Here is a 57,671-nt window from a genome sequence, read left to right on the forward strand (position 1 = left end):
CATATAAAATAAATTTTAAAATATATAATATAAATAAAATGTAGTTCTCCATATTTTTAGATAATCATCTCATCAAATGAAATTAGGGTTTGAAATCCTTTATTATAAAAATAATTTCTCATTCCTTTCCTAAAGCTGATCAAAACAAAATCCCCTCCCCATGCTCCTAAACTTTTAATTAACCCTAAATAATCTGGAAAATATGTTTCTTTAATAGTAGGAATATTTAATATCTTTGATATAATCATCTCATGTTTTAGTAATAATTTTTCAAATTCTTCCAATGTCTTACAAAAAGGGATTTTTTGAGTAATAGAAGATATAGACTCAATACTTTGAGTTGGTATATTTTTTTTAGAACGAAAAAATTGTATTCCATCACAAGTATTTTGTTTTTTATTGAGATGAAGAAAAAAAAGTTGATTTCTAAATGGAGGATTAAAATTTATAGGAATAATATAAGGTTTTTTTTTATATAATTTATAAATTATTGGTTTTGAAGTAGAAACGCATGCTATATCATATCCACTTCCTGGAAAATCATTTCCTAATAACATATATGGATCTATTTTAGCCCATTTCGCTATGTTATGAATTAAAGTTGAACTACTTCCCAACCCCCAATTTCTAGGAAATTCTAGTTTTGTTTTTACATGTATTCCCAATGAACTATTAAGAAAACTTTTTTGAAGTTTTTTGGATTTTAATAATAGATATCTTAGATTTTTTGCTATTTTTTTTTCTGTTTCATAAAAAATTTCTAAAGAAGGAAGTTTGAAAATAACTTCAAACCAAGGTTTATTAATTTCGTCATAACTCTTCCAATGCAAAAAAGAAGAAAAATTCCGTTTTAATATAGTTAACGATTGTCCTTTTATTGTAGGTAAAGCTAAACCACAAGCTCCACATAAAATAAAATATTCTCCTGTTAACAAAAGTTTTCCATGACTATAAAAATGATTCTCATGTTGATGCATGATCACATGGTTTTATATTTTTTTTTCAAAATTTCTTAAAATTTTTCTAATTAAACCTTGCAAAATCTTTCCTGGACCTATTTCTGTAAATGAAATAGCTCCATGAGAAATCATGTTTTCTATAGATTGTTTCCATTTTACAGGAGAAGTCAATTGTTCTACAAGATTTTTTTTGATATCGTTAGATTTTATAACCGATTGAGCATTTACATTTTGATATATTGGACATTTAGAGTCTTTAAAAGAAATTTTTTTTAAAAATTTTTTTAATTTTTTTCTAGCTGGTTCCATAATGGGAGAATGAAAAGCTCCATGAACAGGAAGAATGAATATTCTTTTAGCACCTTTTTTTTCTAAAGAAGAACAAACTCTTTTAAGAGCTTTATATTCTCCGGAAATGACTAGTTGTTCAGGTCCATTATAATTAGACGGAACAATAATTCCACTATCATCTTTACAAATATCTTCTACAATAGAATCTTCCAGCCCAAATATTACAGCCATTCCTCCATGAATTGATTCACAAATTTCTTGCATAATCGAAGCTCTTTTATTGACTATTCTCAACCCATTTTCAAAAGAAAATACATCAACTGCAGCTAAAGCAGAAAATTCCCCAAGAGAATGCCCAGCGACCATATCAGGTTCAAAATTATTTGATATTTTTGCTTTTATAACTGAATATATATAAATTGCAATCTGTGTGTATTTTGTTTGTTTTAAAATATCCATAGATCCTTCAAACATTATAGATGTGATTCGAAACCCTAAAATTTCATCAGATAATTGGAATAATTCTCTAGCCAAATGAGAGTTTTTATATAAGTTTTTTCCCATTCCTATAAATTGAGATCCTTGACCAGGAAATAGATAAGCTTTCATAAGAATAAAAAATTTGTTTAAAATTAATAATTATATGAAAATTACTGATACGCATGCTCATCTTTATATGAAAGATTTTAATGAAGACATTGATTTTGTAATTCAAAAAGCTTTGATTCAAGGAATACACAGATTTTTTATTCCTTCTATAGATTCTTCCGATATTCCAAATATATTAAAATTAGAAAAAAAATATCCTAACATATGTTATGCGATGATAGGGCTTCATCCTAATAGAGTTTTTCCAGATAATTTAGAAAAAGAATTAAATAGTATTGAAAAATGGTTATGGAAACATTCTTTTATTTCTGTAGGAGAAATTGGAATGGATCTTTATTCAGAAAAAAAGTTTCTTTCAGAACAAGAATACGCTTTTCAGATTCAAATAAAATGGGCAAGAAAAAAAAAACTCCCCATAGTTCTACACTGTAGAAAAGCTTTTGATCATATTTTTAATATTTTATCAAAAGAATCTTCTATTAAAGGAATATTTCATTGTTTTTCTGGAACTTTAGATCAAGCAAAAAAAATTATTGATTTTGGAATGAAAATAGGAATTGGAGGGATGATCACTTTCAAAAACAATCATGTCAGTCAATTTTTGCATAAAATAAGTTTGGATCATCTAGTTCTAGAAACGGATTCCCCCTATCTTTCTCCACATCCTTTTAGAGGAAAAAGGAATGAACCAAAAAATTTAAGAATAATTTTAAAAAAACTTTCTCAAATTTATTCTACATCAGAAGAAAAAATAGCCGACATCATTCATATAAATGTAGAAAACTTATTTTTTTCATAATATTGATTCATATCATTTTTGATGGATTGACTAATTTTTCAAATTTTTCTTCAGTTAAATATCCTAATCGAATTGCTTCTTCTTTTAAAGTCTTATTATTTTCATAAGCAGATTTTGCTATTTCTGCTGATTTTTCGTATCCAATATGAGTATTCAATGCTGTGACTAACATCAAAGATTTATCCAAAAATTCTTTAATTCTTTGATTATTTGGTTTGATCCCTTTCACACAAAAAGAAGAAAAAGAAGTACAAGCATCTGCAAGAAGTTGGGAAGATTGTAAAAAATTATACACTATTAATGGTTTAGATACATTTAATTCGTAGTTTCCTGAAGACGCTGCCATGGAAATGGAGACATCGTTTCCTAAAACTTGTGTACAAACCATCATAATAGCTTCACATTGAGTAGGATTTATTTTTCCAGGCATGATAGAAGAACCAGGTTCATTTTCAGGAATGAAAATTTCTCCAATTCCTGAACGTGGTCCAGAAGCTAAAAAACGAATATCATTCGATATTTTTATTAAAGAAACGGCTATTTGTTTCAAAGCTCCGTGAGACTCTACCATAGCATTATGAGATGATAAAGCTTCAAATTTATTCTTTGCGATTTTAAAAGGAAAACCTGTATATCTACATATATATTCAGTCACTTTTGCATCATATCCTTTAGGGGCATTTAATCCAGTTCCCACAGCGGTTCCCCCTATAGCTAATTCAGAAAGATGATCTAAAGTTTTTTCAATAGAATCTAATCCATGATCCATTTGAGAGAAATAACCGGAAAATTCTTGCCCTAAAGTGATGGGGGTTGCATCCATCAGATGGGTTCTTCCTATTTTAATCACATTTTGAAATAATTTTGATTTTTTTTTTAAAGTTTCTTTTAATTTCTTAATAGAAGGAATAGTTTTTTCTATCAACTTTTTATAAGAAGCAATATGCATTGCTGTAGGAAAAGTATCATTAGATGATTGAGACATATTAACATCATCATTTGGGTGAATAAAAGATTTTCCTTGACCAAGGACCCCTCCTGTTAAAACGTGAGCTCTATTAGAAATCACTTCATTAATATTCATATTGGTATGAGTTCCAGATCCTGTTTGCCATATAACTAAAGGAAATTGATCATTTAATTTTTCTTCTATAATTTCATCACAAACTAAAGAGATAATATCTCTTTTTTTTTTAGACAAAAGACCAAATTTATAGTTTGCATGAGCAGCAGCTTTTTTTAAAAAACCAAAGGAATGAATAATTTCTATAGGCATAGAAGCTTCTGAACCTATTCTAAAATTTTTCCTTGATCTTTCTGTTTGCGCTCCCCAGTATTTATCTACAGGAACTTTCACCTCTCCCAAAGTATCTTTTTCTGTTCTATAAATCATAGTCCTATTTTTTTTTACTAAATTATAGAAAAAATTATAACTTTTTATTTATTAAAAAATGATGATAATTAAGTTTATAGGATTTTTACTTTTTTTGTTAGTAATTATATCTGGTTTTTGGTGTGTTTTTTTTCTATCTTTTTTTAGTATTTACTGGATTATCATAGGGATATTCATCAATTTGATTATGAATTTTATAAAAAGAAAAGAAAAAATATAAAATGTTAAAAAACAAATACTTATGGATAAGTTTTTGTTTTTTTATATGGATGTTTTTTTTTGATTCTAATTCTTTAATATTACATTATAAGTTTGAGAATAGTATCAAAGAAATGACATTAGATAGAGATTCTTTAAAAAAGAAAATTTTATCAGAAGAAAACCATTTAAAAAAATTGACTACAGATCCTAAATATCTAGAAAAATTAGCAAGAGAAAAATTTTATATGAAAAAAAAAGATGAAGATTTATTTTTGATATCCAGAAAAAATCAGATGGAACTGATAAAAATAACATAATAGTTAACGTCCCATATAAATAAGCAAAATACTTAAATCGGAAGGAGATACACCACTGATTCTTGATGCTTGCGCCAATGATACTGGACGATAATAATCTAATTTTTCTCTTGCTTCTAAGGAAAGAGATTGAATTTTTTTATAATCAAAATTATTTGGAATTTTTAGATTTTCTAATTTTAATAATTTTTTCGCATTTTCTTTTTCCCTATCTATATATCCTTTATATTTGATTTGAATACTAACTTGTTCTAATATTTCTTGATTAAAATCGTTTTTTTTAATTTCTTCCATTAGAAACGGAATGGATATAATGTCTTTTATATCAATCTCAGAACGAGATAAAATAGTTTCTATTTTTTTTTCATTATATATTCTAGGAGAATTTTTATCATCTAAAATGGGATTTATAACTTTCGGTTCAAAATTTCTTTTTTGAAATAGATCCATGCATTTTTCTATTTTGGATTTTTTTTTATCTAATATTTTCATTTTTTCTTCCGAAATTAAACCAATATTGTATCCCATAGGTGTTAATCTGACATCTGCATTATCTTGCCGTAATAACATTCTATATTCAGCTCTTGAAGTAAACATTCTATAAGGTTCTTCTGTCCCTTTTGTAATTAAATCATCTATTAAAACACCAATATAAGCTTGATTTCTTTTAAGAATAAACGGTTCTTCTCTACGAATTTTTAAATGAGCATTGATTCCTGCCATTAATCCTTGAGCAGCAGCTTCTTCATATCCAGTAGTTCCATTAATTTGTCCAGAAAAAAAAAGATTTTTTATAACCTTACTTTCCAAAGTGGGTTTCAATTGTTCGGGAGGAAAGTAATCGTATTCTATTGCATATCCAGGTCTTAATATTTTCACTTTTTCAAATCCAGAAATTTTTTTTAATGATTGATATTGTACTTCTTCTGAAAAAGAAGTGGAAAATCCATTTACATACACTTCTACAGTATTCCACCCTTCAGGTTCTACAAAAATAGGATGTTCTTCTTTATTAGAAAATCTAAAAATCTTTTCTTCTATAGAAGGACAGTATCTGGGGCTGATCCCTTGAATAGATCCTGTAAAAATTGGAGAAAAATTGAAATTTTTACGTATTAAATCATGTACTTTTTGATTTGTATAAGTTATATAACATTTTCGTTGTCTAGTTAATTTTTTTGTTTCATAAGAAAAAGAAAATTTTTTTGGATGAGAATCTCCATCTTGAGATTTCATTTTTTCATAATTTAAAGTACGTCCATCTACCCTTGGGGATGTTCCCGTTTTCATTCTCCCACATTTCAATCCAAAGTATTTGGTTAACTGTTCCGTGATTCCCTTAACTTCTTTTTCTGCTATTCTTCCTCCATCAATTTTTTTTTTCCCAATATGTATTTTTCCATTTAAAAAAGTACCATTTGTAAGTATAACTGATTTTCCTTTAATTTTTAATCCCAAAAAAGTTTTTACACCTTTCACTTGATCTTTTTCTATAATTAAAGAAGTCACTGTATCTTGATATAGATCTAATTGAACATTTTTTTCTAAAAAAAATCTCCAATAATAGGAGTATAATTTTCTATCGCATTGAGCTCTAGGGCTCCACATTGCTGGTCCTTTGGACTTATTTAGCATTCTAAATTGAATCATGCTATAATCAGCAATGATTCCAGAATATCCCCCTAAAGCATCTATTTCTCTAATCATTTGTCCTTTGGCTATGCCTCCTACAGCTGGATTACATGACATTTCACCTATAGTTTGTAAATTTGTAGTAATAAGCAAAGTTTTTGACCCCATATTAGAAGATGCGGATGCGGCTTCTGCTCCAGAATGGCCTCCACCAACCACTATAATATCATATATATCTAAAAACATGATTATTTTTTCAATAAATTTAAATAAAACTCTTCTTTTTTTTTCATTATCTTTTTATCCATTTTTTTTTGATCATCATATCCTAAAAGATGTAATACAGCATGTATCATCACACGTTTCAATTCAACCAGGAAAGATTGATTCCATTGTTTAGAATTCTCTAAAACACGGTCTACACTAATGAATATATCTCCAGATATCCATTTATCGATAGAATAATTAAATGAAAGTACATCTGTATAAAAATTTTTTTGCAAATATTTTTTATTCATGTCTAAAAGAAAATTATCATTACAAAAAACATAATTTATATTGCCAATATACATACCTTCATTATTTAACAAAATACAAATTTCTTTAATAAAAAAAGATTTTTCTTGAATCTGAAAATAAGGAATCTCATAAAATAATCTAATCATTATTTCTTATTTTAATAAGATAATTAAGAATAATTTTTACATATTTTGACAAGAATCAAAAAAATAATTCCAAACGTTTTTACTTTATTGAACTTATTTTGTGGGTGCATATCCATAATTTTTTTACAATCAAAAAATTATGAAGGTTCTGCTTTTGCTACTTTCTTCTCAATAATTTTTGATTTATTAGATGGTTTTGTGTCTAGACTGATAAAAAACGAAAATCAATTCGGAAAAGAATTAGATTCTCTCGCTGATATGGTTTCTTTTGGAATAGTTCCATCCATAATAGTTTTTCTTTTATTGAAAACAATGAAAAAAAAAATACCATTTATTGAATGGTTTTCTTTTTTTATTTCCATTTTTTCCGCATGTCGTTTAGCTAAATTTAATATGAATCCTTATAATAATTATAGAGGATTGACAACCCCTATCAATACTTTATTTTTTTCTTCTTTATCTATTGTAACGAATTCTTCTACAGTCCCTCTTTTCATAAAAAATTTTATAATGTCTCCTATCATAATATTTTTTCTGATATTATTTTCTTGTTATTTTTTGGTCTCTAAAATACCAATGATTTCGTTTAATTTTCAAGGGTTATCTTGGAAAAAGAATAAAATACGTTATTTTTTCTTATTGATTAGTACATTTCTTTTATTAACTTTACATGTCGTAGCTTTACCATGCATTATTATTTTTTACATAACAATTTCAACCTATTTTCATAGATTGAAAAATTCATAATAAATATCTTACATATGAAATTAAAACTTCATCGTCCCATTTGTTTCTTTGATATAGAAGCAACAGGAATCAATATCGGAAAAGATAGAATTATAGAAATATCCATATTAAAAATATTTCCTAATGGAAATCAAGAAAATAAAACTTGGTTAGTTGACCCTGGTATTCCTATACCTCCGCAATCAACAGCTATTCATGGAATTAAAGATGAAGATGTCGCAGGAAAACTTAGATTTAAAGATGTGTCCGTTCTCATTTTTAAAATGATTGAAAATACAGATCTAGCAGGATATAATTCTAATAGATTTGATATTCCAATTTTAGCAGAAGAAATGCTTCGTTCAGGAATATCTTTTGATATAAAAAAATACAAAACTATAGACGTACAAGTTATATTTCATAAAATGGAACCTAGGACTCTTTCTGCTGCTTATAAATATTATTGCAGTAAAAATCTCATGAAAGCTCATAGTTCAAAAGCAGATGCATTTGCTACATATGAAATATTACTAGCACAATTGGAAAAATATGAAAATTTGAAAAAAGATGTTAAAAGTCTAAATCAATTTTCTCATCAAAAAAATATAGCAGATCTTGCTGGATTTATCAAAATAGATGAAGAAGGAAACGAAATATTTAATTTTGGAAAATATAAAGGAGAAAAAGTTTTTGAAATCTTTGAAAAAGACCCCAATTATTATGGATGGATACAAAATTCAGATTTTCCCTTATACACAAAAAAAATATTAACAGGAGTTAAATTAAGGAGATTCAATAAATCTTAAAAAACCATCATCTAACAAGATCTTCTAATCTTTTTGAGATAAAAGCAGTGAGATTTTTCCCTTGAAGCAAATTTTTGGATAAAAGAGTTAAATTCAAAGCTTCTTGAATCATTTCTTTTCTTTTATCTTCATATGTTTCTTGTAATATTTTTTTCATCAAAATATGATTTGTATTTACTATCAATTGATAATATTCTTTTTGATCTTTTTCTTTTACAATTTCCCTTCCTATAGAATTCATTTCTTTGATTCTTCTTAAAAACTCTGGAACGATAATTAAAAAAGGAGAATCTTTTTTGGATAAATTTTCTAATTGTATAGAAAATTTATATTCATCCACTAAATGATTACTAATAAAACTTATCAAATCTTGTTTTTCTTTTTCAGAAAGTTCTGAGTCATATTTTTTTTCTTTATCAATTAATTTTTCAATATGATCTGAGTCTACTCTAACAAAAGAAATTTCCTTGTCATAAAATTCCAACTTTTGCATTAAATGAACTGAAAGTGGACTATCCAAAATTAAAACTTCATAATTCCTATTTTTTGCTTCTTTAATGTAACTATGTTGTTCTTCTTTATCTGAAGAATAAAGAAAAACAATTTTTCCTTCTTTATTTTTTTGGGTTGGACTTATTTTTTCTTTAAACTCTTCTAAAGTAAAATAAATGTTATTGACAGTAGAAAAAATTAAAAATTTAATAGCTTTATCAAAAAAGTTTTGTGTACTAATCATTCCGTATTCCACTATAATTTTTATATCTTCCCATTTTTTTTGAAAATCTTCTCTATTTATTGTAAATAGAGAATTTAACTTATCAGAAACTTTTCTTGTTATGTATCTAGATATGTTTTTTACAGATGTATCGGATTGTAAATGAGAACGTGATACATTAAGTGGAATATCTGGAGAATCTATAACTCCTTTTAATAAGCTCAGAAAATCTGGAACAATTCCTTCTAAATTATCCGTGATATAAACCTGATTTTGATACAAATGAATTTTGTCTTTCTGTATGTCAATTCTTCTTTCTATTTTAGGAAAAAATAAAATTCCTGTCAGATGAAAAGGATGATCTATATTTAAATGCACCCAAAATAAAGGATCTTCTAACTGATTAGGATATAATTCATGATAAAAATCTAAATAATTTTTATCAATCAATTGAAGTGGATTTTTATTCCAAGTAGGATGAATATTATTGACAATAGTTTCTTTATCGTTATCTTCTTTGGAAGATAAATGGATTTCTACAGGAAGAAATTTGCAATATTTTTGTAGTAATTTTAAAATACGATTATATTCTAAAAATTCCTTACTATCTTCATTAAGAAATAAAACGATTTCTGTTCCTCTATCTCTTTTTTCAATTTCTTTCATAATAAAATTAGGAGATCCTTCGCAGGACCAAAATATAGATGAAGCTTCTTTTTGATAAGATTGAGTAAAAATCATGACTTTATTAGATACCATAAAAGAAGAATAAAAACCCAAGCCAAAATGACCAATAATATGACTATCTTTTGTAGATGTATTATATTTCTTAATAAATTCTTCTGCTCCAGAAAAAGCTATTTGATTAATATATTTTTTTACTTCTTCTTTGGTCATTCCAATTCCATTATCTATTACATGAATAGTTTTATTTTTTTGATTTATTAGAACACGAATTTTCAAATCATCTTCAATATCATCCAAATTTTCCAATTTAGCTATAGTTTTCAATTTAATAATAGCATCTGTTGCATTAGAAACAAGTTCACGCAAAAAAACTTCTTGATCAGAATAAAGAAATCTTTTAATGATAGGGAAAATATTATTTGAAGTAACACTAATTTTATTATCCTCCATAAAACTAAATTATTGAAAAAAGAAAAATAAAACAAAGATCATACCATAATAAATTAAGAAGACAAAATGTCATTTTTCATTATTTTTATCTTCAAAAAAACAATCTATAAATTTTTTTCCATCAAATTTTTTCAAATCTTGTATTTTTTCACCTGTTCCTAGATATTGTATGGGAATTTTGAATTGATCCATAATTCCTATTACTACACCCCCCTTAGCTGTCCCTTCTATTTTTGTCAATATAATAGAAGAAATTTTAACAAAATAAGTAAACTTTTTGACCTGTTCAAAAGCGTTTTGACCTGTGCTGGCGTCTAAAACAAGCATAATTTCATGAGGTGATTCAGGTATAATTTTTTTCATGACTCTACTTATTTTAGATAGCTCTTCCATCAAACCAATACGATTTTGTAATCTACCAGCTGTATCAATTAAAACCACATCTTTTTTTCTGGATTTAGCAGATTGTAAGGTATCATATGCGACAGATGCTGGATCTGCATGCATATGTTGTTTTATTAAAGGAACTTGAGCTTTATTTGCCCATATTTCAAGTTGATCAATGGCTGCTGCCCTAAATGTATCAGAAGCTCCTATAATTAAATCAAAACCTTTTTTTTTTAAAAAAAAAGCTAATTTTCCAATTGTAGTTGTTTTTCCTACTCCATTGACTCCGACCATCATAATTACATATGGTTTTTTATGATATTTTATTTTTTTTTCTAAACATTCATTTTTAATATCTATAAAAATATTTTCTATCTCTTTTTTAAGAAGATCATATAGGTCTTGTATATTACTATATTTTTCTTTTTGAATTCTTTTTTCTAAATTATTGATGATTTTTATAGTAGTTTTTGTCCCTATGTCTGCAGACAATAAGAGATCTTCCATCTGATCGATTACATTTATTTCTATTTTTGATTTTCTCAAAAAAAGATTTTTTATTTTATAAAAAAAGGATTCTCTAGTTTTTTTCAATTCATGATGAAATATCTTTTCTGATTCCTTTTCCTTTTTTAGAAAAAACATTATAAATAACTACTTTTTTATAAAAAAAATCTTGACTTCCTCATCAGAGATAATTTTATTTTCAAAGGTATAAAAACCAGATTTTTTAGATTTAACTATTTTTATCGCCAAAGTCATTTTTTTTGATAATTTTTTTTTATTATTTTTCACCATCTTTTTAGACATATTATTTTTTTTATTTTATTTCTTTATGAATTGTATATTTTCTTAAAAATGGATTATATTTTTTTAATTCAATTCTATTCGGAGTATTTTTTTTGTTTTTTGTTGTAACATATCTAGAACAACCAGGTATTCCACTTTTTTTTTGTTCAACACATTCTAATATGACTTGTATTCTATTTCCTTTTTTAGCCATTTTTATTAATCTTTATGTTTTTTTTGTAACGTTTTAGTGCGTTTTCAATCCCTATTTTATTAATAAGTTTGACTCCATAAGCACAAATTTTTAAAGTAATCCATTTTTTTTCTTTTGTTAAAAAAAAACGTTTTTTACATAAGTTAATATTAAAACGACGTTTTTTTTTATTATTTGCATGAGAAACTCTATTTCCTATCATTGCTTTTTTTCCTGTCAATTCACAAACTTTTGACATAATAGTTTTTTTTGCTAAATTTAATTGAATTGCTAATTTAGCATAAAAAAAGAAAGACGCTTCATGTCAGGACATAGTAAGTGGACAAATATACAACATAGAAAATCTAATCAAGATTTCAGGAAATCTAGAAAATTTTCCAAAATCATAAAAGAAATAACTATCGCTGTTAAAGAATCAGGAACTAACAATTTTCGTTTCAGAAACGCGATTATGAATGCAAAATCAGTTAATGTCCCTAAAAGCACTATAGAAAAAGCCATAAAAAAAGCCTTACAAATAAAAACAGACAATTACAAAAATTTAAATTTAGAAGGAAATATTCATGGAGTAAGTTTAATTATAGAATGTATGACAAATAATAGTATTCGTACAATTTCTAATATCAGAATATTTTTGAAGAAAAATGGAGGAAGACTATGTCATAATGGAGAGTTAACTCATTTATTTCATAGAATAGGTGTATTTTATATAAAAGAAAAAGATATTCATTATTCAATGGAAGATTTTGAATTAATGACAATAGATTTTGGAGCTAAAGATTTTTTACAAAAAAACGATATGGTTTCTATATACACAGATTTTGAATACTTTGGATCTATGAAAAACCATTTAGAAAAATTAGAAATATTCCATGAATATCAAGTAATACGTGTTCCTAAACAAATAATGAAATGGATTTCAAAAGAAAAGAAAGAAAAAATTTTGAATTTAATTGAAAAACTTGAAAAAAATGAAGATGTAGAAAACACTTACTCTAATTTAGAAATTAAATAAAATCAAGTAGGACGACCTATCGCATTGAAAAAATGAGGAAAGTCCGGACACCATAGAGCAACACAGTGGGTAACACCCATCCATCGTGAGATGAGGAATAGTGCAACAGAAAGAAAGTACAGATGAATTGCTGTAGTGAAATCATGTAAACTCTGTGTGGTGAAATGCCATGTACACCGGAAGACTGGCTCGGTTGATATCCCGGGGGGTAGGCAGATAGAGATCATGGGTAACCTAAATCCTAGATAAATGATAGGTATTATACAGAATCCGGCTTATAGTCCTACTTATTTTTTTTGGAGAGATGGCCGAGAGGATTAAGGCGCACGTCTGGAAAGCGTGTTCACAAAAAAGTGTCAAGGGTTCGAATCCCTTTCTCTCCGCTTTAACAACTTTCTATGTCTTTCAATTTTTTTTCAATTAAATTAGTTCTAACTCCCAATAATTTATCTATATCTTTTGAAGCGCCTTGTAATTTATCTTGAGCTTGATGAAGCAATAATCCAAATTTTTTGAATTCTTGTTTTACTGTTTCCAAAATTTTCCATACTTCAGAACTTCTTTTTTGAATAGCTAAAGTTCTGAACCCTATCTGTAAACTGTTTAATACAGCTGCTAATGTGGACGGACCTGTGATTACGGTTTTGTATTTTCTTAATAATTCTTCTAATAAACTAGAATTTCTTGCTATTTCAGCATAGATCCCTTCAAATGGCAAGAAAAGAATAGCAAAATCAGTAGTATGTGGAGGATCTATATACTTATTTTGAATATCTTTGGACATTTTCTTAAGTACAGATTCCATATTTTTCACAGCTATTTCTATATTTTTTTTTTCTCCTTGACGATAAGCATTTTGTACTTTTTCATAAGTTTCTTTTGGAAATTTTACATCAATAGGTAACCATATAATATTTCCGTCTCCAAGTCCTGGAAGTTTGATTGCAAATTCTACAACAAAATTTGTACTAGATTTGGTAATAACATTAGAAGCATATTGTTCTGGAGACAAAATTTGTTGCAAAAGCATTGAAAGTTGCATCTCGCTAAAACTGCCACATATTTTTATATGATTTAAGGTTCTTTTTAAAGAACTTACATCTTTTGCTAAAATTTTCATTTCCCCTAATCCTTCTTGTAAAAACAATAATTGATTTCCAATAATTTCGAATGATTTTCCAAGATGAATATTCAAAGATGTTTGAAGTTTTTCATTAACATTTTCTTTTATTTCTTCAAGTTTTTTTTCTACAATTTCAATCAATTTTTCTTGTTTATTATAAATATAATCGAATTTTTTTGATTGATTATCAATGTAAAATTGAATTTTTTTATCTAGATAATCTTGAGAATCTCTTACAGTTTGTCTTAATCCACTTTTGACTTCTATCAAAGAATCACTCAGCTCTTTTTTACTATATTGAGATAATTTATGAATTTCATCTTTTTGATCCTTGAATTCTTTTCTGAAAAACAATTCCAGTTTTCTAAAAAAATATATGCATATAAAAAAAAGAAAAAAACAAAAAATAATAAAAAAATAATACATGAAATAAAAAAAAATCATTTGATGAGGAAAAAGTAGCGGGAATAGGACTCGAACCTATGACCTTCGGGTTATGAGCCCGACGAGCTACCAACTGCTCCATCCCGCGCCATCAATAATATAATGTTTTTCATCTAAAAAATCAAATTTTGATAAAAATATATTATATGAAAAATTCATCCATTCATAGATATTAAAAACTCTTCGTTATTTTGAGTTCTAGACATTCTGGATCTTAAAAATTCCATAGCTTCCACTGGATTCATATCAGAAAGATGTTTTCGCAAAATCCACATTCTTTGTAATGTATTTTGATCAAGCAAAAGATCATCTTTTCTTGTGCTAGAAGAAACTAAATCAATAGCTGGATAAATTCGTTTATTAGCTATTTTTCTATCTAATTGAAGTTCTTTATTTCCTGTTCCTTTAAATTCTTCAAAAATAACTTCGTCCATTTTTGATCCTGTATCAATCATAGCTGTAGCAATAATTGATAAAGATCCTCCATTCTCTATATTTCTGGCAGCTCCGAAAAATCTTTTTGGTCTATGTAATGCATTTGCATCGACTCCTCCTGATAAAACTTTTCCAGATGCAGGAGCTACAGTATTGTACGCACGTGCTAAACGTGTGATTGAATCTAATAAAATGACTACATCATGAGAACATTCAACCATTCTTTTTGCTTTTTGTAAAACAATATTAGCTACTTTAACATGTCTATCTGCAGGCTCATCAAAAGTAGATGCGATAACTTCTCCTTTAACATTTCTTTGCATATCTGTGACTTCTTCTGGTCGTTCATCAATCAGTAATATAATTAAATAAACTTCAGGATGATTGGCAGCAATCGCATTAGCTATTTCTTTTAACAAAGTCGTTTTTCCTGTTTTAGGAGGAGCGACAATCATTCCTCTTTGTCCTTTTCCTATGGGAGTGAAAAGATCTACTATTCTTGTAGAGAGAGTTGCTTTTTTTTCAGCTAATTTGAATTTTTCATTAGGAAATAATGGAGTTAGATGTTCAAAAGAATCTCTTTCTCTTACAAAAAAAGGAGGACGACCATTGATTTCAAGAATTTTAATTAAGGGAAAATATTTTTCTCCCTCTTTAGGAGGACGAACTTCTCCTCTTATTGTATCTCCTGTTTTCATTCCGAAAAGTCTAATTTGAGATTGAGAAACATAAATATCATCAGGGGATGATAAATAGTTAAAATCGGAAGATCTTAAAAATCCGTAATTTTCTGGCATAATTTCTAATACTCCTTCACTGATTATAATTCCTTCAAATTCATATTCAGGAGTGCGATATTTATTAGAAGAAATTTTTTGTGACAACCCTTCTGTTCCATGACTATGAGATGACGCTTGAGATTCAGATTTATCATTTTTTTTCCAATTAGGAAAATTTTGATATTTTTTTTGATATCTTATATCTTCTGATAGCTTTGAATTGGAATTTTTTAAATTTTCTTGAGAAACTAATTTTTTTTTCCCATTATTTACATTCTTTTTTTCCGAAAATGAATTTTTATACTCGGAGTTTTTTCGCACTCTAAATCCTTTTTTCAAAGGATTTTCTTTTTTTAATGAAGAATGTGTGGAAGTACTTTTGTTATTAAAAGTGGAAGTACTTTTGTTATTAAAAGTAGAAGTACTTTTGTTATTAAAAGTGGAAGTACTTTTGTTATTAAAAATGGAAATAATTTTCTCTAGGAGTTCGTTTTTTCGTAATTGTGTACATTTTTTTAATCCTGAAGAACGAGCAATCTCTTGTAATTCAAAAAGTTTTTTACTTTTTAATTCAGTAATATCAAACATAAAGTGATTGGGTTATATTTTATATAATTTTCTTGGAAAATAATATACTTTTTTAGTATAATTATTTTAGAAACGATAAATACAATTATACAAAAAATTAATTTGAACTTGAATAACAAAGTAACAAATAATAATAAACAATTTAATTTATATGTTATATAGGATACAAACATTATATCTATTTATTTCCGTTTTGATTTATTCCGTTTTTCTATATTATTTTTTTCCTTTTTTATTTTCTTTCAAAAGAACGATTTTTGTTTTTTTAATTATATGTTTAATTATATCTATTTTAAGTCTTCTTTCTTTCAAAAAGAAAAAATTTCAAATACTTATGAATCAAATAAATATTATTATAAACAGTATTCATTTGATTCTTTTTTTCTATCAATCTAATCAACTTCTTAAAAGAAAAATGGCTCTTTTTTTTGTATTATTATGTTTTTGCAGCATATGTATTTTGTACATGGCTAATAAAGCAATAAGAAAAGATATAGAATTAATTGATTCTATGAGTAGAATACGATGACTTTCATTCAATAAATTTTAAAATTTTTATTAAAACAACTGAAAAAAAATGAAAAAATCTTCATTTATTCAAAAATTAGAAGAATTTAAAAAGGAATTTCATGAAATTTCAAAATCTATTATTCAACCTAATATTATATCTGATCAAAAAAAGTATAAAATACTATTAAAAAAATATTTAAAACTGAAAAAAGTAGTTTTTATTTATGAAAAATACAAAAAAAAACTTTCCTTGCTTCAAGAAGCAAATTTTATATTGAAAAACGATTCAGATGCAGATCTAAAAGAATTCGCATATATAGAAAAAAACAAAATTTTAGAAAATTTATCTTCTATTGAAAAGGAATATTATGATCTGATTTTATCAGAGGAAACAACAGAAGACCATAGAAATGCTATTGTAGAACTACGTTCTGGAACAGGAGGAGATGAAGCATGTCTTTTTGTAGAAGATATATTAAGAATGTATACAATGTTTTTTAAAAAATCAGGTTGGGAATATAAAGTTATACATGCTCAAAAAGGAGGAATAAAAGGATACAAAGAGATCATTTTGGATGTAAATGGAAAAGAGGGAGTTTATGGAAGTTTAAAATTTGAATCTGGAGTACATAGAGTGCAAAGAATTCCGAAAACAGAATCTCAAGGAAGAGTGCATACATCTGCTATAACAGTAGCTGTCCTTCCTCAAGTCAAAGAGATAGAAGTGAAAATTAATTTATCTGATATCAAAAAAGATACTTTTAGATCTAGTGGATCTGGAGGACAACACGTCAACAAAACAGAATCTGCTGTTCGATTAACCCATATACCAAGTAAAATCACAGTAGAATGCCAAGAAGAACGTTCTCAACACAAAAATTTTGAAAAAGCTATAAATGTTTTAAGATCAAGAATATATCAAATTGAAGAGGAAAAAAGATTAAAAAAAATATCTATAAAAAGAAAATCTTTGGTCTCTACGGGAGACCGTTCTGTAAAAATCCGAACTTATAACTTTCCAAGAAACAGAGTCACAGATCATAGAATTCATAAATCTATGAATGATCTTATAGGATTCATGAATGGGAACATTCAAGAGATGATTAATCTTTTAAAACGTTTTGAAAAAAAAAAATAATATCATTTTCAATGATTTGATAATAGCATATTTAAATCTATTTTATCTAAAAAATTCGTATTATAATTTCCTTTCAAAAAATCATTGTTTTGCATAAGTTTTCTATGAAAAGGAATAGTAGTTTGGATTCCTTCTATCACAAATTCTTCTAAAGAACGACGCATTTTTTCAATGGTTTCTTTTCTATTTTTGGCGGTGGTAATAATTTTAGCAATCATAGAATCATAATGATGTGTAACAAAATATCCTGCATAAATATGTGTGTCTACACGAACTCCTTTTCCTCCTGGTAAATGCATATGAGTAATTTTTCCGGGAACTGGTCGAAAATTATGATATGGTTCTTCTGCATTAATTCTGCATTCTATTGAATACATTTTAGGATAATAATTTTTTTTTCTGGATAGTTTTTTTCCACAAGCTAAAAATATTTGCTCTTGAATTAAATCTAAACCTGTAATCTCTTCTGTTATAGGATGCTCCACTTGTATTCTTGGGTTCATTTCCATGAAATAAAAATTTTTCTTTTGATCTACCAAAAACTCTATAGTTCCTACTCCTTCATAATGAATAAATTCAGCTGCTTTAACTGCTTCTTCTCCCATTTTTTTTCTAAGAGATGGAGTTAAAAATGGAGAAGGAGCTTCTTCTACTAGTTTTTGATTTCTTCTTTGAATAGAACAATCTCTTTCGGATAAATGACATGCCTTTCCATATTGATCTCCTATAATTTGGATTTCTATATGTCTTGGATCTAAAATTAATTTTTCTATATACATATCTTTTTTTCCAAAACATGACCAAGCTTCTTTTTTAGCTTCTTCCCAAGAATTTATTAAACTATTCTTATCAAAAACAGATCTTATGCCTTTTCCTCCACCTCCAGAAACAGCTTTAATGATAATAGGATATCCTATTTTTTCTGCAATATATTCTATTTCTTTATAAGAATATTCCGAAAAATAATCAGATCCAGGTAAACAAGAAATTCCAGCTTTTTTCATAGTTTTTTTAGCTGAAATTTTATTACCCATTTGAATCATATGATTTGGTTTAGCTCCTATAAATTTAATTCCATGTTTATGACACATGGATGAAAAATATGCGTTTTCAGACAAAAAACCATATCCAGGATGAATAGCGTCTGCATTTGTAATTTCTGCTGCAGAAATTAAATTTGGAACATTAAGATAGGATTGATATGGAGGGGGAGGCCCTATGCATACAGCTTCATCTGCAAAATAAACATGAAGACTATGTTTATCTGCTGTAGAATAAACAGCTACAGTTTTTATTCCCATTTCTTTGGCTGTTCGTATAATTCTTAAAGCAATTTCACCACGATTAGCTATTAATATTTTTTTAAACATAAAAAGATTAATAATTTGGATCTAAAAGAAATAATGGTTGATCATAATCAACAGGAGTAGAGTCTTCTACAAGAACTTTAACAAGTTTTCCATTGACTTCAGATTCAATATCATTGAATAATTTCATGGCTTCTATTATACAAACTTTTGTTCCTATTTTTATTTTATCTCCTATTTTCACAAAAGGGTCTTGATCTGGATGAGGTTTTCTATAAAATGTTCCTATCATAGGAGATTTTATTGTTAAATATTGATTTCTGTTCTCTTTTTCTATTTTGGAAAATTTATCAGAGAAATCAGAAATAGAGGAAGATCTTTTAGGATAAGCAGAATTACATAAATTTTTTTCATTTTTTCTTATAAAGATCCTATTTTTTATATGAATTTTAGTAGTCCCTATTTTAATTTTTATTTCACTAATATTTGATTCTGAAACAAATTGAATAAGTGACTTAATTTTTTTGAAATCCATAAATTTATAAGGATCTTTATTCTTCTTTATTTTTATTATATACAATTTTTCCTCTATAATAGAGCTTTTTTTCATGCCAATAAGCGTGATGATATAAATGTTTTTGATTTGTTAAAGCACATTTCACTAATAAAGGTTCTTTAATTTTAAAGTGATTTCTTCTTTTATCTCTTCTGGATTTAGATTGTCTTCTTTTAGGATGTGCCATAAATCAGATTAAATTAGTTTAATAAATCACTAATTTAGAAATAAAATTAAATGTGTTAATAAAAATAATTTTTATATCTTTATTTTCAAACATATGTTTATTTTTTTTATTTCTCACGTTTTATGAATCAATTAACTAAAAGAAATAAGGATTATTCAAAATGGTATAATGAGGTAGTCGTAAAGTCTGGTTTAGCAGAATTTTCCGGTGTACGTGGTTTTATGATTATAAAACCATATGGATACTCTTTATGGGAAATCATGAAAAAAAAACTAGATAAAATACTCAAAAATACAGGACATAAAAATGTTTATTTTCCTTTACTAATTCCTAAATCCGCTTTTTCAAAAGAAAAAGAACATACCGAGATATTTTCTGAAGGATGTGCTGTGGTTACACATTCTAGATTAAAAAAAAGTAAAAATGAATTGATTCTTGATCCTGAATCAAGATTACAAGAAGAATTAGTAATTAGACCAACCTCTGAAAGCATCATATGGAAAACCTATAAACGTTGGATTCAATCTTATAGAGATCTCCCTATTTTATTAAATCAATGGGGAAATGCATTAAGGTGGGAAATGCGTACTCGTTTATTTATTAGAACTACCGAATTTCTTTGGCAAGAAGGACATACTGCTCATTCTACGGAAAAAGAAGCTATAGAAGAAGCTAAAAAAATATTAAACATTTATACAGATTTTTCAGAAAATATTATGGGGATACCTGTTTTGCAAGGAATTAAACCATACATGGATAAATTTTATGGATCCGAAAAAACATATTGTATAGAAGCTCTCATGCAAGATGGAAAAGCTTTACAAATTGGGACTTCACATTTTTTAGGACAAAATTTTTCGAAAGCTTTTGATGTTCAATTCACTAATTCCAATGGAAAAAAAGAATATGTATGGTCGACTTCTTGGGGTGTTTCTACTAGATTAATAGGTGGATTGATCATGTCCCATTCGGATGATAAAGGTTTAATAATTCCTCCAAAAATAGCTCCTATACAAATAGTTATTATTCCTATATATAAAGACAAAGAAAAATTTGGGATTATAAATGACATAGTCCAAAAAATTCTAAATCTTTTAGAAGAAGAAAGAATACGAGTGAAATATGATAACAGAATCAAATTTACTCCTGGATGGAAATTTCATGAATATGAGATGAAAGGAGTCCCTATACGAATCAGTATAGGACCGAACGAAATAAAAAATGAAAAAGTGGAAATTTTCAGGAGAGATACACATGAGAAAATATATATATCTTGGATAAACTTAAAAAAGTTAATCCCTAAATTACTTGATGAAATACAAAAAAATATTTACCAAAAAGCCTTAGATAGAACGAAAAAACTAATCATGAAAACAGATTCTTACGAAGATTTTAAACAAAAAATTAATAGTTCTGGAGGTTTTATTTTTGCTCATTGGGATGGTACAAAAAATACAGGAAAGAAAATTCAAGAAGAAACAGAAGCTACTATACGTTGTATTCCCTTATTTCCTGATAAGGAAAAAGGAAAATGTATTTATTCCGGATCTCCTTCTTTTCAAAGGGTTGTTTTTTCTAAATCTTATTGAAATTTTTTTAATTTTCCTTTAAAACTGTTTATTGATGAGTAATTTTTTTTTCGTAAGAAAAGAGTGAACTCTTTTTTCAATCTATCAAATACTGTAACTCCTTCTTTCATTAATTGTGTTCCTATTTGAACTGCTGATGCCCCACATAATATATGTTCAAAAATATCTTTTCCAGAAGAAATTCCTCCACATCCTATGATAGAAATATCTTTTCTAAGATAAGTATAAAATCTAAGAATATTAGCTAGTGCAAATGGTTTTATAATTGATCCACCGATCCCTCCAAATCCATTTCTTGGTTTTATTACTGTTGTTTCATTACTTGTATCAACAAAAATTCCGTTAGGTAAGCTATTAATACAAGTTATAAAACTAATAGGAAATTGATTAAAAGTCAAAGATATTTTTTTAATGTATTCCTCCTTGAAATAAGGAGGAAGTTTAATCCCTAAAGGTTTCTCATTGAATTTAAATACATTTTCTAAAAAATCATAAATCTTGTGTAAATCTTCTCCTAATACTTCTTCTTGAATATTTGGACAAGATAAATTCAACTCTATAGCCGTAATTCTTGAAGAAGAATTAGCTTTTCTAATGAGAAAAAAATTTTCTTCTATAGATAATCCGGATATAGAAAGAAAGACAGGTTTTTTTGTTTTTTTTTTTTCTAAAAAGTTCAAATAAAAATCTATTCCAAGATTAGGTAATCCCATGGAATTAATGCTTCCCACACTCCATTCAAAATATCTTGGTTTGGGATTCCCTATTCTTGGTTTACTTGTACAACTTTTTGTTACTACAGCACCAGAAAAACTATCTAAAAGATAGGATAATTCTTTACCTGTAGTACAAAAAGCTCCTGAAGCATTCATAATACATGATGAAAGTTGAATTTTATTTATATGAGAAGAAATATCTATTTTTTTCATAATGATATCAATTATAATAATATCCAAGTATAAAATTTTTAACTTTACCAAAACAGTTTTTTTTATGGAAGAAAAAGAACAGTTCTTTTTAAAAATTTACAATTTAGGAATCATAAAATTTGGAAATTTCACTTTAAAAAGTGGGATGAATTCTCCCATATATATAGATTTTCGTCCAATAGCTTCTAGACCAGATTTATTAATCAAATTATCGGATTTGCTTCTTCATGAAGTTTCATATACTAATTTTGAACTAATTTGTGGAGTCCCTTACGCTGCTTTGCCTATAGCTACAACTTTGTCTTTGAGGTCTAATATTCCGTTAATTATTAAAAGAAAAGAAAATAAAGGTTATGGAACCAAGCGAATGATTGAAGGAATTTATAAAAAAGGACAAAATTGTCTTCTCATAGAAGATGTTATCACGAGTGGTGATAGTTTATTAAAAACAGTAATAGATCTTGAAAAAGAAGGATTGATTATAAAAGATATTCTCTCCATTCTTGATAGAGAGCAAGGAGGAACAGAAAATATAAAAAAAAGAGGATATAATATACGAACTTTATTTCGTATAGGGGAAGTTTTAAAAATGTTAGAAAAGAAACATTTTTTAAAAAAAAAAAAAATACATATGATCCAATTTTTTTTTAGCAAAAAAAATATTAAAAAATTTCAGAATAAACGTATTTCTTATGAAGAAAAAAAAGAAAAAATTTCTCATCCTATAGGAAAAAAACTTATTGATATTACATTGAAAAAAAAAACTAACCTGATCGTTTCTGCTGATTTAGTAAATTCTAAAAATATATTGAAATTAGTCAATTTAATTGGAGATATAATTTGTGGATTAAAACTTCATGTGGACATTATTAATGATTTTTCATTCTCATTTATAAATTCTCTTAAAAATATTTCTATAGAAAAAAAATTCTTACTACTTGAAGATAGAAAATTGTGTGATGTTGGTTCTACTAATTATCTTCAACTACATTATGGTATATATAAGATTTCTTCTTGGGCGGACATTATCACTGCGCACTTATTTGCGGGGAGTGGGAGCATACAAAATTTGAATATTCCTTCTAGGATGGGTTTAATTACGATATCAGAAATGTCTTCTTATGGAAGATTATCCGATGATAATTATATAAGAAAAGCATTAAATATTTCTTTGAAAAATCCGAAAGTTATTGGAACTGTAGCACAAAGAAAAGTAGACGACAGGTTATTACTATTTACACCTGGTATTCATTTTTCCAATTCAAATAACTTAGTAAATACCTATATTCATCCCACTCAAGCTTTTAAAAAGAATGGAAGTGACTTTATCATTGTAGGAAGAGCTATTTATCAGTCTAACAATCCAAAAATAGTAGCAGAAGAATATAGAAACGCAGGATGGAAAGCTTATGAAAATGGACTTTGAATGAATTTGTGATTTTTTTAAAAAAAATTAATGATACTGATTATATTTTTATTTAATTTGTATATGTTATTTAGATCTTTTTCTATTTATGAATAGATATAAGAACTTGTTGTAAGAGTGTTATTTATCAATAAACTGTAATTCGTAAAAAAGTAAAAATTCTTTAGAATAAATTTTGAATATGGAATGGATAAATTCATTAATCAGTTGTTTTATGATCCTTTTTAGCATTATTGACATATTAGGAAATGCTCCCATTATTATGGGATTCAAATCAAAAGGAAATATAATAGATACTAAAAAAGTTATAATTACTTCTCTTGTCATATTTTTATCTTTCCTATTTTTAGGACAACCTATGCTCAAAATTATTGGTGTGGATGTTCATTCTTTCTCTGTTGCAGGATCTATAGTATTATTTTTAATTGGTTTAGAAATGATATTAGGGGTAGACTTTCATAAAGTGACAGAAAACGCTCAAACTTCTATTGTCCCAATAGCTTTTCCTCTTATAGCTGGACCAGGATCTTTAACCACCTTAATTTCATTAAGAACAACTTATGACGTAAATGTTATTCTTTTATCTTTGATCCTCAATATGATAGTAGTCTATTTCGTGATAGACAGATGTGATTTTATAGCTGAAAAAATAGGGAATAGTGGGTTAGACATCCTCAAAAAAATATTTGGAATTGTTTTATTAGCTTTTGCCGTTAAAATTTTTGGAGCAAATGCGGGACAATTATTTCAAACATAATTTTTTTTTATTTCATTGAAAATTTTTTTAACAGATTTATTTATAGATTGATAATCAGATATGTATAATTTTTTGTAAATAAGAATTATATAAAAACTTTTGTTTTTTACATGTTTTTCCAAAATAAATTTATTCAAAAAAAAACAAGCTCTCAATAAACGTTTTATTCTATTTCTATGAACCGATTTTTTAAAATTTTTTTTTTACTAAAGTTCCAATTAAATTGATTGATGAATTTTTTTCATAATCTAATAAAAAAACAGAAGAAACAGGATCTTCCAAAAAATATTTCCCTTTTTTTATGACTTTATCAAAAATTTTTTTACCTTTTTTTTTCATGTGACTATTAATTAGTTATTCATAAATTCTTCTAATTTAGATACCATTCCTATGGGGCCACATACAAATGGAGTTCTTTGATGTAATTTTGTCGGTTCTATATCTAGAATACGTCTTTTTCCATCAGAAGCTTTTCCCCCAGCTTGTTCTGCTAAAAAAGCCATTGGATTACATTCATAAAGCAATCTTAATTTGCCTTCTGGAGAAGAAGCGGTTTTAGGATATATATATATTCCTCCTTGTATCATATTTCTGTGAAAATCTCCTACTAAAGATCCAATATATCTTGCCGTATAAGGACGATTTTCTTTTCTTTCTTGACAATATTTTATAAATCTTCTAATTCCATTAGAAAATTTCGCATAATTTCCCTCATTAATAGAATAAATTTTTTCTTTTTTAGGAAAAAAAAGATTAGGATGAGATAAATAAAAGGTTCCAACTGAAGGATCTAAAGTAAATCCATGCACTCCATTTCCAGTACTATACACCAATATAGTAGAGGATCCATAAATTATATATCCTGCAAGGATTTGTTGATTTCCTTTTTGCAAAAAATCTTCTATTGTGACATTCATTTGAACAGAAGATTTTCTCATATATACGGAAAATATAGTTCCTATAGATACATTTACGTCTATATTGGACGAACCGTCAAGTGGATCTATTAAAACAATATATTGATTTTGTAAAGGATTTTCTTTTTTATTATTTATCACTATAAAATCTTTGCTTTCTTCGGATGCTATTCCACAAACTACATTTCTGCTTTTAAAAGATTCAATAAAAGTTTTGTTAGCAAAATCGTCCAATTTTTGTTGATTTTCTCCTTGAATATTAGTAATTCCAGAACTTCCTATAATTTTTTCAGTTAAACCAGCTTTATTAACTTCTTTATGAATAGCTTTAGAAGCTAATTTAATAGAACTAAACAATCGCAACAAAGCCTCAGTTGAATACGAAAAACAATCTCTATTTTCTATAATAAACTCTCCTAATGTATACATGTATCAGGAAATACAAAACTTTCTACAAAGCATAAAGATCAGATTTTTTTTCAAAAGAATAATAATGTATATATTTTATTTTTCTAGTTTAGAATAGATCAACAAACTTTATAAAGTTATTAAAGATTTTTTATATTTTTATTAAATTTTATTAATGAAAATTCTGAAAATATCATTTATATTATTATGGCGTGTATGGTTTTTTATTATCAATATATTTTTAATTCCATTATGGGCAGGTGCTTCTATTCCATTTCTTTTTAAAGAAAAATATTATCCCATTGTATATTGGTTTCATCAAATGTGGGCTAGAAGCAATCTATTTCTCATGGGTTTTTGGTATGTATTAGAAAAAGATGAAGAAAGATTAGACAAAAATAAACAATACATGATTATTAGTAATCACACCTCTATCATGGATATCATGTTAATTTATTCTTTAATGAGAAATCATCCTTTAGTTTTTGTAGGAAAAGCGGAATTAGCTAAACTTCCATTTTTTGGTTTTGTTTACAAAAACAGCAATATTCTTATAGATAGAAAAAATTTGTCTAGTTGTATACAAGTATTTAAAAAAATACAGGATAAAGTAGATTCTGGAAAAAGTGTTTGCATTTTTCCAGAAGGAGGGGTTCCTAATCCATCTGTTTTTTTAGATCATTTCAAGAACGGCGCTTTTTTTATAGCTATAATCAAGAAAATATCCATTATTCCCTTTACTATAGCTGATATAAAAACAAAATTTCCTAGTTTTTCTATTATAAAAGGGGGCCCAGGAAAAATAAGAATCAAACAACATCATTCTATATCAACAAAGAATTTATCCTTAAAAGATAAAAATGATTTGAAGAAAAAATGTTTCAATTTGATAAAATATCAATTAGAAAAATTTGATCGTGAAAAATCGAATAATTAAAAATTTTAATATGAATTGTTTGTGAATAAAAAAATTCATATTTATACTGACGGTTCTTCAAAAGGAAACCCTGGCCCAGGAGGATATGGAGTTTTTATAGAAATAATTGGAAATTGTTATAATAGAAAAATAATTTCCGAAGGATTTCGTTATACAACGAATAATAGAATGGAACTATTAGCAGTTATTGTGGGGTTAGAAGAAATCAAAAAAATAAAACAAAATATTGTAGTTTTTACCGATTCTAAATATGTGGTCAATCCTATTCAAAAAAATTGGATTTATAAATGGAAAAAAAACAATTTTTTTAATAAAAAAAATGTAGATCTATGGAAAAGATTTTTAGAAATATTTCATAATCAATTTATTATTTTTCAATGGATTAAATCTCACAATAATCATTATATTAATGATTATTGTGATAGATTATCTGTCGAAGCTTCTAAAAGAAAAACTCTAAAAATAGATTATGTGTATGAAAAGCAGAATAAGTTTTCATAAATGAACAGAATAAGTTTTTCGCCTAATCATCTCATATATTATTATAGATACAGCATGGCTGACATTTAATGAATCTACATTTCCAAACATAGGAATAGTTATAATTTCATTTGCTTTTTTTAACCAAATATTAGATATTCCTTTATTTTCGGAACCGAAAACAATGGCTAAAGTTGAATAACTAAGTTTAGTTTCGTATAAATTTTTAGCTTTTTTATGATTATAAAATCCTGTTACTACAATTTTTATTTTATTTTCTTGTAACCAGGAAATGATTGATTCTATTTTTTCTATAAAAATTGTTCTTGTAAAAACACTTCCTAAACTGCATCTGATAATATTAGAATTATAAATGTAGGTTTTCATATTACATAATATAATAATGCGTACCCCTGCAGCATCAGCTGTTCTTAATATAGCTCCTATATTTCCAGGTTTTTCGATTCCATCTAGTATAAGGATTAAAAAATTATCAATTATTTTTTCGTTTTTCAGTTTATGGTCTGATTTCTCTCTAAATAAAGCAATAATCCCACCTGAATTTTTTCTATATGCTAATCTTTTAAAGATTTTCATACTGATCAAAAAAGTAATAGTATGGTATGATTCAATCATACCATATTCGTGGAATATTTTTTCGCATATAAATATTCTTTTTGGAAAAAAATTTCCTTTTATAGCCATTTCAAATTCTTTTATTCCTTCAATAACAAATTCATTTACATAATTTTTTTTTTTATAAATTTTTATTAGATCTTTAATTTTTGTATTTTGTAAGCTATGTATTCTTCTCATTTTTGTATAATGGTTAAATTTTATAATAATAAATGCGATGATGTAGGGTATATGGAATTGGCTATAGAACGATCTAAATTATCTTTTTGTAAAAAAAAAAAGTAGGAGCTATTATAGTTAAAAATAATCAAATCATATCTTATGGATATAATAAAACTCCAAGTGGTTTTGATAATAAATGTGAAGAAAAAAATGGAGATACTAAATGGTATGTTCTACATGCAGAAGCAAATGCAATATTAAAACTTTCTTATTCGTCTTTATCTTGTGAAGGATCTACTATATATGTTACACATTTTCCATGTCAAGAATGTTGTAAATTAATTTATCAATCTAGAATCAGAAAAGTCATATATCTACACAATTACACAAAAAAGGATAAAAGAATGATTTTTTTGAATAGATTAAAGATAAAAATCAAAAAATTGCAATAAAACCCAGGTGGCGAAATCGGTAGACGCGCTGGACTCAAAATCCAGTGATTTTATATCATGCGGGTTCGAATCCCGCCTTGGGTACTTTAAAAAAGTTATTTAAAATAAAAAATATCTTTGAGCAAGAGGCAAAATATCAGAAGGATTAGATATAATTTTTTTTCCATTAATGTAAACATTATAGGTTTTTGGATCCACTTCTAAATTTGGAGTAACTCCATTTAAAACCATATCTTTTTTGGATAAAGAACGACATCCTTTTACTATTTTTATTTGTTTTTTTATTTCATTTTTTTCAAAAAATCCATGATTTATAGCTCTCGATGAAACAAAAATACTGCTCAACTTTGGTTCAAAATAACCAAACATTTTACGATACATGAATGGTTGAGGCGTAGGAATGGTAGCATTAGGATCTCCCATACTAGCGTATACAATCATTCCACTTTTTATGACTAATTCCGGTTTTACTCCAAAAAAAGAAGGTTTCCATAATACTAAATCTGCCATTTTTCCAACACTAACGGATCCTACATATTCTGATATCCCATGAGTAATGGCAGGATTTATGGTATATTTAGAAATATATCTTTTTACTCTGAAATTATCATTTTTTTGATTGTCCTCATTAAGAAAACCTCTTTGTTTTTTCATTTTATCAGCTGTTTGCCAAGTTCTTTTCACTATTTCTCCGATTCTTCCCATAGCTTGTGAATCAGAACTAGTCATACTAATAGCTCCCATATCATGTAAAACTCCTTCTGCACTAATAGTTTCAGATCTAATTCTCGATTTAGCAAAAGCAATATCTTCTGGTAAATTAGAATCTAAATGATGGCAAATCATTAACATATCTAAATGTTCATCTATAGTATTTAAAGTATAAGGCATAGTAGGACTTGTAGATGAAGGTAAAATATTAGGAAAAGATATAACCTTCAATAAATCAGGAGTATGTCCTCCTCCAGCTCCTTCTGTATGATAAGTATGAATGGTTCTCCCTTTAAATGTCTTTAAAGTGTCCTCAACATAACCTGATTCATTTAGTGAATCAGTATGAATATTGACTTGAATATCTAATTTTTCAGAAACATTTAAACATTGATCTATAACATAAGGAGTGCTTCCCCAATCTTCATGGATTTTTAATCCTCCAGCACCAGCTTCTACTTGTTCAATTAAAGCTTCAGGACGAGAACTATTTCCACTGGCAAGAAAAATAAAATTGATAGGAATATGATCTGTACTTTTTAACATTCTTTGAATATTCCATACCCCAGAAGTACAATTTGTGGCTATTGTTCCAGTCGCAGGGCCTGATCCTCCCCCGATAATAGTAGTAGTTCCATTTTCTAATGCCACTTCAAATAATTGTGGACATATGTAATGAACATGACTATCAACACTTCCAGATGTTACAATTAGATTTTCAGAAGAAATAACTTCTGTTCCTGCTCCAATATACATATTCGGAGTTACCCCATCCATAAAATATGGATTTCCTGCTTTTCCTATTCCAATTATGACACCATTTTTGATACCAAGATCCGCTTTTACAATTCCCCAATGATCAACAATGATCGCGTTGGTCAACACTAAATCTAAGACTCCTTCATTTTTTGTAGCAAATGGATGTTGTCCCATCCCATCTCTAATGACTTTTCCTCCTCCAAAAACACATTCATCTCCATAAATTGTATAATCTCTTTCTATTTCAATCCATAAAGATGTATCTCCTAAACGAACTCGATCTCCTTTTGTAGGACCATACATGCTTGCATAAGATTCTCTGTCTATTTTTTTCATATTTTTGTATTTTCTTTTCCTGAAAATCCATAAATTTTTTTTCTTCCTCCTATTTCTACTAATATGACTTTTTTTGTTTCTCCAGGCTCAAAACGAACAGATCTTCCAGAAGGAACATCCAGTCTATATCCTTTAGTTCCTTCTCTCTCAAAAATAAGAGAAGGATTTGTTTCATAAAAATGGAAATGAGATCCTACTTGAATAGGACGAGTTCCAGTATTAGAGACGACTCTCTCTATACGAGACCTTCCAGGTAATAAAACAATATCTTCTTTAAGTAGATCATATTGCCCTGGAATCATCCTAGAGTTTTCCTTTCTATTTTTTTTAATAGGATTGTGTATAGTGACTAATTTTGTTCCATCAGGAAAAGTTGCCTCTATTTGAACATTATTGAGCAATTCATATACTCCATCCATAACTTGTTCATCATTCAGAATATTTCCTGCTTCATACATAAGTTCTTTTACCGTTTTTCCATCACGTGCTCCTTCCATGACATAATGAGCAATTAAAGCTAAAGATTCAGGATAATTTAATTTTAATCCTCTTTTTAAACGTTTTTTCGCTAATTCTCCAGCCATGTGCAGAAGAATTTTTTCCTTTTCATAAAAAGTTAAATGCATACTTTCTTTAAGTTATTTTGATTCATAAACATAATATCGTTGCAACAACAATTCTACAAGTTTAAAGTTATGAAATATTATAATAATTTTTTCCTGATCATGAAATTTTAAAAATTAAATAAAAAAAAAATGAATAAAATTATATTGCGTTCAATATTTTCAAATTTCTTTTTAAGAATGATTAATGATTTTTCATTCATAAATTCACATTATACTAATAAAATTATTCATAATCTACATTTCCTGTAGAAAAATAAAAAGAAGCACGTCTCCGTAAATTATCATTATTTTTGTTATCATCTTTAATAATGGGAAAAAAATAATTAAGAAATGCAAGTTTTAAAATTTGGGGGAAGTTCCGTAGCTCATTCTGATGCCATCAAACGTATTTGTTCTTTATTAGAAAAAAAACCAAAAGGAAGATATGCCATTGTTGTGTCTGCATTAGGAAATATTACTGACCAATTAATACAATGTGGTCAATTAGCTTCTGAAAGAAAAAATATTTATAAAAATATACTAGAAGAAATAGAAATTCGTCATCTAAATATTATCAGAGAGTTGTTTCCAATCACTTATCAAAGTCATTTAATTAGTTGGATTAAAAAAAATATAAATGATCTAGAAAGTTTATGCGATGGAATTTTTCAGGTAGAAGAACTTTCAAAACGTTCTTTAGATAAAATCATGAGTTTTGGAGAACTGAGTTCTTCTTTTCTTATTGCGGAAAAATTAAAACAATCTGGATTAGATGCTATTTGTAAAGATAGTAGAGATTTAATTATTACTGATTCTCAATTCGGATGTGCACAAGTAGACTTTATTACAAGTAATCACCATATCATTCAATTTTTTAGAGAAAAGATATCAGAATACATTGTATTACCAGGTTTTATAGGTTCTACTTTAGAAAACGAAACGACTACTCTTGGAAGAGGAGGATCTGATTATACTGCAGCTATCCTAGCTTCAGCTATATCGGCTAGTTTGCTTGAAATATGGACTGATGTAAGTGGAATGATGACTGCTAATCCAAAAGTTGTGAATCAAGCTTTTCCTATTAAGGAAATTTCTTATGAAGAAGCAATGGAATTATCGCATTTTGGAGCAAAAGTAATTTATCCTCCAACGATACAACCTGCCATGAAAAAACATATTCCTATACAAATTAAAAATACTTTTTCTCCTTTAGATCCAGGAACATTGATTTATATTAGTAAAAACACTAATATAAGTCAGCCAGTTACTGGAATATCTGGTATTCAAAATATGGCTTTACTTACTCTTGAAGGAAGTGGAATGGTCGGAATTCCTGGATATTCCAAACGTTTATTTGAAGCATTATCACGTGAAAAAATAAATGTAATATTTATAACTCAAAGTTCTTCAGAACATTCAATTACTACAGGTATTCATGAAATGGATGTTATCAAAGCAAAAGCTGTAATAGATAGTGAATTCTCTCAAGAAATCCATCAAAGACGTATTGATCCATTGAGGATAGAAAAAGATCTTTGTATTATTGCTGTAGTAGGAGATAATATGAAAAATCTTCATGGAACTAGTGGAAAAATGTTTTCTTCTTTAGGAAGAAACAGTATTAATGTTAGAGCTATAGCACAAGGTTCTACTGAAAAAAATATATCAGCTGTTATTAGAAAAACTGATTTTAAAAAAGCATTAAACACCTTGCATGAAGCTTTTTTTGAAAGTCCACCAAAACAAATTAACCTTTTCATTTGTGGAGTGGGAAAAGTAGGAAGTAAATTACTTGAGCAAATAGATCAACAACAAAATTATCTATTGGAAGAATTAAAACTTCAAGTTAGAGTAATAGGATTAGCTAACAGCAAAAAAATGTATTTTAATAGTCATGGAATGAATTTAGTTCATTGGAAGAAACATCTAACCCAAGATTCTAACAAGATGAACATATACTCTTTTATGGAGGAGGTTTGGAAATTTAATCTAAGAAATAGTTTATTTGTTGATAATACAGCTAGTGAAGAGATGGCTATGACCTATGATAAATTCTTAAAAAATGGAATTGGTGTTATTACCTGTAATAAGATAGCTTGTTCCTCTGATTATGATCATTATAAAAGATTAAAAACACTTTCTAGACATTTTAAAGCTCCATTTTTATTTGAAACTAATGTAGGAGCCAGCTTACCAGTTATTAGTACACTCAATGATCTTATTAATAGTGGAGATAAAATTAATAAAATAGAAGCTGTTTTATCAGGAAGTTTGAATTTTATATTCAATCACTTTACAGGAAAAAAATCATTTTTAGAAGTAGTCAAAGAAGCTCAATTGAAAGGATATACGGAACCTGATCCTCGTATTGATTTAAGTGGATTAGATGTAATGCGAAAAATACTTATTTTAGCAAGAGAATGTGGCTCTCCATTAGAAATGAGTGATATTCATCAAAAATCTTTTCTTCCTGAAACTTGTTCAAAGTCCACTTCTATAGAAAATTTTTATCAAGAATTAGATAAATACAGAGATTATTTTTTTAGGATTAGAAATGAAGCAGAAAAAGACAAAAAACGTTTGCGTTTTATTGCTCGTTATGAAAATGGAGTTCCTTCTGTCGGGTTAGAATCAATTAAAGAAAATCATCCATTTTTTCAACTGGAAGGAAAAGATAATATGGTTTTGTATAACACATATCGTTATTCTGAACAACCTCTTATCATAAAAGGAGCAGGTGCTGGAGCAGAAGTGACTGCATCTGGAGTTTTTTCAGATATTATTAAAGCTACTAAATAAAAATCATGAAGGGGATTAAAATATTTTCACCAGCTACTGTTGCTAATCTAGCTTGTGGTTTTGATGTTATTGGATTAGCTTTAGATCTTCCAAAAGATGAAATTTTTTTGTATAAATCCAATAAACCAGGAATACGTATTAATAGAATACATGGAACATCGTTGCCAAACGATCCAAAAAAGAATGTAGCTTTTGTAGCTTTACAGTTTTTATTAAAAAAATATGAACAAAAACAAAGATTTGAAAAAGAAGAAAAAATAGGATTCGAAATAGAATTAATTAAAAATATTCATCCTGGAAGTGGAATAGGATCTAGTGCCGCTAGTGCTGCAGGCGTCGTTTATGGGGCTAATATCCTATTAGGAAATCCTTTTAGTACCATACAATTAATCCGTTTTGCTATGGAAGGAGAGCGTGTAGCAAGTGGAACTGCTCATGCTGATAATGTCGCTCCTTCTATAATGGGAGGAATTACATTAGTAAGAAGTTATAAGCCTCTGGATATTACTAAGTTACATGCTCCAAATGAATTGTGGGTAAGCGTTATACATCCACAAATTGAAATAAAAACATCGGATGCAAGAGAAATTCTAAAACAAAAAATATTAATGACAGATGCTATTAGACAATGGGGAAACGTAGGTGCATTAGTTGCAGGTTTTTATCAAGAAAATTATGGTTTAATAAGCAGATCTCTAGAAGATGTGATTGTTGAACCTATACGAGCAATGCTCATCCCAGCTTTTTATGAATTAAAAATCAGATGTAAAGAAATAGGAGCTTTAGGAGGAGGAATTTCTGGTTCAGGCCCTTCTGTTTTCATGTTAAGCAAAGGAAGCTATACTGCGAAAAAAGTTACTGAAGTCATGAATCGTGTATATTCTCCATTAAAAGTTGATTATAAAACTTATACTTCTCCTATTAATCAACAAGGAGTAAAGTGGTCTAAAATTTTTTGAAATAAGATAAGAATGAATAATTAAAAATAATTTTATGTTGTATCATAGTTTAAAAAATCATAGAGATTTAGTTTCTTTCGAAGATGCTGTTTTAAGAGGGTTATCACCAGATGGAGGATTGTACATCCCTGAATGTATTCCTAAACTAAAACCTCAATTTTTTCATAATCTTTCAAAGTATGATATTTATGCAGTTTCTATGACTGTTATAAAACCTTATATCGGAAAATCCATACCAGAAGAATCTATTTATAATATTGTTCATGATACTTTAAATTTTCCTTTTCCATTGAAAAAAATTCATGATAATATTCACGTATTAGAGCTTTTTCATGGACCTACTTTAGCTTTTAAAGATGTAGGGGCTGAATTTATGGCAGGATGTTTAAGTTTTTTTTCAAAAAAAATAGGAAAAAAAGTAACAGTTTTAGTAGCCACTTCAGGAGACACTGGTGGAGCTGTTGCTAAAGGTTTTTATAAAAAACCTGGGATAGAAGTCATTATTTTATATCCACATAATGGAATTAGCTCTTTGCAAGAGAAACAAATTACCACATTGGGAAACAATATTCTAGCTTTAGAAATTGATGGAAATTTTGATGATTGTCAAAAAATGGTAAAAAAAGCCTTTTTAGATAAGGAAGTGCAAAAAAAATATATATTAACTTCTGCAAATTCTATTAATGTAGCGAGATGGCTTCCTCAAATGTTCTATTATTTTTTAGCTTATCAACAAATACCGGTTGATTTAATTTTTTCAGTTCCTAGTGGAAATTTTGGAAATATATGTGCAGGAATAATAGCTGAGAAAATGGGATTACCAATCAAATTTTTTATTGCTTCTACAAATGTTAATGATACCATCCCCAGATTTTTGAAAACGGGAAAATATAATCCTCTTCCAGTAAAAAAAACTATATCAAATGCTATGGATATATCTGATCCGAGTAACTTTTCTAGAATATGGTATTTGTACGAAAAAAATATGTTTCAATTAAGAGAAAAACTTTATTCCTATCAATTTACGGACGAGGAGACTCTACACATTATAGAAAAGGTGTGGAATGAATACAAGTATATGCTTGATCCACATGGAGCTATTGGTTATTTAGGTCTTAAACAATATTTACAAGAAGTTAAAAATATTCCATCTATAGCTATTTTTTTAGAAACTGCTCATCCAATTAAGTTTATAGATGATATGCCTTTTCTTTTACGAAAAAAAATTGTTTTTCCTAAGGAACTGGAAATATTTTTAAGTGCAAAAAGAAAAAAACAAAAAATATCCCTATCCAATGATTTTAGTGTTTTTAAAAATTGGTTATTGGAAAGAAAATAAAATTTTTAAACAGCAACGTCACCCTTAATATGAGGAAAAGGTTTATAATCTCTTAATTGAAAATCTTTAAAACGAAATTCAAAAATATTTTTTACTGATGGGTTTAGGATTATTTTTGGAAGGGGTCTTGGAGTTCTTTTCATTTGTAATTTTACTTGTTTGATATGATTGTTATAAATATGAGCATCACCTATAGTGTGAATTAATTCTTTTTCTTTTAAATTAAGTATTTTAGCTAACATAGTGAGTAGTAAAGCGTAGGAAGCTATATTAAAAGGCAATCCTAGAAAAATATCTGCACTTCTCTGATATAATAGCAACGATAACTTTTTTTCAAATACATAGAATTGAAATAGCAAATGACAGGGAGGAAGCGCCATATGTTGAATCATTCCCACATTCCAAGAAGAAACAATCAAACGTCGTGAATTTGGATTCAATTTGATCTTTTCTATAAGAAGAGCTATTTGATCAATAAAATGGCCATCATATGTAGGCCATTTTCTCCATTGTAACCCATATATTGGCCCCAGTTCTCCATTTTTATCTGCCCATTCATTCCATATAGAAACTTGATTATCTTTTAAATATTGTATATTAGTGTCTCCTTTCAAAAACCACAATAATTCATAAATAATAGATCGTAAATCCAATTTTTTTGTGGTCAAAAGAGGAAATCCTTTTTCTAAATCGAATCTCATTTGATATCCAAATATACTTTTTGTGCCTATTCCAGTACGATCTTTCCTTTTTATTCCGTTTTTTAATACGTTTTTTAATAGATTTAAGTATTGTTTCATAATCCACAATATGAGTAAATTATTTCTTTATTTAATTTAATTTTAAGAGTATTTTTGCATAAAAAAAATATAACTATGAATCAAAAAGTTCTCTTCTTTTCTACAAGAAGTGGGTTAAAATTATCAGAAAATATAGCTTCTTATTATGGAACTTTTCTTGGTAAAGTGCGATTTTTAGAATTTAGTGATGGAGAATATACTCCTTGTTTTGAACAATCTGTTCGTGGGGCTCAAGTTTTTTTAATTGGTTCGACTTTTCCTCCAGTAGACAATTTGATGGAATTACTATTAATGTGCGATGCCGCTCGTAGAGCTTCCGCTCATAATATAACACTTGTTATACCATATTTTGGATGGGCTAGACAAGATCATAAAGATAAACCTAGAACTCCTATTGCTGCTAAACTTGTAGCAAATTTAATGGTTGCTTCAGGAGCGACTAGAGTTATGACCATGGATTTGCATGCAGATCAAATTCAGGGTTTTTTCGATATCCCTGTAGATCATTTATATGCATCTAGAATATTCATTGATTATATTAAAAAATTAAACATAGATCAATTAACTATCGCTTCTCCAGATATGGGAGGAGCTAAAAGAGCTAGAAGTTATGCTGGGTATTTAGGAACAGATGTAGTTATTTGTTACAAAGAAAGAAAAAAAGCAAATGAAATTGAATTTATGAATCTTATAGGGAATGTTAAAGAAAAAAATATTATACTTATAGATGATATGGTCGATACCGCAGGTACTCTAACAGAAGCTGCTAACTTAATAAAAAAACAAGGAGCTAAAAGTGTACGCTCTATTGCTACTCATCCAGTTTTATCAGGAAACTCATATGAAAAAATAAATCAATCAGAACTTGAAGAATTGGTGGTTACAGATACTATTCCTATAAATAAAATAAAATCTAATGATAAAATCAAAGTTTTATCTTGCGCTCCACTTTTTGCTGAAGTCATGCAATCAGTACATAACGATGAATCCATAAGTAATAAATTCGTAATATGAAACATATAAATATATACGGTCAAAAAAGAGATGTTGGAAAGAAAGCGACTCATTCTATTCGACTTTCTGGAAAAATACCATGTATTTTGTATGGAAAAAATATAAATATTCCATTTTTTACTTCATTAGAAAGTATAAAAAAAATAGTGTATACAAAGGAGGTATATGAAATAATTATTCAAATAGATAATCAAAATATAAATGCAGTTCAAAAAGAAATACAATTTGATCCTGTTAGTGACAAAATATTACATGCAGATTTTTTTCAAATTGATAAATCAAAACCGATTGTCTTAGAAATTCCTGTAAGATCTTTTGGAAGACCTATTGGAGTTTCTAAAGGAGGAGAATATTATTCTCCAATTAGAAAACTAAAAGTCAAAGCTTTTTTATATAATATTCCAGAATATATAAAATTAAATATTGATTCTTTAGACATAGGAGATAGAATAACAGTTGAAGATCTATATAACGATCAGTATGTTATATTGCACCCTCCTCACACACTTATAGCAAGAGTGAAAAATTCCCGTATAAATATTAAAAGCTCTCAAGAAGAAAATCCAGAAGATAAAAAAGAAAAAGAAGATAAAAAAGAAAAAGAAGATAAAAAAGAAAAAGAAGATAAAAAAGAAAAAGAAGATAAAAAGAAGATAAAAAGAAGATAAAAAGAAGATAAAAAGTGAAAAATAAATAATGTCTTTTATAAAAGATCTTTATTTTATGAAAATAGCTTTAAAAGAAGCTTTTATTGCTTTTCATAAAAATGAAGTTCCTATAGGAGCCGCAATAACGTATGAAGATGTAGTTATAGCAAAAGCCCATAATTTAACTGAAACTTTCAGTAACATCACCGCACATGCAGAAATGTTGGTCATAGACTTAGCTTCTAATTATTTGAAAAATAAATATATAAAAAAATGCACATTATATGTCACTTTAGAACCATGTATTATGTGTGCAGGAGCTTTATTTTGGTCTCAAATAGGAAGAGTGGTTTGTGGAGCATCCAGTAATTCTAGAAGAGGTTTTTTGTATTCTGGGATTAAATTACATCCAAAAACTAAATTTGTATCTGGAATTATGAAAAATCAATGTAAAGATCTGATCCAAAAATTCTTTTTTTTTAAAAGAATTCATAAGCATTAAATTAGTGCTTTTTTCTTTATTCTAATTTTCAAAAGAATCGGTAAAGTTGTAGTAAATACGATTAATAAAATAATCCATTCGAGATGATTTTTTAATTCAGGAAAACTTTTATCCAAATAATGTCCAGCCAACATAATAGAAAAAGTCCAAGAAAGCGCTCCAATAATATTATATACCATAAATTTTTTGAAATCAATTCGGATTGCACCTGCTATAATAGGAGCAAAAGAACGAAACATTGGAAGAAAACGACTCATGATTAATGCAGTTGTTTTGTATTTATTATAAAACAATTTTGCCAGAATAAGATGTTTTTTCTTAAAAAAAAATGAATCCTTTTTTTTATATAACAATTTACCGGATCTATATCCTAACCAATATCCTTGCATGTTCCCAAGAGTAGCTACACCAGCTACAATTAAAATAATAACAAAGAAAGGCACATTATAAAAATTTTTGCATAAATCTTCTCCAAAAATTCCAGCAGTAAACAACAAAGAATCTCCGGGCAAGAAAAATCCAATAAAAAATCCTGTTTCTGCAAAAACTATTGCCAATAGAACAAACAAAGCTGTATTTCCAAAATATAAAAATATCCATCTAGGATTGAATAAATGCTGAAAAAAATCCCAAAAATCAGACATTTTACAAATATAAGAAACAATATTCAATATTTCCATTTTTTAGAAAAACTAAATAATATTTATTTTCATACTCAAAAAATATGTTTTTCATGGAGTGTTTATTCAAATTTATCAATATTTTAGGATGGATTCCTAATATATTTTTTTTAATAGTAGGTTTTATTTTTATGATTTTTTGGTTATGCAAAATATTTTATTTTATTGATTAATAAAAAATTAGTTAATTTTGCTGAGTGAAGCTAAATGCACGCAAATGAAAAATAGTGATATAGGGATGGGCATATATTTTCGTGAAAAAGCTTATGAAATACTAGAAAATTATCTCCTTAACCAAATAGATTCCATAAAAAATACATTCATTTTGTTGGATGACAGAAGTTATAAACATTGTCTTCCTATTCTTTTATCTCGTATAGATCTTTTAAAAGAATCTAATTTGATTCAGATCAAATCAGGAGAAGAAGAAAAAAATATTCATACATGTATTAAAATATGTAAAAATCTGGAAAAATTTAAAGGAAATAGGAAAAGTTTAATCCTAAATTTAGGAGGAGGCGTTATAACAGATGTAGGTGGATTTGTAGCTTCTATATTTAAAAGGGGAATTCGTTTTATAAATATTCCTACTACTTTATTAGGAATGGTTGATGCTGCTGTGGGCTACAAAACAGGTGTTAATTTAGATTCTATTAAAAATGAAATAGGATCTTTTTATATTCCAGAATTTTTAATTATTGATACTCATTTTTTGAAAACTCTTCCTAAGAAAGAAATTATTTCTGGAATGGCTGAAATGTTTAAACATGGTTTAATAGCGGATAGAGGCTTTTGGATAAAAATGAATCAAATAAAAGATATAAATAATATAAATCAATGGGATCATTTAATTCATCAGTCTATATTAATAAAACAGAAAATTGTGCACCAAGATCCTAAAGAAAAAGGATTAAGAAAAATTCTTAATTTTGGACATACCATTGGACATGCTTTAGAAAGTTATTTTCTGAATACAGAAAAAATATTACATGGGATGGCTGTTATTATGGGAATGATCTGTGAATCTTGGATTTCATCCAAAATTAATGGATTATCTATTTATGATTATGAAAGCATAAAATCAACATTTTATGAATTATATCCAGTGAAAAAAAAATTTTTTGATTTATCTGATTTAGAAATCGAAAAAATATTGATGATTATGGAATATGATAAAAAAAATGAGAATAATAAAATTCAATTTTCTTTATTAAAAGAAATAGGAAAATGTTCCTATAATTGTAAAGTCCCACATTCCTTGATAAAAGAATGTTTTTTTAACTAAACATTTTTTCTTAATTTATTAATATTCTTTATATTAAATTGAAATAGTAAATCTCATAATGTTTATAAAAAATGAGTAAAGGAGAAAAATTGGTTCCCATTAATATAGAAGATGAAATGAAATCATCTTATATAGATTATTCTATGTCTGTTATTGTGTCTAGAGCTCTTCCTGATGCAAGAGATGGATTAAAACCTGTACATAGAAGAGTCCTTTATGGGATGTATAGATTAGGAATTTTATCTAATAGTTCCTATAAGAAATCGGCTCGTATTGTTGGAGAAGTTTTAGGAAAATATCATCCACATGGAGATATTTCTGTTTATGATACGATGGTTCGTTTGGCTCAAAAATGGACTCTTCGTTATCCATTAATAGATGGACAAGGAAATTTTGGTTCATTAGACGCAGATCCTCCTGCAGCTATGCGTTATACAGAAGTCAGAATGAAACAAATATCTGAAGAAATGTTATTGGACATCAAAAAGGAAACAGTAGATATGCAATTGAATTTTGATGACTCTTTGGAGGAGCCAACAGTTTTACCTACACGGATTCCTAATCTTTTGATCAATGGATCTTCTGGTATTGCAGTTGGAATGGCTACTAATATTCCTCCACATAATTTAAAAGAGACTATAAATGCTATATGTGCTTATATAGACAACAACAATAATTTATCTGTAGAACAGATTATGAAACACATTAAAGCTCCAGATTTTCCAACAGGCGGAATCATTTATGGATATGATGGTGTGAAAAATGCTTTTCACACCGGAAGAGGGCGTATTGTTTTGCGTGCAAAAGTTCATTTAGAAGAAATTCAGGGAAGACAATGTATTGTGGTAGATGAAATTCCTTATCAAGTGAATAAAGCAGATATGATAACTAAGACTGTTGGATTAATGAAAGAAGGAAAAATGGAAGGAATTTATCAAATTCGTGATGAATCGGATAGAAATGGATTGCGTGTTGTTTATATTCTTAAGCAGAATACAAACCCTCACATTTTATTGAACAAATTATTTCAATATACTTCTCTACAAACTTACTTCAATGTCAATAGTATAGCTTTAGTTAATGGAAAACCTATTCAATTAAATATAAAGGATCTTATTCAACATTTTGTGGATCATCGACATGATGTTATCATTCGTCGTACTAAATACGAATTAGAAAAGTGTAAAAATCGTGTTCACATATTGATAGGGTTTTTTAAAATTTTAGACCATTTAGATCTTATGATCCAACTGATTAAAAAATCTAGGAATCATAATGATGCTTGTTCCACTCTGATTAAAAAATTTAAAATATCAGAAGATCAATCTAAATCTGTTTTAGATATGCGTTTACAAAGTCTTACCTCTTTAGAACTAGAAAAACTGAAAAAAGAATATGACGAACTTGTAAAAAAAATAGAGTTTTTCCAAAATATTTTAGTCCAACATTCTATAAGAACAAAAATTATCAAAGAAGAACTTTTGGATATCAAAAAAAAATATCAAGATTCACGAAGAACACAGATTGATTATTCAGGAAATAAAGTACATATAGAAGATTTAATTGAAAATGAACAAGTGGTTCTTACTATTTCTCATGCTGGTTATATCAAGAGAACTTCTTTATCAGAATACAAACGTCAAGGAAGAGGGGGGGTAGGAAATAGAGGAGCCACAGCCAGAGAATCTGACTTTTTTAAACATTTACTTATAGCAACGAATCATCAGTATATGCTTTTTTTTACAGAAAAAGGAAAATGTTTTTGGTTAAGAGTATATGAAATCCCAGAAGGATCAAAAATATCTAAAGGAAGAGCAATTCAAAATATTATTCATCTTCAACAAGATGATAAAGTTAACGCCTATATATTAACGGGAGATCTTACCAATAAAGAATACGTTAAAGATTATTACGTTATGATGGTTACTCAAAAAGGGATTATTAAAAAAACATCTTTAGAAAATTATTCTCGACCTCGAAAAGATGGAATTAATGCCATCATAATTCGTAAAGAAGATTCTTTATTAGAAGCTATTTTAACCAAAGGTGATAGTCATGTTTTTATTGCTGTAAAAAGTGGAAGAATTATTCGTTTTTCAGAAAATAAAGTCCGATCAACTGGAAGAACTTCTTCTGGAGTAATAGGGATTAATTTTACAGTTAAAAATGATATAGTGATTGGAATGATATGTGTAGATGAAAAAGAAAAAACACATTTGTTGGTTGTTTCTGAAAAAGGATTTGGAAAAAGGTCCCATCTAAAAGATTATCGTATAACTAATCGTGGAGGAAAAGGAATAAAAACAATAAATATTACTCAAAAAACAGGAGATTTAATTGCAATCAAACATGTTACAGATCAAGATGATCTGATGATCATTAAGAAATCAGGAATTATTATACGTATACCTGTGTCTGACATAAGAGTTATGGGAAGAACGACTCAAGGTGTTAGACTAATTAACTTGAAAGAGAACGATGCTATAGCTGATGTAGCAAAAGTTTATAAACCTATTATGGGGTTTCATTAAAATCACGCAAAATGTTAACACATTCTGATATCAAAAAATCTTTTATCAAATTTTTTTTCCATTCTTGTTGTTCTTTCATTTCTGATACTTTTTCATTAGAAAGAATTTTATAAGAAGGAGGAAAGTATCGTAATCCATATATATTCAAATAATTTTTTAATTTTTGAAAATTTTCGTTTCTTTTTTTTATTTTTTTATTCTCAGAATAGAATTTTTTCCAGTTTAAAGAAAATTGTTTCTTTTTTGAAAATTTTTTTTCTAATGATTGTATAGTTTTATAAATAGTCATTAAATTTTTATTTTTATTCAAACGTTTAATGCTTTTAAGCTTAACATTTTCTAATATTTTATTTTGATCCCAAGAATGAAAAGAAACAGGGTCTACATTATCCCATTTCATAGAATTTGGTTGATTTTTTTCCATAAGGTTTAAATACATATTACTTATATTATTCGGGAGAACTATATCTGAATTAACTCCTTTTAATTGAGTAGAACTTCCATTGACACGGTAAAATTTGCTAATGGTAAATTTTAAAGCTCCAAATTCTTTATTGGAAAATAAAAATTGATTTAATGGATAAATAGTTTGAACTGTTCCTTTTCCATATGTTTGATAACTTCCAACAATAATCCCTCTCTTATAATCAGCTATAGCTGCTGCAAGAATTTCAGAAGCAGACGCTGATAGTTCATTCACAAGAACGACAAGTGGTCCTGTCCATAGGATGTTTTCACGATTATTTATTAATATCTTTTTTTTCTTATTAGATTGACCTATTTGTACAATGGGAACTTTTCCCAAAAAAAATCCAGCTGTTTCTATTACAGTCTCTAAAGAACCTCCTCCATTATTTCTGATGTCTATAATGAGTCCTTTTATATTTTCTTTTTTTAATTTTTGAATAATTTCTTTCATATCTTTAGCTGCATTTCTCCCATTTTTGTTTTCAGGATTAAAATAAAATTCAGGCAAAAAAATCAACCCATATTTATTTTCATTTTTATCCAATATTATAGCACTTTTTGCAAAAATTTCTTTCTTTTCTATGACATCTCTGGTTAATATTACTTCTTCTATAGAACCATTCTTCTTTTGAAGAGTTAATTTGACTTTGCTTCCTTTTTTTCCTCTAATTAAACGAATGGAATTTTCCAATAACATTCCTACAATATTTTGGAATTCTGAATTAAGATCTTTTGCTACTCGTATAATTTTATCTCCTACTTCTATTTTTTTACTTTTCCATGCAGGTCCACCAAAAATAAGTTTTACAACAGTGGGTGTTCCTTTATCATCTTGCAAATTGACCCCTATTCCTTCTGTTTGTCCAGATATGTTTAAATCAAAAATTTCTTTTTCTTTAGGAGAAAAATAACTAGTATGAGGATCATATTGGGAAGTTATAGTATTTACATACATAGAAAACCAGTCAAATTTTTTTTTTCTTTTTAATTTTCTAAAATATTCTATAATATATTCTTTTACTTTTTTTCTAGATATTTTTTCTTTATTAAGAAATACATTTTTCCAAATTTTTTTTTTGGAAACATTTAAATTTTTTTGATTGACAGAAGTAATGATTTCTAGTAAAGTCAAATATTTTAAATATTTTCTCCATTTTTCAATTCTTTCTTGAAAATTTATTGGATAATAAATATCATTTTCTCCAATAAAATACATTTCTTCTTTATTAAAATCAAAAGGGTTTTTTAAGATTTGAAAACATATAGATTCCGATTCTTTTATTCTTTGATAAAAACATTTGATAACAATATTGAAAAACGTAGGATCTCCATGAATCCAAAAATCATCTATTTTGTTTTTATAAAAAGACAAATCTTTTATATCTTTTTGCATAAAAAAACGTTTTTGATTGTCTAATTTTTCAAAATATTTATTGTACACTTTTTGTGAAAAATTATTATTAATAGGAATGGGATTTGGATGCAAAAAGTGAAGTGTTTTATATATTGTCTTGAGTATTAAATGATTTTTTTCTTGTTCTCCACTAGGAGAACAAAAACTCAATAAAAAAATGAAAATAAAACCAATTATTATGTACTTAAGTTGTTTGATCTTATAAATCACAATTATGTTTTTTTTAATAAATAGTAATAAAATTATTATATAAATAGATTCTTTTTGTAAAAAAATGAATAAAAAACCAATTATTTTAGTCACAAATGATGATGGGATTATAGCACCAGGGATTAGAGCACTTATTCATTCTATGAATCTTTTAGGGGACGTGTATGTTGTTGCTCCAAATAAACCTCAATCTGGAGTAGGCCATGCTATAACTATGGATTCCGTGCTATATTGTGATTTTGTAAAAATCGATAATGGGAGTCAAAAAGAATGGGAATGTTCAGGAACACCGGTAGATTGTGTCAAATTGGCTATTAATAAAATTCTCCCGAGAAAGCCTGATATTTGTGTATCAGGAATTAATCATGGATCAAATTCTTCTATAAATATCATGTATTCTGGGACTGTTTCCGCTGTTATTGAAGCTAGTATAGAAGGAATTCCATCTATAGGATTTTCTCTTTTGGATTTTGATTGGAATGCTAATTTTGAACCATCAAAAAAATATGTTTATAAAATTGTTAAAAAAATACTTTATAATCCTATTCAAGGAAAAAAAATCAGTCTGAATGTTAATATTCCAAAATTGGAAAAAGAACAAATCAAAGGAATTAAAATATGTAGACAGGCAGTATCTAAATGGAAAGAAAGTTTTGATAAACGGGACAATCCAAAAGGAAGAAGTTATTATTGGTTAGTAGGGGATTTTGTTAATCTTGATGAAAAATTGGATACAGATGAATGGGCATTAAAAAACGGATATATCTCTATTGTTCCTATTCAATTTGATTTAACAAATTATTCTATATTAAATATTTTAAAATCCTGGAATTTTTTATTATTTATTTTCTTTTTGATCCATTTTATGATTTTGAATATGAACATTAAAATATATAGCCAGTGTCATCTTTTTTAGAAGAATCTTTAAACCCAAAAAAAATTCAAGATTTTGTTGGACAAAATGATATATTGGAAAATTTAAAGATTTTTATTCTAGCCGCTAAAAAAAGAAAAGATGCCTTGGATCATATTTTGTTTCATGGTCCTCCAGGATTAGGAAAAACAACACTTGCTCATATTGTAGCTAATGAATTATGTGTGGATATCACTGTGACTTCAGGATCTGTTTTAGATAAACCAGGAGATTTAGCAGGATTACTGATTCATTTAAAATTAAATGATGTTATTTTTATTGATGAAATCCATAGACTTTCTCCAATAGTTGAAGAATATTTGTATTCGGCTATGGAAAATTACAAAATAGATATTATTATAGATTCTGGATCTAACGCTAGATCAGTACAAATAGATTTATCTCCTTTTACTTTAATAGGGGCAACTACCAGATCTGGATTGCTTACGGCCCCAATGCGATCTAGATTTGGTATCAATTTTCGTCTTGGTTATTACGAAAAAGAATTATTAAAAAATATTGTAAATCGAAGTGCAAAATTACTAAATATTCCAATTACGGAAGACGCATCTTATGAAATAGCTAATAGAAGTCGTGGGACTCCACGTATAGCTAACGCTTTACTTCGTAGAATTCGTGATTTTGCACAGATAAAAGGAAATGGGACTATTGATATTAACATATGTAATTTAGGATTAAAAGCTCTTAATGTCGATCAAAATGGATTGGACGAAATGGATAACAGAATACTTTTATCTATTATAGATCATTTTAAAGGGGGACCAGTAGGAATAAATACTATAGCAACAGCTGTTAGCGAAAATTCAGATACGATAGAAGAAGTTTATGAACCTTTTCTTATCAAAGAAGGATACTTAGTTAGAACTCCTAGAGGAAGAAAAGCTACAAAATTGGCGTATAAACATCTAAAACAAAATATAAAAAAAAAATGAAATATTTTTATTATCTATTTATAAAAATTAACTTTGTTGAAAATTATCAAAATGTATAAATGTTATGCCTTCAAATGTTATTGTTGGTCTCCAATGGGGTGACGAGGGAAAAGGAAAAATAACAGATTTACTTTCTAAAAATTCAGATTATGTAATCCGTTATCAGGGAGGTAATAATTCAGGTCATTCTATTCATGTTAAGAATCATTATTTTATTCTTCACTTAATTCCTTCTGGAGTTATTTATTCTAATGTAAAATGTATAGTTGGACCTGGAGTGGTTGTTGATCCTAAATCTTTTATTAAAGAAATACAGGATTTAGAATCAATGAATATTGATACATCTAAAGTCTTTTTAGCAAAGAGAGCTCACGTAACCATGCCTTATCATCGTTTGATAGATCAATATAAAGAAGAGGTTTTATCTGATCAGTCTATTGGGACTACTCATCGTGGAATAGGACCGACTTATGAAGATAAAACAGGACGTATGGGAATACGTGTATTAGATTTTTTAAACTTTAAGGATTTTTACCAAAAACTAAAATATAATATCAATTTCAAAAATGAGATTATTACAAAAGTTTATAAAAAAGAACCTCTTATTTTTGAATATATTTATGAAGAATATATAGAATACGCAAAAATTCTTTCTAATCGAATAATAGATGCTGTTCATGAAATTCATGATGCTTTTCATAATGAAAAAAAAATTTTGTTTGAAGGAGCTCAAGCTATGTTATTGGATATTAACTATGGAACATATCCATATGTTACTACCTCTTCTCCTTCTACAGGAGGTGTATGCATAGGAACTGGAATTCCTCCTAATTTTTTAGAAAATTTCATAGGAGTAGCAAAAGCATATTGTACACGTGTAGGATTTGGACCTTTTCCGACAGAAATTAAGAGCGAAATAGGAGATGTAATACGTCAAAAAGGAAATGAACATGGAGCGACAACAAAACGTCCAAGAAGATGTGGATGGTTGGATTTGATAGCTCTTAAGTATTCTTGTATGATTAATGGAATTAATCAGTTGATTATAACTAAATTAGACATATTAAGTGAATTAGAAATTATTAAAGTCTGTATAGAATATGAATATAATGGAAAAAGGATCAAACACTTTCCAGCAAATATAGAAAAAAATATGAAAGGTGTTTATATTGATTTTCCTGGTTGGAAAAAGAACATATCTCACATTCGTGAATATGAAGAATTACCGGAAAATTGTAAGAAATATATTAAATTTATTGAGAATTATCTAAAATTAGAAGTGCTATTGATTTCTGTAGGTTCTGAAAGGAATCAGAACATTATTAAAAATAAATATTCGTTTTTTAAAATTTTTTCTTAAAAAATATTTTTTTTGTGAAAGAATATAAAAATCCTTTAGTTGAACGATATAGTAGCAAAGAAATGTTATATAATTTTTCTCCAAAAAAAAAATTTACTACTTGGAGAAAATTATGGTTGTATTTAGCAGAAATACAAAAAGAAATAGGATTAAATATCAGTGATGAACAAATTCATGATTTGAAAAATCATTTGTGTGATATTGATTGGGATCGGGTTTCTTTTTATGAAAAAAAATTTCGTCATGATGTTATGGCACATTTGTACGCTTTTGGAGAAAAGGCTATTAAAGCGAAACCTATTATTCATTTAGGGGCTACAAGTGCGTTTTTAGGAGATAATACAGATATTATTTTGATTCGTGATGGATTGGATATTTTACTTAAAAAATTGATTAATGTCATTTTTAGAATTAGAAATTTTGCTTTAGAATACCATAATGTTCCTACTTTAGCTTTCACACATTATCAACCGGCTCAGTTAACTACTGTAGGAAAACGTTCTGCTTTGTGGATACAGAGTTTACTTCTAGATTTAGAAGAATTAGAATTTAGGTTAAAAAATATTCATTTCAGAGGAGTTAAAGGAACTGTTGGTTCGGCTGACAGCTTCAAAGAATTATTTCATGGAGATTTACAAAAAGTAAAATTTTTAGAAAAAAAATTATCCAATAAATTTGGATTCCAAAAAGTGTTTCCGATTACAGGACAAACTTACGACAGAAAAGTGGATGCTCAAGTTTTAAACTTATTATCCAATATTTCTCAATCTTCTCATAAGTTTAGTAATGATTTACGTTTGCTACAAAATTTAAAAGAAATGGAAGAGCCTTTTGACAAAGATCAAATAGGATCAAGCGCTATGGCTTATAAACGTAATCCTATACGAAGTGAACGAATGGCTTCTTTAGCAAAATATGTTATTTCTTTATCCAATAGTTCAGCTATGGTTGCAGCCACTCAATGGTTAGAACGGACTTTAGATGATTCTGCCAACAGAAGACTAGTAATTGGACAATCATTTTTAGCTACAGATGCTATTTTGATGATTTGGAATAACATATTAGAAAATATTGCTGTATATCCTAAGATCATTGAAAAACATATTAAAGAGGAACTCCCATTTTTAATTACTGAATATATCATTGTAGAATGTGTAAAAAATGGAGCAGATAGACAAGAAATTCATGAGAGAATACGAATTCATTCTATGGAAACAAATTCGAAAATGAAATTAGAAGGAAAAGAAAATGATTTCGTTCAACGTATTTTGCATGATAAAAAAATACCAATTCATAAAGAAAAAATGAATCAGATACTCAATCCCAAAAATTTTATAGGATTTTCTTCGGATCAAACTTTGGAATTTATTGATAAAGAAGTGAATCCAATATTGAATCGATTTCATTATTTAATTGATTCTGATATATCTAATATGGATAGACAAGTTTAATTTTAATACAGTTTAATTTTAATACATATACATGTATTTGTAAAATAATGAATTTTAGAATTTATATACAAAAAAAAATTCCTTTTGATATTGATTCTAGAAAATTATATCAGGAATTGAAAAATATGGATATTTCATTATCTAAAGTGGTTGTTTATTATATATATGACATATATCACATAAGTAAAGAACTTTTCTTAGAAAGTTTATCAAAAATTTTTGTAGATCCTGTAACAGATATTTTACATGAAAAAATGAATTTTGATAATCCATATTATATAGAAAAATTTACGGAAAAGTATAATAATCGCGCAAATGCAGCTATGCAATGCATAAAAATTTTAGATCCTAAATCAAATACTGTTTTTGTCAAGACTGGACAATTGATTGAGTTAATTGGAATAAATAAAGATCAGGATTTTCATAAAATTAAAAAATATTATATCAATTCAAATTTGAATTTTGATAAAAAAAATAGAAAAAAAAATGATATTCAAATTGTGAATAATTTCATTGATTTTTCTATTGAAGAAATAAAAAAATTTCATCAAACTTGTAATTTATCCATAGATATAAATGATTTATTGTTCATACAGAATTATTTTATTAAAGAAAAAAGAAATCCAAAAAAAGAAGAATTTAGTATATTGGATGTTTATTGGTCAGATCATTGTAGACACAAAACATTTTATACCAGCCTAGTCGATATATCTTTTGGGGGGGCATTCAAAAATACATATAAAAGTATTTTTAGAAAATATTTAAAGGATAGAAATTCAACGGGAAGATCAAAAAATTCTATCAATTTAATGGACTTATCTAATCTTCCTTCTATAATTTTTTATAAAAAGGGAAAATTGAAAAATTTTGTTTTATCTCATGAACATAATGCGTGTATCATTATGATAGATGTAGACATCATCGGTAGTAAAAAAAAAGAGAAATGGTATTTATTATTTAAAAATGAAACACACAATCATCCTACTGAAATTGATCCTTTTGGTGGTGCTTCTACTTGTATAGGAGGGGCTATTCGAGATCCATTATCTGGAAGAGCTTTTGTTTATCAAGGACTAAGGTTAAGTGGAGCCGCTGATCCTACAAATTCGAAAACTATTAATGGAAAGTTGCCTCAATATAAAATCTGTTTAGAATCAGCTCATGGTTATAGTTCTTATGGAAACCAAGTAGGATTAGCAACAACTCATGTTCATGAAATTTATCATGAAGGATATAGAGCTAAAAGAATGGAGATTGGAATGGTTATTGGAGCGGTTCCTGTTGATTTTATCAAACAAAAAAAACCAAAAAAAGGAGATGTTATTTTATTAGTAGGAGCGTTAACAGGAAAGGAAGGAATAGGAGGAGCTACGGATTCTTCTAAGGAATATGATAATGATACAAATTTCAAAAATAACATACAACGGGGACAAAAAGGAAATCCAATAATAGAAAGAAAAATTCAAAGATTTTTTCGAAAAAAAGAAGTCGTATCTATGATCAAAAAATGTAATGATTTTGGAGCGGGAGGGGCTGCAGTTGCTATAGGAGAATTAAGCGATAGTTTGGTTCTTTATTTAGATAAAATTCCCACAAATGAGGATATGGGAGCCATTGAAATCGCTCTTTCGGAATCCCAAGAACGTATGGCTGTGGTATTAGATCCAAAAGATGTTAAAAAATTTATTTATTTGGCTCGTGAAGAAAATATAATGTCTACGTTTATCGCTAAAGTAACTGATAATAAAAGAATTATATTTTATTATAAAGGAAAAGAAATTTTTAATGTAAAAAGTTCTTTTATGAATACAAGAGGGGAGCATAAAGAGCAATCTGTTTATGTAAGTTCTCCTACTTCCATCTCTCCTTTTAAAAAATCAAAAAAATTTTTATTTAGTAAAAAAACATTTTTAGATACTCTTTCTAAATTAAATATAGCTTCTCAAAAAAATTTGGTAGAACTTTTTGACAGCACTGTAGGTGCTACTACAGTTTTAATGCCTTTTGGAGGAAAATACCAAATGACTCCTTCCGAAGGAAGTGTGCAAAAAATTCCTGTTTTGAAAGGAACTACAAATACAGTTAGTTTAGCTTCTTGGGGATTTCATCCTGAAATTTCTTCTTGGAGTCCTCTTCATGGAGGGGCTTATGCAATTGTAGAATGTATTTCTAAAATTGTTTCTATGGGAGGAGATTTCCAAAATACCTATTTTAGTTTTCAAGAATATTATCAAAAATTAGGAAGTGATCCGAAAAATTGGGGGAAACCATTCTCTGCTTTATTGGGGGCCTATCATGCTCAGATGTCCTTCGGATTAGCTTCTATTGGAGGAAAAGATTCCATGTCAGGAACATATAAAAATATCCATGTCCCTCCGACATTTATTGCTTTTGGTGTAGCTACTGGTTTGTGTTTAAATATTATTTCTCCTGAATTTAAAAAAATAGGAAACAAAATTTATTTATATAATCATCATTCATTAAAAAATGAAATGCCAGATTTCGATTCTATCAAAAAAGCCTATAATGAGGTTTATGAGGGAATTCGTTCAGGAAAAATAGTTTCAGTAAAAACAGTAAAAGATGGAGGAATTTCTGTTGCTATTGCCCAAATGGCATTTGGTAATCGTTTAGGAGTAGTTATAAATTGTCAAGAACATTTACTTGAAATGAGCATAGGTTCCTTAATTATAGAATCTTCATCTCCCATTTCAGATAATTTTGTTCCAATAGGAGAAATAGTTTCTTCTAAATCATTAAATTTTAACGGAATATCTATTGATATAAACGAATCTATAAAAAATTGGATAAAAACCTTTACTCCTATTTTTTCTTTTAGTGAAGTTAAAAAAAATGTTAAAAAAGTAGAAAGGACAACTAAACAAGAAAAAAAATGTAATCCTATAGTGTGGAAATGTAAATTTAAAAAAAAAGGGAAACCACGTGTATTTATTCCCATATTTCCTGGAACAAATAGTGAATTTGAATCTATTCGTGCATTTGAAAAAGAGGGATCTATAGTAAATACTTCTGTATTTAAAAACTTGAATGAACAAGATATTATCGAATCTATATTTCAGATAAAAAAGAATATAGAATCTGTACAAATATTTATGCTTTGCGGTGGATTTAGTGCTGGAGATGAACCGGATGGTGCTGCTAAATTTATTGTATCTATATTACATAATCCATACATTAAAGATGCCATAAAACGTTTTCTTGATAAAGATGGATTGATATTAGGTATTTGTAACGGATTTCAAGGATTGATAAAATCTGGATTATTACCTTATGGTAAAATTTGTTTGAGAGATTATAAATCTCCTACACTGACTTATAATAAAATAGAAAAACATATATCACAGTGTGTTCATATAAAAGTGATCTCTGATCAATCTCCATGGTTAAGTGGAATGAAAAATAGAATATATACTCTTCCCATATCTCATAGTGAAGGTCGATTTTATGCAAGCAAAGAAATAACAAATATTTTATTTGAAAAAAATCAAATTGCCACACAGTATGTAGATTTGGAAGGAAATCCTAGTTTGGAAAGATTATATAATCCCAATGGATCTGTTTTCGCTGTAGAAGGATTATTAAGTGAAGATGGGAGAATTTATGGAAGAATGACTCATCCCGAGCGTTATGATCATGGATTATTAAAAAATATACCAAATGTTCATGAACATTCGATCTTTAAAAATGCAATACAATATTTTTTATAAAAAATTAAATCATATAATATTATATGAAAGTGGCTATATTTATTGGAAGTGTTTCCGATAAACCAACTATGAAAGCAGCAGCAGAAATACTTAAAAAATTTAATGTAAATTATACATCTTATGTTATTTCTGCACATAGACTGCCTGACATTTTATCAAATACCATAAAAAAAATAGAATCTGAAAGAACAGATTTAATTATTGCAGGAGCTGGTTTATCTGCTCATCTACCTGGAATTATATCTTCAAAGACTATATTACCCGTTATAGGAGTCCCTATTTATCATTGCAATAATGGACTATTAGGGGGAATAGATGCTCTTTTTTCTATGGTACAAATGCCAAAAGATGTCCCTGTTGCTACAGTAGGAATAAATAATTCTTATAATGCCGCTCTATTGGCTATTCATATTTTGGCTATAAAAAATAAAGATCTCAAAAAATCATTGCTAGAATTCCGAATGAAAATAAGAAAAAAATTGGAAAATGAAATAGAGCAATATTTATGATTATGAGTTTCATTATTAAAAAAAATCTTTCATTAGAAGGAAAAACAAAAAAAATATATACCATCAATAATCCACGTGAAGTAGTAATTCATTATAAAGATAGTATAACTGCTTTGGATGGATTGAAGAATCAATTATTGCAAGACAAAGGAATTTTAAATAATGAAATAAGTACATTAATATTTAAATTTATAAATCTTTGTGGAATTAAAACTCATTTTATACGAAAAATTAATAATAGGGAACAATTATGCCATAAGGTAAATATAATTCCTTTAGAATTTGTTGTTCGAAATATTGTAGCGGGAAGCATGTCTAAACGTTTAAATATTCAAGAAGGAATTCGTTTGTCGAATCCTATTTTCGAGATATTTTATAAAAACGATAAATTAAAAGATCCATTTATTAATGATCATCACGCAGTCTTTTTGGGTGTTACTTCTTATGAAGAACTCAATTCTATTTATCGTATTATATCAAATGTAAATAATATTCTTAAAAAATATTTTTTAGATAAAAATATTATCTTGGTAGATTTTAAAGTAGAATTTGGTAAAAATCATAAGAATGAAATTTTACTTTCTGATGAAATTAGTCCTGATACCTGTCGTTTTTGGGACAGAAAAACAATGAAAAAATTAGATAAAGATCCATTTAGAATTGGATTAAATGAAAATGAAGAGGTACTTGACATTTATATGGAAATATTAAAAAGGTTAAATGTAAGATAATCCATTAAAATAATGGAGCAAAGATATTCTTTTTCCAAAAAGATGATCTCTCAATTATTCCCTTCAATTCTGAAAAATTGTTATATTGATAAATTTCATGATGAATGTGGTGTTTTTGGGGTTTATTCTCCTCATAAAGTAGACACCTTTTCTTTAATTCAATTTGGTTTATTTGCATTGCAACATAGAGGACAAGAAGCTTGTGGTTTTTCTGTTTTGCGAGATGGATTTATTATATCTCATAAAAATGAAGGTCTAGTTTTAGATTTTTTTAGAAACATTTCAAATTCTAAATGTTATCACGGAAATGCAGTTATTGGGCATACACGTTATTCTACAGAAGGAGGGCAAAGTAAAAAAAATATTCAACCTTTTTTTGGAGAGGATTCCGATGGAAGGAGTATTATATCCATAGTCCACAATGGAAATTTAGTCAATGCTCAATACATCCGTAAAAAACTGGAATTTGAAGGAATCCATTTTATATCTGAACACTCTGATTCTGAAGTAATATTACGTCTCATTCAAAAATATTTATTGGAATCTAATAATGATTTAGAAAAATCTATTCAAAAAACAACTCTAGATATTATAGGAGCTTATTCTGTCATAGTACTTATGGATAATAAAATAGCAGCTTTTCGAGATCCAAACGGAATACGTCCCTTGTGTTATGGAATGCTGAATGAAGAAACTTATATTTTTAGTTCTGAAACTTGTGGAATAGATTCTGTAGGAGGATTTTATGTAAGAGATTTATTTCCAGGAGAAATTGTTATTGTAGATCAAAAATCAATTCGATTTTCGATGTTAAAAGAAAAAAAATATACAAAAAAAAGAATATGTTCTTTCGAGTATATTTATTTTTCTCGTCCTGATTCTTTAATTGAAAATATAAATGTGTATGAAATCCGTGAAAAAAGTGGAGAAAAACTTTATGAACAACACCCAGTAGAAGCAGATGTAGTTATTGGAGTTCCAGATTCCGGTGTTCCAGCTGCTATTGGTTACTCTAAAGCTTCTGGAATTCCTTTCAAACCTATTTTAGTGAAAAATAAATATATTGGGAGGTCTTTTATTCTACCTAAACAGGAAATGCGTGAAAAAATGGTGAACTTAAAATTAAATCCTATATTGGATGAAATAAAAGAAAAACGTATTGTTATCATTGATGATTCTATAGTTCGTGGAACTACTAGTCGTAGATTAGTTTATATATTAAGAAAAGCAGGAGCAAAAGAAATTCATTTTAGAAGTGCTTCTCCTCCTATCATAGCTCCATGCTATTTAGGAGTAGATACTCCGAGTAAAAAAGATCTCATTTCATACAATCATACTGATCAAAAAAGCATAGCAAAAATTCTAAATGTAGATAGTTTAGAATTCTTAAGCATGGCTAATCTGATAGATATTCTTGGAAGCATTCATTATTGTTTTGGTTGTTTTACGGGAAACTATCCGGTTAAAAAAAAATGAATATAATAAATTATGAAAGAAAGCAATATCACCATTTTCAAAATTAATAAAATTTTAAAAAAAACTTATAACAATAGAGTAATAAGTACATTAGACCATTTCTCTGGATTTTATAAGATATATGAATGTGGATATAAGGAACCTATTTTAGTTTCTGGAGTTGATGGAGTTGGAACCAAATTGCGTTTAGCCATTGATTACAAAAAATATTCTTTAATTGGAGAAGATTGCTTTGCAATGTGCGCAAATGACGTTTTATGTCATGGTGCAAAACCTTTATTTTTTTTAGACTATTTAGCTTGTGGAAAACTCGATTCTTCTATTGTAGAAAAAATTATACAAGGAATAGCCATTTCTTGTAAAAAAACTAATACTTGTCTTATTGGAGGAGAAACTGCAGAAATGCCTGGAATTTATCAAGAAAATGATTATGATATTGCTGGATTTTGTGTAGGGGTTGTTGAGAAAGAAAATCTTATAGATGGTAAAAAATTGATTCAGGATGGAGATATTTTAATAGGACTCCCTTCATCAGGAGTGCATAGCAATGGTTTTTCTTTAATTAGAAATATTTTTTCTCAAGAAGATTTTTTGAAATCTTTTCAAGAAAAACCATTTTATGAAACCCTTTTAATTCCAACTAGAATTTATCATTTTACTATTCATATTTTATTAAAAGAATTTATGATTCACGGATTAGCTCATATTACTGGAGGAGGAATATCAGATAATTTATCTAGAATACTTCCAGAAAATTTATCAGCTATAATCGAAAAAGAAAAAATTCCTATTCAACCTGTTTTCAATTATATTCGAAAAAAAGGAAATTTATCTGATCAAGAAATGTGGAATACTTTTAATATGGGAGTAGGAATGATTATAATAGCTTCTTTTAAGGAAGAATATTCTATTTTAGACAGACTCCGTTTTTTAGGAGAAAATCCTTTTGTTTTTGGCAGTATAGTGAAAGGAAATAAAATAGTATTTTTAAAATAAATACATTTTTCATATATCATGAAAAAAATAACTATTTTAGTTTCTGGAAGAGGAACCAATATGCAGCATATTTTACAAGC

57 protein-coding genes, 3 tRNA genes and 1 other RNA gene (2 of these 61 cut by a window edge) are annotated in these 57,671 nt (G+C 27.5%); 34 read left to right on the top strand and 27 right to left on the bottom strand.

The genetic code is table 11. The features are described from left to right. The 3 genes in view from H0H47_RS00505 to fabD are tightly spaced (at most 53 nt apart) and all read right to left on the bottom strand, a layout consistent with a single transcriptional unit that may run on beyond the window. Positions 1-3, bottom strand: partial view of a citrate synthase gene (locus tag H0H47_RS00505; RefSeq protein ID WP_185866101.1) — the beginning only. The gene continues 1,245 nt to the left of window position 1, outside the view; the window shows 3 of its 1,248 coding nt (coding positions 1-3); its start codon is at positions 1-3; its stop codon lies beyond the left edge, outside the window. Positions 4-56: 53 nt separating this feature from the next. Then, positions 57-977: a GYDIA family GHMP kinase gene (locus H0H47_RS00510; RefSeq protein ID WP_185866102.1), complete on the bottom strand. Its 921-nt coding sequence runs from the start codon at positions 975-977 to the stop codon at positions 57-59. A 12-nt stretch (positions 978-989) separates the two neighbouring features. Beyond that, a complete protein-coding gene (gene fabD / locus H0H47_RS00515; RefSeq protein WP_185866103.1) occupies positions 990-1,859 on the bottom strand; it encodes an ACP S-malonyltransferase in 870 nt (289 codons plus the stop codon). 34 nt (positions 1,860-1,893) lie between these two features. On the opposite strand from fabD, the gene H0H47_RS00520 reads away from it, so the two are divergent. Further along, positions 1,894-2,658, top strand: coding sequence for a TatD family hydrolase (locus tag H0H47_RS00520; protein ID WP_185866104.1), 765 nt, complete (start codon positions 1,894-1,896; stop codon positions 2,656-2,658). 7 nt (positions 2,659-2,665) lie between these two features. Here the strand turns inward: H0H47_RS00520 and fumC are convergent, their stop codons facing one another. Further along, positions 2,666-4,051, bottom strand: a complete 1,386-nt coding sequence (gene fumC / locus H0H47_RS00525; protein WP_185866105.1) for a class II fumarate hydratase — start codon at positions 4,049-4,051, stop codon at positions 2,666-2,668. Between the two features lie 221 nt (positions 4,052-4,272). Between fumC and H0H47_RS00530 the strand changes: the two genes are divergently transcribed. Next, a complete protein-coding gene (locus tag H0H47_RS00530; protein WP_238785093.1) occupies positions 4,273-4,569 on the top strand; it encodes an FtsB family cell division protein in 297 nt (98 codons plus the stop codon). 3 nt (positions 4,570-4,572) lie between these two features. Here the strand turns inward: H0H47_RS00530 and mnmG are convergent, their stop codons facing one another. Then, positions 4,573-6,447, bottom strand: a complete 1,875-nt coding sequence (mnmG, locus tag H0H47_RS00535) for a tRNA uridine-5-carboxymethylaminomethyl(34) synthesis enzyme MnmG (RefSeq protein WP_185866106.1) — start codon at positions 6,445-6,447, stop codon at positions 4,573-4,575. A 2-nt stretch (positions 6,448-6,449) separates the two neighbouring features. After that, entirely contained in the window at positions 6,450-6,866 is a 417-nt protein-coding gene (ybeY, locus tag H0H47_RS00540) for an rRNA maturation RNase YbeY (protein WP_185866107.1), read from the bottom strand. 45 nt (positions 6,867-6,911) lie between these two features. On the opposite strand from ybeY, the gene H0H47_RS00545 reads away from it, so the two are divergent. Together H0H47_RS00545 and H0H47_RS00550 are read left to right on the top strand one after the other, a co-directional pair. Further along, positions 6,912-7,613 (top strand): CDP-alcohol phosphatidyltransferase family protein, encoded by a 702-nt coding sequence (locus H0H47_RS00545; protein WP_185866108.1) that lies wholly within the window; start codon positions 6,912-6,914, stop codon positions 7,611-7,613. Between the two features lie 14 nt (positions 7,614-7,627). Next, a complete protein-coding gene (locus H0H47_RS00550) occupies positions 7,628-8,398 on the top strand; it encodes a 3'-5' exonuclease (RefSeq protein WP_185866109.1) in 771 nt (256 codons plus the stop codon). Between the two features lie 7 nt (positions 8,399-8,405). On the opposite strand, the gene htpG is transcribed toward H0H47_RS00550, so the two are convergent. From htpG to rpmB, 5 genes are all read right to left on the bottom strand, one after another. Then, positions 8,406-10,250 (bottom strand): molecular chaperone HtpG, encoded by a 1,845-nt coding sequence (gene htpG, locus H0H47_RS00555; protein ID WP_185866110.1) that lies wholly within the window; start codon positions 10,248-10,250, stop codon positions 8,406-8,408. Positions 10,251-10,319: 69 nt separating this feature from the next. Then, on the bottom strand, positions 10,320-11,282 hold the full coding sequence (ftsY, locus tag H0H47_RS00560; RefSeq protein WP_185866111.1) for a signal recognition particle-docking protein FtsY: 963 nt from the start codon (positions 11,280-11,282) through the stop codon (positions 10,320-10,322). Between the two features lie 9 nt (positions 11,283-11,291). Beyond that, positions 11,292-11,447: a DUF4295 family protein gene (locus H0H47_RS00565; RefSeq protein ID WP_185866112.1), complete on the bottom strand. Its 156-nt coding sequence runs from the start codon at positions 11,445-11,447 to the stop codon at positions 11,292-11,294. Between the two features lie 10 nt (positions 11,448-11,457). Beyond that, entirely contained in the window at positions 11,458-11,640 is a 183-nt protein-coding gene (gene rpmG, locus H0H47_RS00570; protein ID WP_185866113.1) for a 50S ribosomal protein L33, read from the bottom strand. Then, positions 11,633-11,878: a 50S ribosomal protein L28 gene (rpmB, locus tag H0H47_RS00575; protein ID WP_185866114.1), complete on the bottom strand. Its 246-nt coding sequence runs from the start codon at positions 11,876-11,878 to the stop codon at positions 11,633-11,635. The genes rpmG and rpmB overlap by 8 nt, the downstream gene beginning before the upstream one ends. A gap of 63 nt (positions 11,879-11,941) precedes the next feature. On the opposite strand from rpmB, the gene H0H47_RS00580 reads away from it, so the two are divergent. The 3 genes from H0H47_RS00580 to H0H47_RS00590 all read left to right on the top strand — a co-directional run bounded on the left by H0H47_RS00580 (position 11,942) and on the right by H0H47_RS00590 (position 13,038). Beyond that, a complete protein-coding gene (locus tag H0H47_RS00580; RefSeq protein ID WP_185866115.1) occupies positions 11,942-12,655 on the top strand; it encodes a YebC/PmpR family DNA-binding transcriptional regulator in 714 nt (237 codons plus the stop codon). 3 nt (positions 12,656-12,658) lie between these two features. Next, positions 12,659-12,949: RNase P RNA component class A (gene rnpB, locus H0H47_RS00585), an RNA gene on the top strand. Between the two features lie 4 nt (positions 12,950-12,953). Next, positions 12,954-13,038, top strand: a tRNA-Ser gene (locus tag H0H47_RS00590). 2 nt (positions 13,039-13,040) lie between these two features. On the opposite strand, the gene H0H47_RS00595 is transcribed toward H0H47_RS00590, so the two are convergent. From H0H47_RS00595 to rho, 3 genes are all read right to left on the bottom strand, one after another. Continuing rightward, entirely contained in the window at positions 13,041-14,132 is a 1,092-nt protein-coding gene (locus tag H0H47_RS00595) for a DNA recombination protein RmuC (RefSeq protein ID WP_238785094.1), read from the bottom strand. 105 nt (positions 14,133-14,237) lie between these two features. Further along, positions 14,238-14,310, bottom strand: a tRNA-Met gene (locus H0H47_RS00600). A gap of 67 nt (positions 14,311-14,377) precedes the next feature. Further along, the gene (gene rho / locus H0H47_RS00605) at positions 14,378-16,024 is read right to left on the bottom strand and encodes a transcription termination factor Rho (RefSeq protein WP_185866117.1); all 1,647 of its coding nucleotides are present in this window, start codon (positions 16,022-16,024) and stop codon (positions 14,378-14,380) included. 151 nt (positions 16,025-16,175) lie between these two features. Here rho and H0H47_RS00610 point away from each other — a divergent pair, with 151 nt between their 5' ends. Both H0H47_RS00610 and prfA read left to right on the top strand, forming a co-directional pair. Continuing rightward, a complete protein-coding gene (locus tag H0H47_RS00610) occupies positions 16,176-16,553 on the top strand; it encodes a DUF4293 family protein (RefSeq protein ID WP_185866118.1) in 378 nt (125 codons plus the stop codon). A 48-nt stretch (positions 16,554-16,601) separates the two neighbouring features. After that, positions 16,602-17,672, top strand: a complete 1,071-nt coding sequence (gene prfA / locus H0H47_RS00615; RefSeq protein WP_185866119.1) for a peptide chain release factor 1 — start codon at positions 16,602-16,604, stop codon at positions 17,670-17,672. A gap of 8 nt (positions 17,673-17,680) precedes the next feature. Here the strand turns inward: prfA and accC are convergent, their stop codons facing one another. Genes accC through rpmF form a run of 3 tightly spaced genes read right to left on the bottom strand, consistent with a single transcriptional unit; the run spans position 17,681 to position 19,722 of the window. Then, a complete protein-coding gene (gene accC / locus H0H47_RS00620; protein WP_185866120.1) occupies positions 17,681-19,042 on the bottom strand; it encodes an acetyl-CoA carboxylase biotin carboxylase subunit in 1,362 nt (453 codons plus the stop codon). Between the two features lie 7 nt (positions 19,043-19,049). Beyond that, complete coding sequence (gene accB, locus H0H47_RS00625; RefSeq protein ID WP_185866121.1) at positions 19,050-19,514, bottom strand: acetyl-CoA carboxylase biotin carboxyl carrier protein; 465 nt, start codon at positions 19,512-19,514, stop codon at positions 19,050-19,052. A 16-nt stretch (positions 19,515-19,530) separates the two neighbouring features. Further along, entirely contained in the window at positions 19,531-19,722 is a 192-nt protein-coding gene (gene rpmF / locus H0H47_RS00630) for a 50S ribosomal protein L32 (protein WP_185866122.1), read from the bottom strand. 122 nt (positions 19,723-19,844) lie between these two features. On the opposite strand from rpmF, the gene proS reads away from it, so the two are divergent. Further along, positions 19,845-21,311, top strand: coding sequence for a proline--tRNA ligase (gene proS, locus H0H47_RS00635; protein ID WP_185866123.1), 1,467 nt, complete (start codon positions 19,845-19,847; stop codon positions 21,309-21,311). Here proS and H0H47_RS00640 read toward each other — a convergent pair. Continuing rightward, complete coding sequence (locus H0H47_RS00640) at positions 21,305-22,246, bottom strand: dihydroorotate oxidase (protein WP_202985859.1); 942 nt, start codon at positions 22,244-22,246, stop codon at positions 21,305-21,307. The genes proS and H0H47_RS00640 overlap by 7 nt on opposite strands. A 58-nt stretch (positions 22,247-22,304) precedes the next feature. Here H0H47_RS00640 and pyrF point away from each other — a divergent pair, with 58 nt between their 5' ends. Both pyrF and H0H47_RS00650 read left to right on the top strand, forming a co-directional pair. Next, positions 22,305-23,666 (top strand): orotidine-5'-phosphate decarboxylase, encoded by a 1,362-nt coding sequence (gene pyrF, locus H0H47_RS00645; protein WP_185866124.1) that lies wholly within the window; start codon positions 22,305-22,307, stop codon positions 23,664-23,666. Between the two features lie 181 nt (positions 23,667-23,847). Further along, on the top strand, positions 23,848-24,423 hold the full coding sequence (locus H0H47_RS00650) for a MarC family protein (protein ID WP_185866125.1): 576 nt from the start codon (positions 23,848-23,850) through the stop codon (positions 24,421-24,423). Here the strand turns inward: H0H47_RS00650 and H0H47_RS03205 are convergent. From H0H47_RS03205 to fbp, 3 genes are read right to left on the bottom strand one after another with little or no spacing between them, the layout of a single operon-like run. Beyond that, a complete protein-coding gene (locus tag H0H47_RS03205; RefSeq protein WP_394366926.1) occupies positions 24,414-24,578 on the bottom strand; it encodes a hypothetical protein in 165 nt (54 codons plus the stop codon). The two genes, H0H47_RS00650 and H0H47_RS03205, sit on opposite strands and share 10 nt — an antisense overlap. A 34-nt stretch (positions 24,579-24,612) precedes the next feature. After that, positions 24,613-24,762, bottom strand: a complete 150-nt coding sequence (locus H0H47_RS00660) for a hypothetical protein (RefSeq protein ID WP_185866126.1) — start codon at positions 24,760-24,762, stop codon at positions 24,613-24,615. Positions 24,763-24,773: 11 nt separating this feature from the next. Next, complete coding sequence (fbp, locus tag H0H47_RS00665; protein ID WP_185866127.1) at positions 24,774-25,769, bottom strand: class 1 fructose-bisphosphatase; 996 nt, start codon at positions 25,767-25,769, stop codon at positions 24,774-24,776. 154 nt (positions 25,770-25,923) lie between these two features. Between fbp and H0H47_RS00670 the strand changes: the two genes are divergently transcribed. Beyond that, on the top strand, positions 25,924-26,685 hold the full coding sequence (locus H0H47_RS00670) for a lysophospholipid acyltransferase family protein (RefSeq protein WP_185866128.1): 762 nt from the start codon (positions 25,924-25,926) through the stop codon (positions 26,683-26,685). 21 nt (positions 26,686-26,706) lie between these two features. Then, complete coding sequence (locus H0H47_RS00675; RefSeq protein WP_185866289.1) at positions 26,707-27,186, top strand: ribonuclease HI; 480 nt, start codon at positions 26,707-26,709, stop codon at positions 27,184-27,186. On the opposite strand, the gene H0H47_RS00680 is transcribed toward H0H47_RS00675, so the two are convergent. Then, positions 27,181-27,981: a TrmH family RNA methyltransferase gene (locus tag H0H47_RS00680; RefSeq protein ID WP_185866129.1), complete on the bottom strand. Its 801-nt coding sequence runs from the start codon at positions 27,979-27,981 to the stop codon at positions 27,181-27,183. The two genes, H0H47_RS00675 and H0H47_RS00680, sit on opposite strands and share 6 nt — an antisense overlap. Before the next feature lie 134 nt (positions 27,982-28,115). On the opposite strand from H0H47_RS00680, the gene H0H47_RS00685 reads away from it, so the two are divergent. Beyond that, entirely contained in the window at positions 28,116-28,415 is a 300-nt protein-coding gene (locus H0H47_RS00685) for a deoxycytidylate deaminase (RefSeq protein ID WP_317168681.1), read from the top strand. A gap of 1 nt (position 28,416) precedes the next feature. Further along, a tRNA-Leu gene (locus H0H47_RS00690) sits at positions 28,417-28,499 on the top strand. Positions 28,500-28,514: 15 nt separating this feature from the next. Here H0H47_RS00690 and ureC read toward each other — a convergent pair. After that, complete coding sequence (gene ureC, locus H0H47_RS00695) at positions 28,515-30,221, bottom strand: urease subunit alpha (RefSeq protein ID WP_185866130.1); 1,707 nt, start codon at positions 30,219-30,221, stop codon at positions 28,515-28,517. Then, the gene (locus H0H47_RS00700) at positions 30,218-30,847 is read right to left on the bottom strand and encodes an urease subunit gamma (protein ID WP_185866131.1); all 630 of its coding nucleotides are present in this window, start codon (positions 30,845-30,847) and stop codon (positions 30,218-30,220) included. The genes ureC and H0H47_RS00700 overlap by 4 nt, the downstream gene beginning before the upstream one ends. 330 nt (positions 30,848-31,177) lie before the next feature. Here H0H47_RS00700 and thrA point away from each other — a divergent pair, with 330 nt between their 5' ends. The 3 genes from thrA to thrC are packed head-to-tail and all read left to right on the top strand — an operon-like array spanning position 31,178 to position 35,923. Then, positions 31,178-33,625 carry a bifunctional aspartate kinase/homoserine dehydrogenase I gene (gene thrA / locus H0H47_RS00705; RefSeq protein ID WP_185866132.1) on the top strand — a complete coding sequence of 816 codons (2,448 nt, stop codon included), beginning with the start codon at positions 31,178-31,180 and terminating at the stop codon, positions 33,623-33,625. Between the two features lie 5 nt (positions 33,626-33,630). Then, positions 33,631-34,584: a homoserine kinase gene (locus H0H47_RS00710; RefSeq protein WP_185866133.1), complete on the top strand. Its 954-nt coding sequence runs from the start codon at positions 33,631-33,633 to the stop codon at positions 34,582-34,584. Between the two features lie 34 nt (positions 34,585-34,618). Then, positions 34,619-35,923: a threonine synthase gene (thrC, locus tag H0H47_RS00715; RefSeq protein ID WP_185866134.1), complete on the top strand. Its 1,305-nt coding sequence runs from the start codon at positions 34,619-34,621 to the stop codon at positions 35,921-35,923. A 5-nt stretch (positions 35,924-35,928) separates the two neighbouring features. On the opposite strand, the gene H0H47_RS00720 is transcribed toward thrC, so the two are convergent. After that, positions 35,929-36,723 (bottom strand): thymidylate synthase, encoded by a 795-nt coding sequence (locus H0H47_RS00720; RefSeq protein WP_185866135.1) that lies wholly within the window; start codon positions 36,721-36,723, stop codon positions 35,929-35,931. A 75-nt stretch (positions 36,724-36,798) separates the two neighbouring features. Here H0H47_RS00720 and H0H47_RS00725 point away from each other — a divergent pair, with 75 nt between their 5' ends. The 3 genes from H0H47_RS00725 to H0H47_RS00735 are packed head-to-tail and all read left to right on the top strand — an operon-like array spanning position 36,799 to position 38,886. After that, positions 36,799-37,737 (top strand): ribose-phosphate diphosphokinase, encoded by a 939-nt coding sequence (locus tag H0H47_RS00725; protein WP_185866136.1) that lies wholly within the window; start codon positions 36,799-36,801, stop codon positions 37,735-37,737. After that, positions 37,734-38,405 carry a 50S ribosomal protein L25 gene (locus H0H47_RS00730; RefSeq protein WP_185866137.1) on the top strand — a complete coding sequence of 224 codons (672 nt, stop codon included), beginning with the start codon at positions 37,734-37,736 and terminating at the stop codon, positions 38,403-38,405. Before H0H47_RS00725 ends, H0H47_RS00730 begins: the two co-directional genes overlap by 4 nt. 55 nt (positions 38,406-38,460) lie before the next feature. Then, positions 38,461-38,886, top strand: coding sequence for a nucleoside deaminase (locus tag H0H47_RS00735; protein ID WP_185866290.1), 426 nt, complete (start codon positions 38,461-38,463; stop codon positions 38,884-38,886). Here H0H47_RS00735 and H0H47_RS00740 read toward each other — a convergent pair. Next, positions 38,883-39,530, bottom strand: a complete 648-nt coding sequence (locus tag H0H47_RS00740) for a DedA family protein (protein ID WP_185866291.1) — start codon at positions 39,528-39,530, stop codon at positions 38,883-38,885. The two genes, H0H47_RS00735 and H0H47_RS00740, sit on opposite strands and share 4 nt — an antisense overlap. Positions 39,531-39,783: 253 nt before the next feature. Between H0H47_RS00740 and aroB the strand changes: the two genes are divergently transcribed. Further along, on the top strand, positions 39,784-40,851 hold the full coding sequence (gene aroB, locus H0H47_RS00745; protein WP_185866138.1) for a 3-dehydroquinate synthase: 1,068 nt from the start codon (positions 39,784-39,786) through the stop codon (positions 40,849-40,851). Positions 40,852-40,922: 71 nt separating this feature from the next. Further along, positions 40,923-43,382: a DNA gyrase subunit A gene (gyrA, locus tag H0H47_RS00750; protein ID WP_185866139.1), complete on the top strand. Its 2,460-nt coding sequence runs from the start codon at positions 40,923-40,925 to the stop codon at positions 43,380-43,382. Here gyrA and H0H47_RS00755 read toward each other — a convergent pair. Continuing rightward, a complete protein-coding gene (locus H0H47_RS00755; protein ID WP_185866292.1) occupies positions 43,366-45,477 on the bottom strand; it encodes a carboxy terminal-processing peptidase in 2,112 nt (703 codons plus the stop codon). The genes gyrA and H0H47_RS00755 overlap by 17 nt on opposite strands. A gap of 61 nt (positions 45,478-45,538) precedes the next feature. Between H0H47_RS00755 and surE the strand changes: the two genes are divergently transcribed. The 10 genes from surE to H0H47_RS00805 form a co-directional block, all read left to right on the top strand. Next, entirely contained in the window at positions 45,539-46,390 is an 852-nt protein-coding gene (gene surE, locus H0H47_RS00760; RefSeq protein ID WP_185866140.1) for a 5'/3'-nucleotidase SurE, read from the top strand. Continuing rightward, on the top strand, positions 46,375-47,340 hold the full coding sequence (gene ruvB, locus H0H47_RS00765) for a Holliday junction branch migration DNA helicase RuvB (RefSeq protein WP_185866141.1): 966 nt from the start codon (positions 46,375-46,377) through the stop codon (positions 47,338-47,340). The genes surE and ruvB overlap by 16 nt, the downstream gene beginning before the upstream one ends. 64 nt (positions 47,341-47,404) lie before the next feature. Continuing rightward, positions 47,405-48,700, top strand: a complete 1,296-nt coding sequence (locus tag H0H47_RS00770; RefSeq protein ID WP_185866142.1) for an adenylosuccinate synthase — start codon at positions 47,405-47,407, stop codon at positions 48,698-48,700. A gap of 14 nt (positions 48,701-48,714) precedes the next feature. Beyond that, positions 48,715-50,151, top strand: coding sequence for an adenylosuccinate lyase (gene purB, locus H0H47_RS00775; RefSeq protein ID WP_185866143.1), 1,437 nt, complete (start codon positions 48,715-48,717; stop codon positions 50,149-50,151). A 47-nt stretch (positions 50,152-50,198) separates the two neighbouring features. Next, complete coding sequence (locus H0H47_RS00780; RefSeq protein WP_185866144.1) at positions 50,199-53,879, top strand: phosphoribosylformylglycinamidine synthase; 3,681 nt, start codon at positions 50,199-50,201, stop codon at positions 53,877-53,879. Between the two features lie 23 nt (positions 53,880-53,902). After that, positions 53,903-54,388 carry a 5-(carboxyamino)imidazole ribonucleotide mutase gene (gene purE / locus H0H47_RS00785; protein ID WP_185866145.1) on the top strand — a complete coding sequence of 162 codons (486 nt, stop codon included), beginning with the start codon at positions 53,903-53,905 and terminating at the stop codon, positions 54,386-54,388. A 2-nt stretch (positions 54,389-54,390) separates the two neighbouring features. Continuing rightward, positions 54,391-55,119, top strand: a complete 729-nt coding sequence (purC, locus tag H0H47_RS00790; RefSeq protein WP_185866146.1) for a phosphoribosylaminoimidazolesuccinocarboxamide synthase — start codon at positions 54,391-54,393, stop codon at positions 55,117-55,119. Between the two features lie 42 nt (positions 55,120-55,161). Beyond that, positions 55,162-56,595 (top strand): amidophosphoribosyltransferase, encoded by a 1,434-nt coding sequence (gene purF / locus H0H47_RS00795; protein WP_185866293.1) that lies wholly within the window; start codon positions 55,162-55,164, stop codon positions 56,593-56,595. Positions 56,596-56,607: 12 nt separating this feature from the next. Next, a complete protein-coding gene (purM, locus tag H0H47_RS00800; RefSeq protein ID WP_185866147.1) occupies positions 56,608-57,591 on the top strand; it encodes a phosphoribosylformylglycinamidine cyclo-ligase in 984 nt (327 codons plus the stop codon). 18 nt (positions 57,592-57,609) lie between these two features. After that, positions 57,610-57,671, top strand: partial view of a formyltransferase family protein gene (locus tag H0H47_RS00805; RefSeq protein WP_185866148.1) — the start only. The gene runs 502 nt beyond the window's last position; 62 of the gene's 564 nt are visible here — the first part of the coding sequence; the start codon lies at positions 57,610-57,612; its stop codon lies off the right edge, out of view.

This window comes from Blattabacterium cuenoti, from assembly GCF_014252075.1.
Classification (GTDB): Bacteria; Bacteroidota; Bacteroidia; order Flavobacteriales; family Blattabacteriaceae; genus Blattabacterium; species Blattabacterium cuenoti_AC.

Excerpts from the sequence above, each read along its gene's own strand:
- H0H47_RS00680 (WP_185866129.1), bottom strand. The coding sequence starts at position 27,981 with ATGAGAAGAATACATAGCTTACAAAATACAAAAATTAAAGATCTAATA.
- H0H47_RS00710 (WP_185866133.1), top strand. The coding sequence starts at position 33,631 with ATGAAGGGGATTAAAATATTTTCACCAGCTACTGTTGCTAATCTAGCT.
- H0H47_RS00530 (WP_238785093.1), top strand. The coding sequence starts at position 4,273 with ATGTTAAAAAACAAATACTTATGGATAAGTTTTTGTTTTTTTATATGG.
- mnmG (WP_185866106.1), bottom strand. The coding sequence starts at position 6,447 with ATGTTTTTAGATATATATGATATTATAGTGGTTGGTGGAGGCCATTCT.
- H0H47_RS00730 (WP_185866137.1), top strand. The coding sequence starts at position 37,734 with ATGAAACATATAAATATATACGGTCAAAAAAGAGATGTTGGAAAGAAA.
- H0H47_RS00520 (WP_185866104.1), top strand. The coding sequence starts at position 1,894 with ATGAAAATTACTGATACGCATGCTCATCTTTATATGAAAGATTTTAAT.
- H0H47_RS00510 (WP_185866102.1), bottom strand. The coding sequence starts at position 977 with ATGCATCAACATGAGAATCATTTTTATAGTCATGGAAAACTTTTGTTA.
- H0H47_RS00660 (WP_185866126.1), bottom strand. The coding sequence starts at position 24,762 with ATGAAAAAAAAAGGTAAAAAAATTTTTGATAAAGTCATAAAAAAAGGG.
- H0H47_RS00700 (WP_185866131.1), bottom strand. The coding sequence starts at position 30,847 with ATGCATTTAACTTTTTATGAAAAGGAAAAAATTCTTCTGCACATGGCT.
- H0H47_RS00725 (WP_185866136.1), top strand. The coding sequence starts at position 36,799 with ATGAATCAAAAAGTTCTCTTCTTTTCTACAAGAAGTGGGTTAAAATTA.
- htpG (WP_185866110.1), bottom strand. The coding sequence starts at position 10,250 with ATGGAGGATAATAAAATTAGTGTTACTTCAAATAATATTTTCCCTATC.
- purM (WP_185866147.1), top strand. The coding sequence starts at position 56,608 with ATGAAAGAAAGCAATATCACCATTTTCAAAATTAATAAAATTTTAAAA.
- H0H47_RS00550 (WP_185866109.1), top strand. The coding sequence starts at position 7,628 with ATGAAATTAAAACTTCATCGTCCCATTTGTTTCTTTGATATAGAAGCA.
- aroB (WP_185866138.1), top strand. The coding sequence starts at position 39,784 with ATGAAAAATAGTGATATAGGGATGGGCATATATTTTCGTGAAAAAGCT.
- ybeY (WP_185866107.1), bottom strand. The coding sequence starts at position 6,866 with ATGATTAGATTATTTTATGAGATTCCTTATTTTCAGATTCAAGAAAAA.
- H0H47_RS00740 (WP_185866291.1), bottom strand. The coding sequence starts at position 39,530 with ATGTCTGATTTTTGGGATTTTTTTCAGCATTTATTCAATCCTAGATGG.
- gyrA (WP_185866139.1), top strand. The coding sequence starts at position 40,923 with ATGAGTAAAGGAGAAAAATTGGTTCCCATTAATATAGAAGATGAAATG.
- accB (WP_185866121.1), bottom strand. The coding sequence starts at position 19,514 with ATGGATTTCAAAAAAATTAAGTCACTTATTCAATTTGTTTCAGAATCA.
- fabD (WP_185866103.1), bottom strand. The coding sequence starts at position 1,859 with ATGAAAGCTTATCTATTTCCTGGTCAAGGATCTCAATTTATAGGAATG.
- H0H47_RS00565 (WP_185866112.1), bottom strand. The coding sequence starts at position 11,447 with ATGTCTAAAAAGATGGTGAAAAATAATAAAAAAAAATTATCAAAAAAA.
- rho (WP_185866117.1), bottom strand. The coding sequence starts at position 16,024 with ATGTTTGATATTACTGAATTAAAAAGTAAAAAACTTTTTGAATTACAA.
- H0H47_RS00735 (WP_185866290.1), top strand. The coding sequence starts at position 38,461 with ATGAAAATAGCTTTAAAAGAAGCTTTTATTGCTTTTCATAAAAATGAA.
- H0H47_RS00770 (WP_185866142.1), top strand. The coding sequence starts at position 47,405 with ATGCCTTCAAATGTTATTGTTGGTCTCCAATGGGGTGACGAGGGAAAA.
- fumC (WP_185866105.1), bottom strand. The coding sequence starts at position 4,051 with ATGATTTATAGAACAGAAAAAGATACTTTGGGAGAGGTGAAAGTTCCT.
- ureC (WP_185866130.1), bottom strand. The coding sequence starts at position 30,221 with ATGAAAAAAATAGACAGAGAATCTTATGCAAGCATGTATGGTCCTACA.
- surE (WP_185866140.1), top strand. The coding sequence starts at position 45,539 with ATGAATAAAAAACCAATTATTTTAGTCACAAATGATGATGGGATTATA.
- thrC (WP_185866134.1), top strand. The coding sequence starts at position 34,619 with ATGTTGTATCATAGTTTAAAAAATCATAGAGATTTAGTTTCTTTCGAA.
- accC (WP_185866120.1), bottom strand. The coding sequence starts at position 19,042 with ATGTTTAAAAAAATATTAATAGCTAATCGTGGTGAAATTGCTTTAAGA.
- H0H47_RS00720 (WP_185866135.1), bottom strand. The coding sequence starts at position 36,723 with ATGAAACAATACTTAAATCTATTAAAAAACGTATTAAAAAACGGAATA.
- thrA (WP_185866132.1), top strand. The coding sequence starts at position 31,178 with ATGCAAGTTTTAAAATTTGGGGGAAGTTCCGTAGCTCATTCTGATGCC.
- pyrF (WP_185866124.1), top strand. The coding sequence starts at position 22,305 with ATGGAAGAAAAAGAACAGTTCTTTTTAAAAATTTACAATTTAGGAATC.
- H0H47_RS00780 (WP_185866144.1), top strand. The coding sequence starts at position 50,199 with ATGAATTTTAGAATTTATATACAAAAAAAAATTCCTTTTGATATTGAT.
- rpmG (WP_185866113.1), bottom strand. The coding sequence starts at position 11,640 with ATGGCTAAAAAAGGAAATAGAATACAAGTCATATTAGAATGTGTTGAA.
- H0H47_RS00580 (WP_185866115.1), top strand. The coding sequence starts at position 11,942 with ATGTCAGGACATAGTAAGTGGACAAATATACAACATAGAAAATCTAAT.
- prfA (WP_185866119.1), top strand. The coding sequence starts at position 16,602 with ATGAAAAAATCTTCATTTATTCAAAAATTAGAAGAATTTAAAAAGGAA.
- H0H47_RS00670 (WP_185866128.1), top strand. The coding sequence starts at position 25,924 with ATGAAAATTCTGAAAATATCATTTATATTATTATGGCGTGTATGGTTT.
- H0H47_RS00610 (WP_185866118.1), top strand. The coding sequence starts at position 16,176 with ATGTTATATAGGATACAAACATTATATCTATTTATTTCCGTTTTGATT.
- fbp (WP_185866127.1), bottom strand. The coding sequence starts at position 25,769 with ATGTATACATTAGGAGAGTTTATTATAGAAAATAGAGATTGTTTTTCG.
- rpmF (WP_185866122.1), bottom strand. The coding sequence starts at position 19,722 with ATGGCACATCCTAAAAGAAGACAATCTAAATCCAGAAGAGATAAAAGA.
- H0H47_RS00650 (WP_185866125.1), top strand. The coding sequence starts at position 23,848 with ATGGAATGGATAAATTCATTAATCAGTTGTTTTATGATCCTTTTTAGC.
- rpmB (WP_185866114.1), bottom strand. The coding sequence starts at position 11,878 with ATGTCAAAAGTTTGTGAATTGACAGGAAAAAAAGCAATGATAGGAAAT.
- ftsY (WP_185866111.1), bottom strand. The coding sequence starts at position 11,282 with ATGTTTTTTCTAAAAAAGGAAAAGGAATCAGAAAAGATATTTCATCAT.
- purC (WP_185866146.1), top strand. The coding sequence starts at position 54,391 with ATGAGTTTCATTATTAAAAAAAATCTTTCATTAGAAGGAAAAACAAAA.
- purF (WP_185866293.1), top strand. The coding sequence starts at position 55,162 with ATGATCTCTCAATTATTCCCTTCAATTCTGAAAAATTGTTATATTGAT.
- purE (WP_185866145.1), top strand. The coding sequence starts at position 53,903 with ATGAAAGTGGCTATATTTATTGGAAGTGTTTCCGATAAACCAACTATG.
- proS (WP_185866123.1), top strand. The coding sequence starts at position 19,845 with ATGAATCAATTAACTAAAAGAAATAAGGATTATTCAAAATGGTATAAT.